50 protein-coding genes are annotated in these 55,961 nt (G+C 39.5%); 6 read left to right on the forward strand and 44 right to left on the reverse strand.

Annotated features, from left to right (window positions below; all coding sequences use genetic code 11):
- Positions 1-196: 196 nt before the first annotated feature.
- From H5201_RS14435 to H5201_RS14520, 18 genes are all read right to left on the reverse strand, one after another.
- A complete protein-coding gene (locus H5201_RS14435) occupies positions 197-1,003 on the reverse strand; it encodes a hypothetical protein (protein ID WP_182718764.1) in 807 nt (268 codons plus the stop codon).
- Between the two features lie 142 nt (positions 1,004-1,145).
- Entirely contained in the window at positions 1,146-2,642 is a 1,497-nt protein-coding gene (locus tag H5201_RS14440) for a helix-hairpin-helix domain-containing protein (RefSeq protein ID WP_182718763.1), read from the reverse strand.
- A 3-nt stretch (positions 2,643-2,645) separates the two neighbouring features.
- Positions 2,646-4,115, reverse strand: a complete 1,470-nt coding sequence (locus H5201_RS14445; RefSeq protein WP_182718762.1) for a PP2C family serine/threonine-protein phosphatase — start codon at positions 4,113-4,115, stop codon at positions 2,646-2,648.
- Entirely contained in the window at positions 4,115-5,164 is a 1,050-nt protein-coding gene (locus tag H5201_RS14450; RefSeq protein WP_182718761.1) for a TerY-C metal binding domain-containing protein, read from the reverse strand. Before H5201_RS14450 ends, H5201_RS14445 begins: the two co-directional genes overlap by 1 nt.
- Before the next feature lie 9 nt (positions 5,165-5,173).
- On the reverse strand, positions 5,174-5,818 hold the full coding sequence (locus H5201_RS14455; protein WP_182718760.1) for a VWA domain-containing protein: 645 nt from the start codon (positions 5,816-5,818) through the stop codon (positions 5,174-5,176).
- Between the two features lie 9 nt (positions 5,819-5,827).
- A complete protein-coding gene (locus H5201_RS14460; protein WP_182718759.1) occupies positions 5,828-6,478 on the reverse strand; it encodes a VWA domain-containing protein in 651 nt (216 codons plus the stop codon).
- Between the two features lie 146 nt (positions 6,479-6,624).
- Positions 6,625-7,080 (reverse strand): tellurite resistance TerB family protein, encoded by a 456-nt coding sequence (locus H5201_RS14465; protein WP_182718758.1) that lies wholly within the window; start codon positions 7,078-7,080, stop codon positions 6,625-6,627.
- An 11-nt stretch (positions 7,081-7,091) separates the two neighbouring features.
- Positions 7,092-7,703, reverse strand: a complete 612-nt coding sequence (locus H5201_RS14470) for an HAD family hydrolase (protein WP_182718757.1) — start codon at positions 7,701-7,703, stop codon at positions 7,092-7,094.
- 2 nt (positions 7,704-7,705) lie between these two features.
- Positions 7,706-8,794, reverse strand: a complete 1,089-nt coding sequence (locus tag H5201_RS14475; RefSeq protein WP_182718756.1) for a cysteine protease StiP family protein — start codon at positions 8,792-8,794, stop codon at positions 7,706-7,708.
- The gene (locus H5201_RS14480) at positions 8,791-9,570 is read right to left on the reverse strand and encodes an HAD family hydrolase (protein WP_182784957.1); all 780 of its coding nucleotides are present in this window, start codon (positions 9,568-9,570) and stop codon (positions 8,791-8,793) included. The genes H5201_RS14475 and H5201_RS14480 overlap by 4 nt, the downstream gene beginning before the upstream one ends.
- Positions 9,558-10,631: a phosphoribosyltransferase domain-containing protein gene (locus H5201_RS14485; RefSeq protein WP_182718754.1), complete on the reverse strand. Its 1,074-nt coding sequence runs from the start codon at positions 10,629-10,631 to the stop codon at positions 9,558-9,560. Before H5201_RS14485 ends, H5201_RS14480 begins: the two co-directional genes overlap by 13 nt.
- Before the next feature lie 357 nt (positions 10,632-10,988).
- Positions 10,989-12,074 (reverse strand): sodium:calcium antiporter, encoded by a 1,086-nt coding sequence (locus H5201_RS14490; RefSeq protein WP_182718753.1) that lies wholly within the window; start codon positions 12,072-12,074, stop codon positions 10,989-10,991.
- 12 nt (positions 12,075-12,086) lie between these two features.
- Positions 12,087-12,665: a TerD family protein gene (locus H5201_RS14495; protein WP_182784960.1), complete on the reverse strand. Its 579-nt coding sequence runs from the start codon at positions 12,663-12,665 to the stop codon at positions 12,087-12,089.
- A gap of 29 nt (positions 12,666-12,694) precedes the next feature.
- The gene (locus tag H5201_RS14500) at positions 12,695-13,297 is read right to left on the reverse strand and encodes a TerD family protein (protein ID WP_182718751.1); all 603 of its coding nucleotides are present in this window, start codon (positions 13,295-13,297) and stop codon (positions 12,695-12,697) included.
- An 83-nt stretch (positions 13,298-13,380) separates the two neighbouring features.
- Positions 13,381-13,956: a TerD family protein gene (locus H5201_RS14505; RefSeq protein ID WP_182718750.1), complete on the reverse strand. Its 576-nt coding sequence runs from the start codon at positions 13,954-13,956 to the stop codon at positions 13,381-13,383.
- Positions 13,957-14,244: 288 nt separating this feature from the next.
- The gene (locus tag H5201_RS14510; RefSeq protein WP_182718749.1) at positions 14,245-15,351 is read right to left on the reverse strand and encodes a TerD family protein; all 1,107 of its coding nucleotides are present in this window, start codon (positions 15,349-15,351) and stop codon (positions 14,245-14,247) included.
- A gap of 372 nt (positions 15,352-15,723) precedes the next feature.
- Complete coding sequence (locus tag H5201_RS14515; RefSeq protein WP_182784962.1) at positions 15,724-15,993, reverse strand: hypothetical protein; 270 nt, start codon at positions 15,991-15,993, stop codon at positions 15,724-15,726.
- 110 nt (positions 15,994-16,103) lie between these two features.
- On the reverse strand, positions 16,104-16,571 hold the full coding sequence (locus H5201_RS14520; RefSeq protein WP_182784963.1) for a DoxX family protein: 468 nt from the start codon (positions 16,569-16,571) through the stop codon (positions 16,104-16,106).
- A 155-nt stretch (positions 16,572-16,726) separates the two neighbouring features.
- Between H5201_RS14520 and H5201_RS14525 the strand changes: the two genes are divergently transcribed.
- Entirely contained in the window at positions 16,727-17,638 is a 912-nt protein-coding gene (locus H5201_RS14525; RefSeq protein ID WP_182784965.1) for a LysR family transcriptional regulator, read from the forward strand.
- A 58-nt stretch (positions 17,639-17,696) separates the two neighbouring features.
- Here the strand turns inward: H5201_RS14525 and H5201_RS14530 are convergent, their stop codons facing one another.
- Both H5201_RS14530 and H5201_RS14535 read right to left on the reverse strand, forming a co-directional pair.
- Positions 17,697-18,548, reverse strand: coding sequence for a universal stress protein (locus H5201_RS14530; RefSeq protein WP_182784967.1), 852 nt, complete (start codon positions 18,546-18,548; stop codon positions 17,697-17,699).
- Between the two features lie 10 nt (positions 18,549-18,558).
- Entirely contained in the window at positions 18,559-20,046 is a 1,488-nt protein-coding gene (locus H5201_RS14535) for a SulP family inorganic anion transporter (protein ID WP_182739759.1), read from the reverse strand.
- 542 nt (positions 20,047-20,588) lie between these two features.
- Here H5201_RS14535 and H5201_RS14540 point away from each other — a divergent pair.
- Positions 20,589-21,428 (forward strand): ABC transporter substrate-binding protein, encoded by an 840-nt coding sequence (locus tag H5201_RS14540; protein ID WP_259398518.1) that lies wholly within the window; start codon positions 20,589-20,591, stop codon positions 21,426-21,428.
- Between the two features lie 43 nt (positions 21,429-21,471).
- Here H5201_RS14540 and H5201_RS14545 read toward each other — a convergent pair whose 3' ends face one another.
- The 8 genes from H5201_RS14545 to H5201_RS14580 form a co-directional block, all read right to left on the reverse strand.
- Positions 21,472-23,352 carry a hypothetical protein gene (locus H5201_RS14545; RefSeq protein ID WP_182784969.1) on the reverse strand — a complete coding sequence of 627 codons (1,881 nt, stop codon included), beginning with the start codon at positions 23,350-23,352 and terminating at the stop codon, positions 21,472-21,474.
- A gap of 9 nt (positions 23,353-23,361) precedes the next feature.
- Complete coding sequence (locus H5201_RS14550; protein ID WP_182739757.1) at positions 23,362-24,453, reverse strand: hypothetical protein; 1,092 nt, start codon at positions 24,451-24,453, stop codon at positions 23,362-23,364.
- A 62-nt stretch (positions 24,454-24,515) separates the two neighbouring features.
- Positions 24,516-27,584: a hypothetical protein gene (locus H5201_RS14555; protein WP_182718742.1), complete on the reverse strand. Its 3,069-nt coding sequence runs from the start codon at positions 27,582-27,584 to the stop codon at positions 24,516-24,518.
- Positions 27,585-28,016: 432 nt separating this feature from the next.
- A complete protein-coding gene (gene prpF / locus H5201_RS14560) occupies positions 28,017-29,192 on the reverse strand; it encodes a 2-methylaconitate cis-trans isomerase PrpF (RefSeq protein WP_182718741.1) in 1,176 nt (391 codons plus the stop codon).
- Positions 29,193-29,203: 11 nt separating this feature from the next.
- A complete protein-coding gene (gene acnD / locus H5201_RS14565) occupies positions 29,204-31,810 on the reverse strand; it encodes a Fe/S-dependent 2-methylisocitrate dehydratase AcnD (protein ID WP_182784971.1) in 2,607 nt (868 codons plus the stop codon).
- Positions 31,811-31,956: 146 nt separating this feature from the next.
- Positions 31,957-33,081: a 2-methylcitrate synthase gene (gene prpC / locus H5201_RS14570; protein WP_145233600.1), complete on the reverse strand. Its 1,125-nt coding sequence runs from the start codon at positions 33,079-33,081 to the stop codon at positions 31,957-31,959.
- A 25-nt stretch (positions 33,082-33,106) separates the two neighbouring features.
- Entirely contained in the window at positions 33,107-33,985 is an 879-nt protein-coding gene (gene prpB, locus H5201_RS14575; RefSeq protein ID WP_145233598.1) for a methylisocitrate lyase, read from the reverse strand.
- Positions 33,986-34,056: 71 nt separating this feature from the next.
- A complete protein-coding gene (locus H5201_RS14580) occupies positions 34,057-34,761 on the reverse strand; it encodes a GntR family transcriptional regulator (RefSeq protein ID WP_145233596.1) in 705 nt (234 codons plus the stop codon).
- A gap of 265 nt (positions 34,762-35,026) precedes the next feature.
- Between H5201_RS14580 and rsmF the strand changes: the two genes are divergently transcribed.
- Both rsmF and H5201_RS14590 read left to right on the forward strand, forming a co-directional pair.
- Positions 35,027-36,463: a 16S rRNA (cytosine(1407)-C(5))-methyltransferase RsmF gene (gene rsmF / locus H5201_RS14585; RefSeq protein WP_182718766.1), complete on the forward strand. Its 1,437-nt coding sequence runs from the start codon at positions 35,027-35,029 to the stop codon at positions 36,461-36,463.
- A gap of 374 nt (positions 36,464-36,837) precedes the next feature.
- Positions 36,838-37,662: a polysaccharide deacetylase family protein gene (locus tag H5201_RS14590; protein WP_182784973.1), complete on the forward strand. Its 825-nt coding sequence runs from the start codon at positions 36,838-36,840 to the stop codon at positions 37,660-37,662.
- On the opposite strand, the gene H5201_RS14595 is transcribed toward H5201_RS14590, so the two are convergent.
- From H5201_RS14595 to yceD, 14 genes are all read right to left on the reverse strand, one after another.
- Positions 37,659-39,512: a metallophosphatase gene (locus H5201_RS14595; RefSeq protein ID WP_182760811.1), complete on the reverse strand. Its 1,854-nt coding sequence runs from the start codon at positions 39,510-39,512 to the stop codon at positions 37,659-37,661. The genes H5201_RS14590 and H5201_RS14595 overlap by 4 nt on opposite strands.
- A 7-nt stretch (positions 39,513-39,519) precedes the next feature.
- Positions 39,520-40,299 (reverse strand): TatD family hydrolase, encoded by a 780-nt coding sequence (locus H5201_RS14600; protein ID WP_182784975.1) that lies wholly within the window; start codon positions 40,297-40,299, stop codon positions 39,520-39,522.
- An 11-nt stretch (positions 40,300-40,310) separates the two neighbouring features.
- A complete protein-coding gene (locus H5201_RS14605) occupies positions 40,311-40,637 on the reverse strand; it encodes a PilZ domain-containing protein (protein WP_145233592.1) in 327 nt (108 codons plus the stop codon).
- 7 nt (positions 40,638-40,644) lie between these two features.
- Positions 40,645-41,541, reverse strand: coding sequence for a DNA polymerase III subunit delta' (gene holB / locus H5201_RS14610; protein ID WP_149982363.1), 897 nt, complete (start codon positions 41,539-41,541; stop codon positions 40,645-40,647).
- Between the two features lies 1 nt (position 41,542).
- A complete protein-coding gene (gene tmk, locus H5201_RS14615) occupies positions 41,543-42,172 on the reverse strand; it encodes a dTMP kinase (protein WP_149982364.1) in 630 nt (209 codons plus the stop codon).
- Between the two features lie 54 nt (positions 42,173-42,226).
- Positions 42,227-43,228: an endolytic transglycosylase MltG gene (gene mltG / locus H5201_RS14620; RefSeq protein ID WP_182784977.1), complete on the reverse strand. Its 1,002-nt coding sequence runs from the start codon at positions 43,226-43,228 to the stop codon at positions 42,227-42,229.
- The gene (gene pabC, locus H5201_RS14625) at positions 43,222-44,064 is read right to left on the reverse strand and encodes an aminodeoxychorismate lyase (RefSeq protein ID WP_259398777.1); all 843 of its coding nucleotides are present in this window, start codon (positions 44,062-44,064) and stop codon (positions 43,222-43,224) included. The genes mltG and pabC overlap by 7 nt, the downstream gene beginning before the upstream one ends.
- Positions 44,065-44,118: 54 nt before the next feature.
- Entirely contained in the window at positions 44,119-45,357 is a 1,239-nt protein-coding gene (gene fabF / locus H5201_RS14630) for a beta-ketoacyl-ACP synthase II (protein WP_149982366.1), read from the reverse strand.
- A 118-nt stretch (positions 45,358-45,475) separates the two neighbouring features.
- A complete protein-coding gene (gene acpP / locus H5201_RS14635; protein ID WP_016707440.1) occupies positions 45,476-45,712 on the reverse strand; it encodes an acyl carrier protein in 237 nt (78 codons plus the stop codon).
- Positions 45,713-45,952: 240 nt separating this feature from the next.
- Complete coding sequence (gene fabG, locus H5201_RS14640; protein WP_145233587.1) at positions 45,953-46,699, reverse strand: 3-oxoacyl-ACP reductase FabG; 747 nt, start codon at positions 46,697-46,699, stop codon at positions 45,953-45,955.
- A gap of 12 nt (positions 46,700-46,711) precedes the next feature.
- Complete coding sequence (fabD, locus tag H5201_RS14645) at positions 46,712-47,638, reverse strand: ACP S-malonyltransferase (protein ID WP_145233586.1); 927 nt, start codon at positions 47,636-47,638, stop codon at positions 46,712-46,714.
- Between the two features lie 59 nt (positions 47,639-47,697).
- Positions 47,698-48,741, reverse strand: coding sequence for a phosphate acyltransferase PlsX (plsX, locus tag H5201_RS14650; RefSeq protein ID WP_145233585.1), 1,044 nt, complete (start codon positions 48,739-48,741; stop codon positions 47,698-47,700).
- A 12-nt stretch (positions 48,742-48,753) separates the two neighbouring features.
- A complete protein-coding gene (gene rpmF, locus H5201_RS14655; RefSeq protein WP_002962381.1) occupies positions 48,754-48,924 on the reverse strand; it encodes a 50S ribosomal protein L32 in 171 nt (56 codons plus the stop codon).
- 9 nt (positions 48,925-48,933) lie between these two features.
- Entirely contained in the window at positions 48,934-49,458 is a 525-nt protein-coding gene (gene yceD / locus H5201_RS14660) for a 23S rRNA accumulation protein YceD (RefSeq protein ID WP_145233584.1), read from the reverse strand.
- A 142-nt stretch (positions 49,459-49,600) separates the two neighbouring features.
- Between yceD and H5201_RS14665 the strand changes: the two genes are divergently transcribed.
- Positions 49,601-50,194, forward strand: a complete 594-nt coding sequence (locus H5201_RS14665) for a nucleoside triphosphate pyrophosphatase (RefSeq protein WP_182718734.1) — start codon at positions 49,601-49,603, stop codon at positions 50,192-50,194.
- An 18-nt stretch (positions 50,195-50,212) separates the two neighbouring features.
- Here the strand turns inward: H5201_RS14665 and H5201_RS14670 are convergent, their stop codons facing one another.
- Positions 50,213-50,857, reverse strand: coding sequence for an HAD-IA family hydrolase (locus tag H5201_RS14670; RefSeq protein ID WP_182718733.1), 645 nt, complete (start codon positions 50,855-50,857; stop codon positions 50,213-50,215).
- The gene (gene rluC / locus H5201_RS14675) at positions 50,854-51,813 is read right to left on the reverse strand and encodes a 23S rRNA pseudouridine(955/2504/2580) synthase RluC (RefSeq protein ID WP_182784979.1); all 960 of its coding nucleotides are present in this window, start codon (positions 51,811-51,813) and stop codon (positions 50,854-50,856) included. The genes H5201_RS14670 and rluC overlap by 4 nt, the downstream gene beginning before the upstream one ends.
- Before the next feature lie 625 nt (positions 51,814-52,438).
- Here rluC and rne point away from each other — a divergent pair.
- Positions 52,439-55,741, forward strand: coding sequence for a ribonuclease E (rne, locus tag H5201_RS14680; protein ID WP_182784981.1), 3,303 nt, complete (start codon positions 52,439-52,441; stop codon positions 55,739-55,741).
- Positions 55,742-55,961: the final 220 nt, after the last annotated feature.

Raw genomic sequence — 55,961 nt, forward strand, 5'->3', positions numbered from 1 at the left:
AAGAAATAGTCGAACAGGTTTCGCAAGCGTGGAATAAATTCATTTCTGTTCCTGATACGGTTAAAAGCATATGCTCTAGAGACTGGATAAAATTGACTTAATCTTTATGCAGATTGGTATTAATCGTATCAAGCTTAAGCAAAAGAACCGCCAACCGTAATCCTATCGAATAAACCGGTTAGTTCTCACTCTAAACTTAGGCTATAGCTTTTAGGCTTATCTCACAGTTTTCAATAGTAAAACTATTTCCTTTAGTGATTTCGACTTTTTTATCATCTGTTTCAGAGTTAAAAAATATTTTTTCACCCTCAAGAGAAATACTACCAATCTGTTTTAATACTGCTATGCCTTGACTTGTTAAGTTAATATCCATGTCATCTGTAAACCCAACGGAGATAGGATCTGCTCCAAGTGTTAAATTAAAACTATGAGGCTTTACTAAAGAGATTCCAGTTTGAATTGGTTTTAATGTGACATTAATTGATGCTTTGCGAAATACCTCTTCTGATGTTGCGACCATAAGCCCTATTACAGCACCAGTTACAACAACACCCATCGTATAACTTAAACCAAGGTTCATTACAACTAGGCCAATTGCTCCACCAACTGCACCAGCAATTAATGCAACCTGAACTTTTAAGTTAGGAATTCTTAACGAAGCAACATACCCTGCTGCCGCACCACTGATACTCCAACCAACTAGTCGTCCTATACCATCAGAAAAAATGCTCATCGACAAAAATGCTAACAAACCACCTGCGGCCCCAATCCCAAGCCCTTTAGCTGCACCATTAAGTATTTTATTTGTATTATTCCATGAGTTACTTTGGTAATAATTTTGTACATAGACAAGAAAAGCACCTATGAGAGCTGCGTCTATAGCACCTGTGAAAACCCAACTGCTAAAAGGTGAATCAAGAAGACCTAAAATGTTTGCCAAAATGGCACTAGCACCACCACCAATACCGGCTCCTGCTGCGAATAAACCCTTTTTATTTATCATATTCCGTCCTATAGAAAAATTTATTAGTGTAACTAATTTAAGTTGAGCAAACGTCACCTAGTGATGCCTATTTTAATAAACCAAAAACTGCTATTTATTTGCTATGATTGTTTTGTTGTTAACATGTATGTCTTATACTTTTTTATTTACTATCGACCATTTGAATATTCAATAATCGGTCGCCCCTCCCATTTCCAATTAATAAATTAATTCCGTCTGTAACTTCAATTTGGCTGCCAATTGTATAAGCCTCCTTTGTTGTCGCATTAATTAAGTTAGGCATATTTTCATTCACTAAATACCAAGCATTATTATGAAAAACAAAATACCCTTGTCGTTTTTTATCACTTTCTTGTAATCTTTCATTCGGTGTAATAAAGCGATTTGTGTGCCAGCGGTACAATGACTGATTCGTATACACCATTAATCTATGATTGTCAGAAACAAAACGACCTTTTTCTCTTTCTGAATAGAAATTAATAACCGGAAGCAACCCTCGATATTTAGTGCTGCAAAAAGGACACGTTGGAGATAGTGTGTTGTCAAAAATATACCAGCCTTGTGAGCACGTATCATTAACGCATGGCTGAATCAAATCAATCGATTTAATTAGCGCGCTTTCCCACTCATCAGCTGTTGGTCTGCCCTGAGGCGAATGAAGCCCTTCAATAAACGCTCTTTCGAATAACTTACTTATGTAAGGACCTGTGATGGTATAAGGCAGTTTATTTGTGTCTTTCCAAGGTAGCTCTGTTGCTTTTACTCTTTCTACTTTTATTCTGTTATCAGCGTTTGTAGGGTGTTCCACAAATAGAGCTTTTTCGCCCATTGATAACATTTCATCTTTTTGTGGGTCTAAATCTCTTACTTTATCGCCTCGCAAGGGGTGGCGTAATAATAAGTAGTTATAGATTAGTACCGCTAATGCATGCCTATCAGTGGATATATTTGGTAAACACCTAGCAGGATCTGTTTTAGATAAGTGCGCAGTGGCTACAACCTCAGGTGCAATAAAGTCAGGTGTGCCTACTACGTCTGGCGGGTACTTTCCTGGCACAACAAGGCCATCAATATCAATGATAGTTGCAAGCCCTTCGACGGGCGACACAAGCACATTTTTATAACTTAAATCTGAGTGGGCAAGTCCTGCTGCATGTAATCTACGTACGGCTCTGGCAATAGTAAGGGATATTTTTAAGTATTTAGACCAATCTCCTTTTTCACGTTTATCAAGAAAACGATTTTGATTATTTGCAGATGCAAACCACTTACCTTGTTTTTCTTTGCCTTTGATATTTAAAAAATCATTATTGACTGAGCCGTAATCAAAAAAGAAATGAGGCTGATACGATGGCACAACGATGCCTGTGCGACCGTCGTGTTCAACAATTTTTTCAGGCCAACAAAAAAAGTTTTTCCAGTAATCACCTGTTTCATGTTGAAAAACACTTTCACGATACCGACCCGTGATCATCTCTAGTCGTTCTATACTTGCATGATCTAGCTCGTCTCTATAAAAAGCGACCACATAAGATTTACAAGGGCTAAAGTACACATCTTTCATTGCACCTGAACCAATAATCTCATCAACAAATTCTACTGTAGAGCCATCAAGTGCGTTTATTTTAACAACTGTCATAAATCACTCCTTAACTAGGCAAACAGAAATTGTACGATCGTCATGGTTACCCTTTGACCAAAAATCCATCCACTGGGTTAAACCTTTTAAGCCATCTTCGCGGTTCTTGTTTGTAATATGCGGCTCTAACTCATTCCATAATCGATCCCAATGAGGTAATGAATCTAGTTGTTTTTCTGTTTCAAACCATGCATCGGTGATCCCATCTGTAGCAAGAATAAGAGCACTCATTGATTCAACTTTTTCTACTCTAACGCGCCTGTAAACACTACCATCTTCAAATATTCTGTTATCTAAAAATCGAGTTTGTCCAGCAAATTCACCACTGTCTGGCTCGCCCATTAACACTACTGTTTTATTTTTATCATATATTGCAATACCACCGTCACCAATCCAAAAAGAAATAACAAGGTAACCACCTTGCACTTTTTTATGTGCGGCAAGTATTAATGTTGTAGAGAAGTCTTTTACGCTGTCGCCTTTACTTGCATCAACACAATTATTTATTGCTTTAGCGGCACTAAAAACAGCCTTTACAATAGTATGTTGGTAAACTTCGAGTAATGATTTTTGGTTTTCTTCGTTACTATCATTAGAAAAATCATTATATGTCTTTTCAAGTGCGCTGCCATAATGCCCATTTAAAGACTCTTTAAGTGAATCGGTTGCATTACTAACAGCTACAAATGCGCCTTGGCGAGAATATTTGCACGAACCTGCACCATCAGCAACACAGCTTATAATCCATTCGGATGACTTATCACAATAGAGTTTAAAATCGTCATCACGATGAATACCTTTGTGAGCATGCGAGCGCCCTCTTACACTGCACCCCATTAATAACATGCTACTATTTTCACAATATGCGTGGTGGGTATCTGGTTTATGAAAACGAGCCGTTTCATCTGAGGGTATATTTTTCCAAAGTGATTTCGGATCTGGCACAAAAGTTACTTTTATTCTTACAACAACACTCTGAACTTGCCCATTAGCAAGTGGGGTTGAACCGTATAAATCAAACTGATGATCGCCAACTTGAGTAGTTGTGCCAGATAGCATTAATTTATCTGGATCAAATTCTACTCCCTCAAATTCATCAACACTTTTAGTTTGAAAAAAGCTGATCTTTGTATTGGCTTCACTCTCAAAAGATATTGATTCTGAAAACAACGTATTTATTTTAAGATTAGGTAATCGGACATTAATGACCAAAGGCGGTATTTGTTTATTTACACTTAAATTGTTCTTTTTTTTATGCAATTTTCCACCCTCAAAGGTTGTTAGACGCACCACACTCTTGTCATTCTTTACTAATGGAGTAAGTTCATTAAGTAATGCATTGATATGATGCTGTACAACGGTTTGATCTAAATATTGGTTAGCTCGCTTTTGAACAAATGACTGTCTGGTATTTGTAAGTGAAGCTTGGAGTAGAATCTCAAATAATGCTTGTTCAAGCTTTACTTTGCTCATTAGCCCTGGCCTCGCGTAATAGAAAAATCACTGCTTCCTTGACTGAACTTAATACTTTTTTCGCACCATGGACACATAACAAGATCCTCGTCACCAATACACAATAGTTTACCACAACCGCACATTGCAAAAGCTGACTGATTTCCGCATTGCGGGCAAGGCGGAATACCATCAAGAGAAGAAGTATCGACGCTCTGTGCAACATAGTTATCAGAGGACCATTCAAAGTAACTTTCTTCTAATTTATAAGCGCCTTCGAGATGATAATACTTATGGTTTGGAATAAAGCGCTCCATACCTTCAACGAGTCTTGGTTTAATGTATTTAATTAGATAAGGACGCCGATTAGTTGAACAACGCCCGGTTAACGTTACACAACTTGTATCAGAAATATTCTGTTCAGAGGTATCCCTAATCACTTTTAAGCCAGCGTTATCAACTTTATCTAAAGATACTGGAGAATTTTTATTGTTTAACTCTATCATTTGACTTTGTGCTTTAACGGATGCACTTACCCACTCAATAAATTTAAAAAATTGATTTTTACCTGTATTTTCTAGCGCTAATACGGAATTTGCAACTTGATTTAATATATCAATATCTGCATTTAGACCCAGTGTAATGGCAATAAGGCTAGCATTTTTAGCGTACTTATCTTGCCAACGCGTAATTGCCTTACTAGGGTTATCTGTTGGTTTCCCATCAGTAATAAGAAAAACAATAGGTTCCCAATCACCACGGGTTTCATACGTGGTTTTTTTTACATTGGTATCTATTTCATCCATCAATACATTTAATGCGCTACCCAAAGAAGTTCCACCACCAACAGGAATTTTAGGTGGATAAAAAGAAATTAAATCAACTAAGGGGGCAATTACTTTAGATTTTCCTGCAAATGCAATGATACTAATGAACACAGTTTCTAATGAATTAGGATCTTGACGCAAAGAAGAAACAATACTCTCGATTCCTTTCTCCATCAACTCAATTGGCTCTCCTGTCATTGACTCTGAAATATCTATAACAAAAAAAATGGGTAATCTACGCATATTATTTCCTTATAATACGATTTGAAACTCAGGCGGTGGAGGTGGTAATGAGTTTTCTAATGGTCCATCAACACCCGAGCTCATAGAGCCTGCTGCAATAGAATCACTAACCCATTTAAAAAATTGCGCGAATGCAGAACTTTCCATATTGTCTAATACAACAACATTCTTTGTTAATTGTTTTAAAAACTCAGGTTTTGCTTTTGGACCCGCTGCACAGGCAATTATTTCAGCAAAGTTACTAGCCTTAACTTTAGGCAGGCTTTCTTTAAATACCATCAAGTCTGAAGGTGAACCATCTGTCATAATAAATAGCATGGGCCTAAAGTCTCCTTTAGTCTCATCAGAAGATTTAATGACATTTTTTGCTACTTTATCAACTACAAACTCTAGCGCTTCTCCCATATGAGTAGCACCAGATTTAGGTAATTCAATTTCTGAAAACTGCGCACTTTCAAGTGGAGTTAATGGTAAAATTTCTTTGATTTCACGATCAAAAGTTATTAAAGATAAATATACTGATTCAAGTGCATATGGGTCTTGTCTGAGTGCAGTGAGCATTGAACTAATACCGACATTAACTGCATGAATAGGCTCTCCTTGCATAGAGCCTGAGCTATCAATTAAGAGATATACTGGTAATCGTCGACTCATGACGAGCTCCTACTTTTTGGTTAAATCAACTAAGTTAATTTCAGGTGGTGGAGGTGGTAGGTCTGATAGTTGTGATGCTTCAGACTCACCGTTTTCGACTTTTTGAGAGTTTGTTGAAATACTTGCAGATACCCATTCAAAAAAAGCTGATATTGCATTCGAGTCTGTATTTTCAAGATGCACAACATTCTCAGTAATTTTCGTGAGTTCATCTATTTTTGCATGATGACCAGCAGCACACGCAACTATAATACCCATTTTAGTTGCTTTTAAATCATCAATGCCTTTTTGAAAGTCATCCGTTGCACCACCATCACTAAATACAAAAACTAATGGCCTCCAATCGCCTTTTTCTTCTAAGGTCGTTGTTTTGACTTCTTCATTAACTTTGTTCGCTAATAGAGTAAGTGCAGACCCTAGTGATGTAGTACCTGATGGAGTGAGTTCAGGTGCTTGAAACGACATCAAGTCTGTAAGTGGCACTGACTGAACCGCTTTACTGTTAAACTCAATTATCGATAAAAATGCAGTTTCCAATGCGTAAGGGTCTTGGCGTAAAGAAGAGAGTAAAGTTTCTAATCCATTTTTTACAGATTCAATCGGTTCTCCATACATAGATCCAGATGTATCTAATAATAGGTATACTGGTAAACGTCTCATTATGAGCTCCTAAATAGGTAATGATAAAAACTAATCTCAGAGGAAACAGCCAATATAAACTAACAACACAAGATAATAATTGTCATTATTAATTTATGAACATTTTTGCTTAGAGTCTCGTCTACACATTAGCTTTTATAACTGATTTATAAATCAAACTCAGATGGTAAAATACCAACAGCATTACAAGCATCCTTAATTGCTTGCTTTTCATCTGCGTCAAAATCTCCATCAGCTCCACCAATAATAATACCTAATTGAATACAAGCTCTCGCTTGGTCTTGCTTACCTTTTAAAGCACTTAACGCTTGAATGGCTTCTATTTTACCAAAATCATAATCCGCTTCTAATTTATTACAATAAAAATCGAATTTATCTTTTAGATCCGATGCAGAAAAAACTTTTAAAGACTCATTAGACATAATAAAACCAGTCGTTTTTTTCCGCTCATCCGCATCTATATCACCATCAGCGGCTGCAACTAATGCACATATAGCCATTGAAGCATCTGCAAATTTCTTGTTTTTAAATTGTCCAATGTTCTTTTGTAAACTATCGTTTGCATCGCTTATTTTTTCTTTAACGTTATTCCAAAAACTCATACTATTCTCCATTAATTGTTTATAAACGGACTTAATTGCCCTTTTTTAACATAAAACTTTTTTTCAGCGAGCTCTAACATGGGGATATCTACAGGTAAATTACCGTATGCCTCTTCAACTGAGCACGTTAATTTTTCACCCGCAATTAACGTATTAAATCGCGCTACTTTTTCTTCAATTTGGCACTCTGTACCAATTAATCCATTTAGTACATTAGCATCTTCTTTCAATAATGTACCAATTACTCTTTCAACGGGCCATTGTAGTTTATTAACTATACCTTCAATAAAGTATTGGGGCGAAGCGGTAATAATCCAAATTTCTACCCCTTGAGCGTGTAAATGCATCATTCTGTCTACAACAGGTTTAATAGGTGTTAATTTTTCAGCGGTATCTAAGCCTGCTTGAAATACTAGTTCGTTACTTTTTTTGTTTAAAGAAAGCATATAAAAATGCTGCTTAATTGAGTTTTTTATTGTTCTTCTGGATACTTTTTGTTTGGTAAATATGGGTAAAAGATAAGTAAAAAGAGGTCTTTTACCTAAAAAATACTTGAATAAAAAACTCAAAGAGTTTTCTTTCACTAGTGTTTCGTCAAAATCAAATACTGCAATTTTTTTCATAACTAATCTACATCTTTTATAAGTGCACAAGCACCAAATGGCATTTCAGGTAGTACACATACCTCAATACTTTTTTCGTTGGCAATAGTAATTAAATGTGCGATATTTGGGTTGTTAGCGTCATTTACAATTAAAAGATCTGGCACCCGTCGTAACATCACTCGTGTTGCTTCAGCAATTCCGGGTTTAATTCTGTTTATATCAGTCACACTAAATTTGCTCATTAATAAACGAATATAATTTTGAGTTAGCTGATGGCGTGCTTCTCTTTGCTGCTGATCTGGCACTGCTGCTAATTTATAATATACAGTTTTAAAGCAATTGGAAATTTCAAAAATAAACCAATTTGAATGATCATATTGAGCTAAATGCTCATACGAAATACACCCATGAAAATCATCTTTTTTAATCTGTTCATTAATAACTGAGCGACTAATTAAACCACTTACTGTTGAGTTCATTAACGCACTGGGTATTGCATAGTCTTGGTAAGTAACTGAGTAATCGGCAGTTCCACCTATATCAGATACAACATATAACGTATTGCTTATGTTAACTTTACGGCTGGCATTATAATCTTCAATCGCTTTTTTAAGCTCTTTAGTAATAACACCTTTGGCAGTCCAACCATCAATAAATACGATGCTTTGAGGAGGTATTTTCAAATCAAAAATAAGATAATCCAATGCATTAACATCAATACCTTTATCGCGAACAATACTAATTGAGTAATGCGTTGAATTATATTGTGAGTAGTTGTTTATACCTTTATTAACAAGCACGCCAATAGGTGTGCCCGCTCTAACTAAAGAAACAATACACACATCTTGCTTAATATTATTGGAAATGAGGCAAGATAGATTAAGAATTTCTTCAGCTAATTTATGCTTATATTTTGCTGTTAAATCATGAAATAACTTTTCATATTCAGGTGTTGGCTTACTTTCTTGGCTAACCATTTGAGAGTAATGCAATTGACCCGTTTGAATTAATCTTTCTTTATCTTCGATAGAATGAAATTCTGGTTTTATTTTTTTTAATAAGAATATGCAATCATGCTCTGGATAACTACCAATTAGTGGTGTTTTCATTGATTTAGTTCCCTATCTAAAATTTGCGAACCGTTGGGAACAATTAAAAAATCAGACTCTTTCATAAAAGGTAAATCACTATTACTGTCGCCAATACTAAACACCGTATCATGCTCTCCTATCTTCAATTTATTTTTAATATACCTAACGGCAACGTCCTTTCTTGCATAAGGTGGTAGTATTGCAAAATTACGACTATTACTGTGCAATAACATGTCATCTTCAAGTATGCTTTTTAAATACGAATCAACATCTTTCGCTTTATTTTCGCTGTAATCATTTCGTGAAACTTTAACACAAATATAAGCAGTAATACCTTGGTCAGTAATCAGCCTTACCTTTACAGTGTTACCTATTGCAGTAAAATGATTATGTAAATGGTTAAACGTTTTTACTAACTCACTTTCCCAAAATGCTAAATTAAACTCTGCGTTAATAAATGTATGCCATCCATCTAGCAATCTGTGATATTTATCTAATATAACAGCGCCATGCGAGACCACAGCATACGGTGTGTTTTTAATAACAGGTAAACTACAATTTAAAAACGAATCTGTTCTTCTGCCTGTAACTGGTATAAATACGCCACCTGCGGCTTCAAAAACACCAAGTAGTTTTTGTTGCTGCAACGAAGAATACCCCTGAGCTTCACCCTGGTTGTTCGTTGTTGCTACAAAAGATAAATCTCTTTTTGTATTTTTTAGGTTTTTAAACAATGAGTCGTCTAAATCAGTAAATACAAATAGCCTGGAGGTACGTTGTGCTAGCATTTCCATTCGTGGTATTTAACCTGTTCAGTAAAAAGTAACCCTTCATAATTTTTTTCACTAACGACAAATATTGATTTGTTTTCAGGAAAAAAATTATATAGATAATGTTCGGTATCATTTTCGACTGTTATAATTTTATATTTATTAACTATCGCATCGCATAGTAATATTGGCGAACGATTAATAGACTGAAAAACGACTTCCACGCCTTTATTTTCAAGCCTTTCTGCCAATAAAAATGGAATGTACTGATGTTCTCCATCGGCAATAACAACGGTGCTTTGAGATGTATCAATGCCCTTTATTTTTTCTTTGTAAGGCATTAATAATCCACACCGCCCTGTATCATTTGCACAAAGCGCACTAGAGATCTTTGAGTTTACTTTTTTAGGGAGTTGAGGATTAAAACCAGGATCTTTATCTAAACTAATATTAGCTTTAAGTAAGGAAACATAACGAATTGGAATATCTAAATTAAGTTCATATAAATAGTTTTGTTCACCCATCAGGTCGACAATTGCCGTGACCACTATTTCTTCTAAATCGGGTAAGTACGGAAGTATTTTTAAAAGCAATACCTTAATAGTGCGACCTGTTGTAATTTCATCATCAACAATAACAAGTCGTTTAGATTTTACTATAAAGCTTAGCAAGTTTTCACTTGGTTGATAAAACATATGATTAACTGCGTGACTATGTTCTTCATCTACAGTAAACCATAACTTTTCATCAAGCTTATGCCTCGTGGTGTGTTGAAAGTAAACATCATCATTTTGCGTGTGAGCTAAACTATCTGCCACACCTGCACCTAAACCTGTTGCAGCCTCTGCAAAACTTACGACATAGGTTTGTGATCCCTCTCCGATTTTTTCAGCTAATTGGTTATAGGTTTGCCTCATTAACTTTGGCGAAGTTGGGGTATAACGTCCTATTAATTTGTTTACTAAAATAAAATGACGCTTAGGATTCTCTCGACAAGCAAATGTCAAAATACGATCTAATGTTGCTCTTTTTTCATCCGTTTTTAACGAGAGTATACCAGCCTTAATGTCGTAGATATGTTTCATATTTTCCAGTTATATTTTAAGTATGCTTATAAAAAATCCAGTTGCTAACCCCCTGTTTAACTGAAAATTTTTAATGTATTGATAAGTTAATTGTATTTTTCAGCTAATATTTTTGTCTATTTTTATACCCCAGCATTTAACAAACAATACTAATTTTTTATCTGTTGAATAAATAATTCGGTTAATAATAGTAATAGAAAAACGCGATAAAATATGATTATTTAAACATTTTAGTTCTTAAAGAAAAAGCGAGTAAAAAGCAATGAATTTCATGCACCATAATTATAAATGGGCTTAATATTTAAGCCCATAATTTTATTAACATCAAGCTTATATCGTTTTATAAAAAATTAATACCTATTGAATAACGAAGTACATACTCGCTGCCCAAAAAGTAAACATAGCAAGTAAAAAATACGCTATGGTTTTTGTCACTTTCTTATAATTAAATAATAAACTCGCAGCCACTGCAACTGTAACCCCAACAATAGACCAACGTAATATTGTTAAGTTTTCATCTTGTACAAGTGGTAAAGAATCTACACCATTAATTATAAACCAAGCTAATAATGGTAATGCAAATGCAATGGTTGTATCAAAAGTGTTAGATGCTAATGGGTTAGCAACTGCATCTTCATATTCACCTTTTTGAGCATCTTTAACTGATAAAATTAAGTCTGGTACAGATGATGCCGCAGCACCAAAAACTAAACCAGCAAAAAACTGAGGAACACCTAATACTGTTGCGCTGCCTAAAACACCTTCAACTAATATATGAGAAGCCCCCGAAATAACAGCAATAGCGAATGATATAACAATTAAAGCACTTGTTGCCGTAAAGGTACGGTTTGAGAAGAATAAAGCATTAAAGTTAAATGTTAAAATATTAGCAATAACACCTTTATCTTCTATTTCTTCATACTCATATTCTTCATCATCATCGCCACTTATGTGATTTTTAGCATCAAAATATAAATGAACTGCATATAGAAAATAAATTACATTTAATATAACAGCCATCCAAACTGTAAAACTATTAAAACCAAGGCAAACAATTAGTGTAATTTCTGCGGTTAAAACCCAAAAAACATCACGTAATAAAACGCGTTTATTAAGTTCAATATGCTCTACAGATTTACCATTTCCATCTCTCGCCATAATTATAGACAAAGCAGGTATAACACAACCATTAAAGATAGCAGAACCAGCTGTAACACCTAAAGCAACCATAACTAGAGATGGGTCGTTAAACCAAAATAAACAAGCAATAACAACACACATTTCAGGCATGCTAGAACCAATAGCATTCACAGTCGCCCCTTTAACCCCAGGTGGGAAGTTACGACCTAAATACCCTGCTGCCTGCTCAAATGTATCGCACGCAAACTTCAGTAAGTAACACGACAAAATAATATATATAAATGGTAATATTGTATCTAACACGTATTTCTCCGACTAGGCAATATTAACGCCATAATTAACAGCCATAGCATGCAGACCACCTGCATACCCTTGACCAACCGCTCTAAACTTCCATTCATTATTATATCTGTACAGCTCACCAAAAATGATCGCTGTTTCAGTTGAGTAATCTTCTGATAAGTCATAACGAATTATTTCTTCATCTGACTTTTCATTAACAACGCGTATAAACGCATTAGACACTTGCCCAAAGTTTTGAGAACGGGCGTTTGCATCATGAATGGTTACACCAATAATAATTTTATGAACGTTATTAGGAACAGCCGCTAAATCAATTTTTATAGACTCATCATCTCCGTCACCTTCTCCAGTTAAATTATCTCCAGTATGCTCAATTGATAAGCAAGGAGAAGTTAATGCACCATAAAAAATGAAGTGTTGATCAGATATGATTTTTCCATTTTCATTCAACATAAACGCTGATGCGTCTAGATCAAAATCGGCACCATCTGATGAACGAGAATCCCAACCAAGTCCGACTAAACATTTACTGATACCAGGTGCAATTTTTTCAAGAGAAACATTTGCGCCCTTTTGTAAGGAAATAGCCATTAATGACTCCTTTAATATCTATAAATACTTTACAGGTAACTACTTTCAGCTGTTTTTATCGTTTGCTCAAGTTTTTTATCGCTTGTTGTTTCACCAATTGCAGAAAATTTCCAGTTGCCATTATGCTTATACAACTTACCTAAAATCATAGAAACAGAACCCGCAAATTTAGGGTCGTTCGCAATATCGTATACTGCGTGAATTGAATCTACGCGACCAGGTGTACCTTCGTATAAACGAATTGATGCAAAAGGAATTGTTTTAAAATCATCGCCACTGAACGAGTTAAGTACAAATACAATTTGTTCTGCAGCAGCTGGTAATTGGCTCAAGTTAACGTTAATAACTTCGTTATCTAGTCCATCATCACCATCAGTATCACCGGTTAAGTCGTCACCCGAATGCTGAATACCCGTTGAAGCTAGTTTTCCAAAGTATACAATGTCTAATAATTTTTTATTAGCATCAAAAACTGCACAACTTGCGTCTAAATCTACTGCAACCATTTTCTTACCAAAGAAGCCTTTTTTCTCTATAGCTCCCCAGTTAACGCCTACACAGATGTTTGTTAAAGTAGAACCATTAGATTTTTCAAGGCTGATTTTCTGACCTTTTTGTAATGAAATTGCCATTTTAAATCCTTTATATTAAAAAAAATCAGCTGAAACTATAATTAATTTCAACTGATTTATTAGTTAACTAATGTGGTGTGGTATTAAACCGATACGCCGTATTGGCGAGCTAAAGGTGCAAGACCACCTTCAAAACCTTGACCAATCGCTTTAAATTTCCACTCGCTATTATGGCGGTATAACTCACCAAAGATCAATGCTGTTTCAATTGAGTAATCTTCAGACAGGTCATAACGTGCAACTTCTTCATTTGATGAAGAGTTAACAATACGGATAAATGCGTTTGATACTTGACCAAAGTTTTGTTTTCTTGACTCAGCATCATGAATAGTTACAGCAACTACAATTTTGGTAATATCTGCAGGGATATCTTTAAGACTAACTTTGACTGATTCATCGTCACCCTCGCCTTCACCTGTTAAGTTATCACCAGTATGCTCTACTGATTTACACTCAGAAACTAGGTTATTGAAAAAGATAAAACCGTTATCTGCTTTTACCTTGCCTTCTGCATTAAGCATAAATACTGATGCATCTAAGTCAAAATCAGCGCCGTCTGTAGCACGAGAATCCCAACCTAGACCTAATAGACAATTTGTCATCCCTGGAGCAACTTTCTCTAGAGAAACATTACCACCTTTTTGTAAAGATACTGCCATTTTAAAACTCCTTTATAATTTATGTAAACGAATAAAAATAAAACACTTACGATACAGATTTAATGTATCTACTTAAAAAAATAATACCATAATGAACTATCTAAACAAGAGCAAGGTAATAAGACTTTTTAGTCTAATGTTTATTGCCTTTATAGCGCGAAATGCAAAGAGAAAATTCATAATAAAGAATTCAGAATCTGATATGTTTTTAAATCTTTCACTGTTAAGAGTGTAATACAGCAAGCTCTATCAACCTGTAGACCTTAGATCTTCTCAATTTATAGTTCGCTATTTACTTCCTGCACTCCATTTAAAGCCCCATCCATATGCTTTATCGCAATCAGCATGACCTTTGAAAAAACGATTAAGCCTTCCTACTGCAACTATATTATTTTCAACTGTTAGCTCTGCGATAGCACAAAAACCTGTATTACTTGACGTTTCATTTAGTTGGGTTTCAATCGGGGGCATGTCTGGCACATGTAACGTTACTACAGCATTTGCTTTGTCCCAATTTGGACTGCCTGAATAAATGAATGAAAAAATAATAATACGCTTTACGTTATTAATACTATTTCCATCTATATGTATCCACTCACCGTTTGAGCTTTCACCTGTTCTGTCATCAGCTAATAACTTAATGTAAGGACTAAATTCAAAACGATTTCCTAAAGCTTGAATTATGCTCTTGTCACCGTTTTTTAGCTCTATATATGCACCAAGATCGAGATCGATTCCTGAACTGAAAAAACCGCTTTTGCCCTTTTCCCAGTTTAAATTAACTTTTATAAGACCTAATGAGCCAGCCTTTTTGGCTAAATCAACTTTAGGAGAACTTTTAGTTAAATTAATTTTACTCAAATTAACTTTTGGTGCCGGTGTAGTTACAGGTGCTATCTTAGATGATAAAGATTCAACTACGGGTTCATCCTCTATATCAACGCCATAATGCTCGGCTAGAGGTTTTAAACCGCCGTTAAACCCTTGAGCTACTAGTCTTACCTTCCAGCTATTATTTCTATTGTAAATTTCTAATAGAATTAAGGCTGACTCAGTCCTGCTAGCTGTATTTATTTCACATGTAAAATCTTCACATCCGAGTGTGAAGTTGGGAATTTCAGAAAAGTTCTTTTTATCAAGTGTTGCTACAACTGATAATTTTTCTATGTTCGGAGGAACACGATCTAAATTTACAGTTATCACAGAAGGTTGTATATGAATTGTTCCACAGACGCTTTTAGGGTTACCATAAAAAATCATATCTTCGTCTGAAGTTACTTTCCCTTCACCGTTTAAGCAAAAAACAGAAACATCTGTGCTAGTAGGTAAAGAGTGCTTTATATTTATAATTGATTGGGAAAGATTAGTATTTCCACCCATAATCAATGATGCCATTATAATTCCTTTTAACTTCCGCTGACATGATAATAATAACTTTAATATAGCACAGGCTCAATAGTCAATTATTATATTAGACATGTTTATATAAATTGTTATTTATCAAATGAGAGTCCGCATTTACGTTATTGGGGTCAAAGCGAGGTCTATTGCAGCTTTGTTGCTTGGAGTTAATTAACTAATCTTTTATTTTTGGCTTTGCGACTTTATTTTGACATTGTTGAAAATTGCGGATGCTCAAATACTTATTGATAGTGAGCTAATTCAGCTGTGAAAAATACTTCCTATCTAATATTCATAGGTTGGATCTTAAGAAAACTTGAAGTTGAACTCTATTAATCATCAAATAGTTACGCGAATTAAAACCCCTTATCTCCGAAAAACACCCAGTTGCACTTGCAAAAATCTCTGAATTTCAAGTGCGCTACCGATTGCTAAGTGCTGTGCAGGTGCTGCATTGGCAGTAATAGTCGCTACTGACTCTTCCCAATGAGCGCTAATTAATAAAATGGCACTTGGTTTTTTTAGCGTGCTTGCAAGTGATTTTAAATAAGCAACCAATTGTGTATGGTTTGGTTCATTTAACAGTGGCATTGGGCCGCCACCATGAGAGATAAATGCAATGTCTACATTATTCATAGTTACTCCAAACAAGCTCACTTAACATGAGCAAGTAAACCTTGATAGTTAAACTAACGCAAAGCTAAGACGCGGATTTATCCGTAATCCACGTCATTTCATAATAGTGATTAAACATGCTTGGACTGTAACTGCCTAGACGTTAATTTATTCGCTATAAAGTTATCAATACTAAAACGACCACCACCTTTTAATGTTAGCGCAATCAGTACTACAAACAGTGTCAGTGCATATTCGTAGCCGTTATTTGCCATAAACAAGCCATTGTCTATATGTACTGAAAAAATAGCCACTAGCATGATAAATGCTGAAATAAGTGCAGCAGGACGCGTCAATAACCCAAGTAATAATGCTAACCCGCCAAAAAATTCAGCACTGCCTGCGAGTAATGCCATTAAATAACCTGGAGTAATACCGATACTCGCCATCCATTGACCTGTTCCTTCCAGACCATAACCACCAAACCAAGCAAACAATTTTTGTGATCCATGTGCAGCTAAAATCAAACCAATTGGCGCGCGAAGTAGTAAAGCGGCAAGTCCTGCATCTGATTTTAGTATCGTGTTTATTAGTTTCATTATTTGTTCCTCTTTAGCAAAGTATTTATTTACGTTTTAATTAGACCCTGTTGGGATAAGTACACTTTACTATCAATGTCATGGCGGAGTAAGATGACAAATAAAGAATGATTAACAACAAAATGTTGTTAATCAATTTAAATATGAGAAAAATTATGGATAGAATTGATGCAATGCGGGCCTTTGTATCTGTGGTGATCGAAGGTAGTTTTAGCAATGCAGCAACAACCTTACAACTTTCACCACAATTGGTTAGTAAGTACGTTTCTAAACTAGAAGAACGCCTTGCTGTACGGTTACTTAATCGCACTACCCGTAAAGTGAGCCTCACTGAAGCTGGCACTCATTATTTTCAGCATGCGCAACAGATATTGTTAAGCATTGATGAAATGGATTCACAATTAGGGGGCTTACAGCAGCACCCAACCGGAACTCTGAGAATAAGTGCTCCGGTGTCGTTCGCGTTAAAACACATGGGTAAATTAGTGACTGAGTTCCAATCACATTACCCTTTTGTTAATGTTGATTTGCAACTGAACGACCGCAAAGTTGACATTGTTGATGAAGGTTATGATGTAGCACTGCGTATTGGTCGACTCAAAAGTTCGTCTTTGATTGCCAAGCAGGTCGCGCCCATTAGATTAATTTTATGTGCCTCACCTGACTACCTTGAAAAACATGGTACTCCTGAAAAACCTGAAGATCTAAAAAACCACCGATACTTGCATTATAGCTATACAGAAATGGATACTAAAGACGAAATATATCAGTGGTTACGGGTAAAAAACACGCAACGTAGTAGCGAGTTTCAAAGTAATAATGGGGATGTATTAGTTGATTGTGCTATCGCCGGTGCAGGGATAGCATTACAGCCTACATTTATCGCCAGTGAAGCCATTAATAGTGGCAAGTTGATCGAAGTTTTACCTCAATTTGCAACGGGAACTGTTGGTTTATATGTTGTTTATGCCCACCGAAAATTACTACCACATAAAATCAGGTGTTTTATTGATTTTATTAACGGATACTATGGTACGCCGCCATATTGGGACAAAGCAATCGTTTAATCAGTAAAGCCAAACCGCAGTGTAAGCATAATTAAACTGCGTTTTGACTCACCTAAAATTAACGCAAAATCACCAGCGGCAGTTGGGTGTTTTCTATCATTTTTAGGGTATTACTGCCCAAAAAAGCATGTGCTATTTTTGAATGCGAAAAGGCCCCCATCACCAGCATTTCTATTTCATTTTTAGCTTTATATGCCATTAAAGAACTAAAAATATTACCTTCTAAAATGCTTGATTTGACTTCAAAACCACTTTCAACAAGCAGCGCTTCGGTGCGTTTAAATTTTTCCAACAAATCATGTTTGCCATTTTCTACAGTCACTAAATGACACGTTAAATGATGCAACAAGCCACCAGCAATAATCTGTTTAACCATTTTATCTGCTGTTTCTCGTCCATCATAAGCAAGCATAAAGTTGTTCGGCTCACTAAAGTGACGATTGGCAATTAAAATAGGTGTATGAACATGGCGAATAACCTGCTCAATATGCGACCCAATAGCTTTAAAATTCTGTTCGTGAGTTTTACCGCTTCGGCCAATAACAATCAGTCGCGCTGCATCTTCAAGGTCGCAAATTGCCTCAACAATACCGCTATGGCGCTGCTTACTTTCAATTGACTTACACCCTTGTTGGCTAGCAAATACACTCGCGTGCTCTAACATTTCTTTGCCTATTTGCAATGCTAATTTACTGCGTTGCTCATCCAGTGTCGCCATCTCTGATAATAATGATGTAGTTGCACCAAAACCAATTATGCCACTTAAGTCGTCAATCATCGCAGCGTTTTGTTTTTCTATGGCATGCAAAAATAGCATCGATTTATTAAGTTTCTTGGCCGCCCAAATCCCCGCCTTACACACATCATCTGTGTAAATTGAGCCATCTATACAAGTAATAATTTTATTCATTGTGCTCTCCTTAATGGCCTGCCATGAGTTTTTCAACTTCTTCAGGGTCATTGTGAACGCCAAATTTGTCAACAATCGTTGCTGTCGCGTCGCTCATACCAATAATCTCGACCTCTGCACCTTCGCGTCTAAATTTAATCACAACTTTATCAAGCGACGACACTGCCGTAATATCCCAAAAATGCGAATGGGTTAAGTCAATCACTACTTTAGCAACGACCTCTTTAAAGTCAAACGACTCAATAAACTGCTCTGAGGATGCAAAAAACACCTGTCCAACAACCTGATATACTCGTTCATTAGCCGATGATTGCGCTGGCTTTACAACCATAAAACGACCAATTTTATTGGCGAAGAATAGTGTCGCCAATAGCACACCGACCAATACTCCCATGGCCAAGTTATGCGTTGCGACAACAACAACGACCGTGGCAACCATTACGATGCTACTTGATAATGGGTTTTTCTTTAAATCTCGCAGTGAACTCCAAGAAAAGGTGCCAATCGACACCATTATCATCACGGCAACCAATGCCGCCATTGGGATTTGCTTTAGCCATTCATCTAAAAACACCACCATAAGCAGCAGAAAAGTACCCGCGGTAAAACTTGATAAGCGGCCACGGCCCCCTGATTTTACATTAATGATCGACTGGCCAATCATCGCACAGCCGGCCATTCCTCCCATTAAACCTGAACCTATGTTCGCGATCCCTTGACCTTTACATTCACGATTTTTATCACTAGCGGTATCGGTTAAGTCGTCAACAATTGTCGCTGTCATCATCGACTCCAATAAACCAACGACAGCAAGGCCAAATGAATAAGGAAGAATTATTAGCAGTGTGTCGAGGTTGAAAGGCACATCAGGCCATAAAAATATTGGTAAGGTATCTGGTAACTGGCCCATATCGCCAACAGTTCGAATCTCAAGTCCTACCAACATTGCAACCAAAGTTAAAACCACGATACACACTAGTGGTGATGGAATTGTTCTGCCTATCACCGGTAAGTAAGGGAATAAATAAATGATCCCAAGACCCGCAGCCGTCATCGCATAGACATGCCATGTTACATTCGTCAGCTCCGGCAGCTGTGCCATAAAGATAAGAATTGCCAACGCATTTACAAAGCCTGTAACCACGGAGCGAGACACAAAGCGCATTAAACTCCCCAGTTTTAAATAGCCTGCAATAATTTGTATCACACCGGTGAGTAATGTCGCCGCCAAAAGGTATTCTAAACCATGCTCTTTAACTAAGGTAACCATCAGTAAAGCCATAGCGCCAGTAGCAGCAGAAATCATCCCTGGTCGTCCACCCACTATCGAAATAACCACGGCAATACAAAATGAAGCATACAAACCGACTTTAGGATCCACGCCCGCTATAATAGAAAAAGCAATCGCTTCTGGTATTAGCGCAAGCGCCACCACAGTACCTGCTAATAAGTCCCCTCGGATGTTAAAAAGCCAATCTCGTTTTATTTTTTCTAACATAAAAAACCTTGTCATGTAGTTAACATTAACGCGCATACAGCAGTCAATAAAACACCGACAATGCTTTACTAAACGATGACAACCGCATTTTCATTAATGTTTTTTTATTTATTAAAACGGCACATAAATGCCTACCAATGTTTGGTATATAGGTATCACGCAGCGGTGATTTAGGGGAGGAATAACTTAGGGCGGCGTTAAACGCAAAACATTGTTCCTTATGTAGAATGAATAAATTATCGTCTTTATTCTTGCATCTAACGTATTTTTAAGCAAGCCAAGTAACTTTTGTGTAGGCGCTGATAGCTGCTGTTACTCCTTACCTTGCCAATAAAAACACATAAAAAACATGCCATCATTTACCCGTTCCTTTTCAAACGGCTGCAACGATAAACATTGCCAATGCATTTTAGTTATCGTCTTTTTAAGTTGTTAAATGCATATATGCGACTAAGCTTTAGTAATAATTACGAAAACTTATCAAATAAATGAAAAAGTACTTAGTCTTTTTATTGTTATTTTGCGGGTTCACACAGGCAACTATGACCCCTGTTAGTTACCAAGTGGGTAAGCAAACAATCATTGCGCCAGCAGTACGATATGAATATGGTTATGCCTATAACATTGGTGGCAAAAGGCTTTTAAAACTAGTCACGTTAAATTGGGCTCCTTATATCGATGAATCATTGTGCAACAATGGCTGGCTGTTTCAATTAACCGTTAAACTGTTGCTGCAAAAAGGCTATGGTGTGCATATTGAATTTTTTCCATGGGCGAGAGCGGTTAGAGCAGCCGAGTTAGGAAAAGCGGATATTTTATTTCCCGAGTATTTTATTGATGATGCCATTATGTCAGATAATAGGCCGAGTAAAACACGCAATGATTTACTGGCTTTATCCTCAGCAGTTCCTGGTGGTAATTTGTCACTGATCGCACTCAGAGGTAATAACTCAAACTATAACGGCAGTTTAGAGTCAATAAAAGATCAAATTATTGGTGTGGTCCGATCATATAAAAACACCCCTGAACTCGATGAGCTGATTGATTCAAAAAAAATTAATACCATTATTGCCAATAATGAGTATCAGCTAATTCATTTACTAATGAGCCTGAGAGTCAACCTGATTGTAGCCGATTATGATGTGTTAATTGCCAGTATTGAAAAATCTGTCGCTTCAGCAAAAGAAAAGCAACAAATGAAAAACGCTCTGGTTCCATTATCCCCTGCTCTCGCTTACAAACCATTGTATTACATGGTAAGTAAAGCAAATCCACAGTGGCAGGAAATTTTAGCCGATCTCAATAACGAGATAAGTAAAATGAAAGAGCAAAGAACACTTTTAGCCTATATCGAAAAAAATAAGCAACAGTGTAGCCGATAATAGTAAAGCGCTTAAATATTAGCAAATAAGCGCCTTTATACTACTAAAACAACGACTCAAATGTCCCATCAGGAAATAATATACCAGGCACCCCTCTTACCGCTGTTACATCTGCGATTTGTGTATCGCCAAAATATAATCCACCACTGTAGTTGCGACCTTTTTGCTTAACATCTAACCAGCGACCTTGAGCACCGTGGATCACAGCATTAATATTATTGCCTACTGTACGTAAGTTAATTTCAAGTGCTCTATTCTTTAGCCGTAAGGCAATCTCTGCATTGGTAATATCAGCTAAACGATTCAAACGACCAACATAAGCAAACTGAAAATCCGGTGCGCCATTTAATGGCGTTATCAATTGCACAGCAAATGCAAGATTCTGTGTAGCTTCATTTATAAATGGCGTTGCTTCGATTGCTTGTAAGTTAAACTGTGTCGTTTGATTTTCACTAACAAGCTGACCTTTAAAGTCAAAACCAGATACCACTGTCACAAGCTCTTCAAAAGGAGTAACGAAGCGATCGGCGTTTAGCTTTATGTCACCTGTTAACACACCGCTATTGGCGTTTTCTAATGATACCTTTGTCTCTATATTCAGCTGCCCGGTTGTTTCACTTTGATCATTTGAAAATGGATCGTCAGTACCATCAAACGACAGCACTAAATCACTCACATCGGCGTTTAGTTGAGTATCTTGGCCTATCACTTTAGCACTCATAATACCGGAGACTTTATTACCCAACAGTCCACTTACTTGCCATTGTGGAATATTCAAATCTAGTTGTACGTCATGATCATCATACTGGCCACTAATAGCCCAAGAATAAGGGGATTGTTGGTAGTTTATTGTCAGTCCCTGTAAATTATAAACTCCTGCGTCGGTATTATTTAATGGCGAAAAATTATAGAGCACGTCATAAAGCACATTCCCTAAAACGATAATAGCTTGTTGCGAGTCTTCGCCTAATATTGTTTCAAATTCAGTCAGCTTTTGTTTGAGCTCATCACTGTACGTTTGCTCTTGTAAGCGTGCCACACCTATTATATTACGCACATCTTCGAGTAACTCACGAGAGTGTAATTGCTCTTCATCTCGTTCTTGTGGCGAAATATTGCTAGCACTCCCAATCATAATGAGCTGTTGTTTGACCTCTCCAACGACGGATTGCAATAATTGATTACCATCTTCATTAAGTAAATTCTCTGACACATAGCGATCTGCAAAAGTACGATAAAGTGGCAAACTTGCTAACTGGGCCTGTTGTTCTACCACCGTATTATTGGCTGTATTTAAGCTCGCCTCGATATCCGCAGCTCTTTTTAAGATCACACCAAAAGTCAGTGCATTAGTAAGTACCTCAGCTTCAAGGTTGTCATTTAGTTGGCTGTGAGTAAGGTGATAAAAAGGTGTCGCACTCAAGCTCTGCGTGGTTATGCTTATGTCTAAGTTATTGTCGCTAATCACTGAGCTGATCGGTGATAAATAGACCTTATTTTCGCCCGGAGCTGCAAAAAAATCAGCACGATAACTTAATGTCATATCCATCACTTCTTGATAATCAATACGACGATTGGCATTCCCATCATTCGGATTATTTCTCACTGTGCGACCACAACCTGCAAAACTTGGACATGTTAACGTCGTTGCATTTGAGGTAAATTCAACATGATGAAAATTTAAAGTTGTGGCTGATAAAGTAACATCGTTAATATCTGCAACGTCAATATTTTCTATAGAGCCCGTGTTATCATTTATGATCGTTAATGTACCCGCAGTGGATTGCCAAGGAGCAATATAAAAGCTTACCGTAGAAGACGTTTCCAGCATGGCCGGTAAAGTGTCTGCTGTGCCATTATCTGATGAGCCACCACAACCAACTAATGACATAAGTAAACTAACTGATATAAGTTTTTTAAACATCACAAGTCCTTAAAACGCTAACTTCAGGTACCAATTTACATTGGCATAATACGCTTTATCAATATCGAGATTATCAGTCTGTATATTGAAACCAAAATAATCGTTCTCGATACCAAGCAAAAATGCTTCACTTTTTATTTCATAACCACCAATTACTGCCCAATGATCCCAAAAGTGCATGCGTGCTTTTAATTGAGAAAACGTATCTTGATCAAATTGTTTAACCATCAGCTCAGTAGAAAACAAATCGTTAATGCGATAATCTGCATAAACTTTGATACGCACCGGCATATCAAATTTATGCGTGACTTCGTTGCCATACTCAGACGTTGCTAAGCGTACTGTTGGCTCAGTGACAATATCCCCATCATCGTTTTCAGTAAACGGGACCTCTGTTGTATAACCATTTGCAAAACCGCTTTTTTCATACTCAGTTTCATACAGTAAGTCTTGTGCAAGTAGCCCAACGCTTAAATCATGGTTTATTTTCCAATTAACCGCTAAATCAACGCTGTACCCTAAGCCGGATGGGTTCTCATCTGGAGTAAATCGCTTAAATAAAATATCTTTCGAAAAATAAGAGTCGACTGTTAATGCGCCTTGGATCTCATCACTATAGACTGTGCCTTCGACTTTCAGATCTTGAAAATGCGTACTAGCAAAAACCGTTAATTTAGGCGTTATTGTTAATGCGTCAGAGTCTAAAAATTTGAAATCATATGAAACAAACAACCCATTGGTGGTTGATTGCTTACCGTCTAGGTAATAAACATAATTTCTATCTTCAAAAGGCAGGTCATTTTTTTCAGTATGCAAATAACGCGCGGTATCCGCATCAAAGCTTAAAACATAATCAAAGCGGCTTTGATAACCGACTTTAAAATTTCCATAGCCAACACCAAACTCAAAAACATTATAAGTAAAGGCGCTATCACCGGATGTTAATGGAGCATCAAAATCATCTATAAATGCTTTAACTGGTTGGGTCTCTGTGTACACTTCTGAATCGAATGTGGTAAAGACTTGAAACTGCTCTGCAGCGTAACTAATAGGGGTAATTAAAAAAGCGGAAAATCCTAACGTGAGAATTTTTTTTTTCATACTTATTTCACTTGTTATTATTTTAGCTAAGAGGGAGAGTACTCTCCCTCTTAAAGTTACTTTTACTTAGACGAATCTAAGAAAGTAATATCTGTGTAATCGATGACTTCGCCATCATAATATTTAACAGATATACCATTTGTTATTTCTGTAACCTGTCCGAATTCCGTAATCATATTATTGAAATTGGCATTAACAGACCCAGAGAAATCTTCACCATCTCGAGCGCCAATGAACAACTCGTAACCAAACCCATTATGTAATTGAATTTCTAATCCGTAAAGGTCTTCTTGATAGTTACCATCAATAGAAATAGTTGCGGTAAAGTTAAGGCCTGAAGTTAATCCTGAAGCCGTAATTGCAGCTATACTAGAAGAGTCGGTTCCTGCTAATGAAAGTGTACCCACAAAACCAGAATCACCATCAATTATTTCGACTCTGCTCCAACCATTTACAGCCAATACAGTTCCATCAATAGCCGTATCTGAGTTAACTTCTTCCTCAAAGTCAATTGCTAAACATGAGTCAGATTGCTCTGTTGAGATTACGCCATAGTAAGCATCAACACAATCTTCTAAAGCATCACTCATGTTAGCTAGTGTTTCGATTTTAATAACCGCACCATCTTCGCTTTTTATCATACCACCAAAAGCAAAAATAAGCGCTTTGTTGTTGATGGAGCCATTCACAGTAACCTTTTCGCCTGTTACTGTATTCATAAGATCCAGCTCTAAATCATCTTTATCAAAACTGTAAGTCCAAGCTGGATAGCGAGTTGAAACCACATCAACTCCTTCATCCCCATAATCCCATGCTTCAGTCAATACGTCGTAGATTACTTCTGAAATATCAAATAAAGCTTGGCCACCAGTTTTAGTTATAAGCGTAGCACTACGCGCTTGTTCTGTTCCTGCTTTTACCTTAACTAACAGCTCAAACTTAGCAATTGTGGATTTAGCATTTGTTTCAAGAGTTGTAGCTGTTGTAAGAGCAGTAGCGGCTTTATCTGCAAGTTCAGTTGCAAACGCAGTACTTAATTTTGCAGCTGCTGATAATTCAGCGGCCATTGTTTTATCAATTTCTTCGGAAGCAATCGCCGCTAACGATGCAGCAGCAGTTTCAGCTTGGCCAGCAGCACTGGCAAGTTCATTTGCTTTAGTACTAAGAGCCATAGCCTGGATAATTGCAGATTGTGCTGATGCAAGAGCAGCTACAGCATTTTCTTTTGTATCAAGCATTGCTGCATCAACAGCCATCATAGCCGTCGATAAATCGGCTTGAGCAACCATTGCAGCTGAATCAGCTGAACCTAGTGAGGCATTGGCAACACTAGCATTATTTTTGGCAACATCTAGTGCTAATTCAAATGCTGCTACAGCCTCATTAGAACGTGCTTCTTCTTCTGCAATACCTTTAATTAACGTAACAACGGCAGAAAGTTGTGCTGTTATGGCATTGACTAACACATCTGATTTATCTGTTAGTTGCTGATATTCATCCCCTAAACCTGCGGCAGTGCTGGCAATTGAAGTGGCTGAATTAAGCGCAGCAGAAAGCTCTACTTGCAACTGGCTATACGCTACTTTATTACCCGATAAAGTGAATACTGCTGAACTATAAGCGAGTACTTTATCCGTTGTATCTAAACCTGCATCCCCCAATTCTTTAACTGTATTGAGTTCAGTCACGCCCTTAGAAACGGAAGTTGTAGCAGTTGCTAATGCGCTAGTGATAGTTGTTATTTGTGATTCTAATTCTGCAGCTACTTTAGCTACAAAGTCATCACCAGCATCACAGTTATCTTCACAGCCAATCTTCTCTAATGCTTTTTTTACTTCTTTTGCGGTTTCATTTAAATCTTTATCTAAGCCTTTTTCTTTTGCTTTTGCTTGCACATCTTCAACAGCTTTAGTGGCTTTATCTTTGAGTTTTGCAATCTCATCAGGATCGGTAATACCTAAGTTTTCAGCAACTTTAGTAAATGCTTCATCAATGCCTTCACCTGTTACTACTGCGGCAAAAATAAGGCTAGTATTCTCAACGGCTTTTTGTAGTTCAGCTGCAATCTTTTGGACAATTTCATTGTCACTGTTGCTTACTTTGCCTTCTTTAACCGCGGCAGACAAACTTGCAATCAGGTCTTTTAATGAGCCATTGGCACCCGCCCCAGCAACAGACTGCAATGAAACGGCAGTTTGAACTAATGCCAAAGTACCTGCATCCAGTGAATCACCTTCGCCAATATCACTGAAGTCAACCGCACCACCAAGAGAAATATCACCAAGTAAAGAAGCTGCTTTAATTGCGGTATCAGGGCCTAATATTTGAATTAATGTTTTTAAACTTGCCGCTGCAACTGCTTCATCGGAGACTGTTGAACCATCTTTAGCGCCATCTAACAATATTTTTGCTGCAATACTTGTATAAAGAGTCACATTAGCAAAGTACTGCTGTGCACCACTCCCATCACCTTCCGCAAAATTAATACCACGAGCACTTGCAGGCGCTACTGGCGCTTTAATAAACTTAACAACCTGTAGTTCAAGATCGTCTTTGTACCATTCGCCAAAATCAATCGCAGTATCACCATTATTTATCATCCCAGCGTCTTCAGATGCTGCTGGGGCTTCATCATAGCTGCCACAACCAGTAAATGAATCACATTTAACCATACTGTCATCATCTTCTTTCGACGTACTCACCGTAATATAAAGTGCTCCCGTAAAGCCGTCTTCAAGGTAAATATTATAGGCACCCGTGATTGATGTCATTGTCTCAGTTGGATTAGCTGCCGCAACCATTGCCTGTGCTTTGGCATCAGCATCAGCTTGAGAAGTCGTCGATTCTGCAGTATAGCTTGCATCAGACGCAGCCTCTAAACGATACGCAACGGGAACAGGTTCACCCGAGTCATCGACTGTAGATACTGTCACTACAGCATTTTTTAACGAACCTTTTACCGCTTTCCCAGATACTTGGGTATTAAAATTAGTGCTGACTTCGCCTTTATATACTGTAACTGGGTCAGGCTTGTTATAGTTATTATCATTATCTGAACCACAACCAGTTAGGCCGAGAGTCAATGCAACCGAGGCTGCAATTGGGGTAAATTTAATTATTCTTTTCGCCATGAAAATCTCCTAGAGTGCTTGTTAGCAAATAGCATTACTGAAATCGTAGCCTATATTAATATCAACAGTCATTTAAGTTAAAATTATGTATCAAACCGTATCAAGTTAACGCAATAAGCTACTTTGTTATTACATGTTATCAACTTACCACCAATATATGACAATTTATGGAAAAATGTAATTTTAATTACACCTGTAAATAATCAACTGACAGGCTCAAAGAATTTATATATCCAGTAAGAAAATAAAAAATAAAAACATTTAAAAACAAGTTCTTAATTATTTTTCATTTGTTTTTTAATTGATTGGGGAACAGATAAGAGATGAAATGTTAACCGAAAGATATAAAATAATGCAAATCCATTTACATTCATTCACATAAATAAGAGAGGAAAAGTAACTTAGCAGTCACTTTTCGTTTTCTTACATTAATTAATTCGCCTCAGGTACTCGGACAACGCCTTCCATTAGCACACGAGCACTGCGACTCATACTGGCCTTGGTTACCTGCCACTTACCGTTTTGAAGTATCGCTTGCGCGCCTACAGTTAATGTACCTGACGGATGGCCAAAATTAACTTCGCTCAACTGACCGCCACCAGCTGCAAGATTAACGAGCGATCCTGCTATCGCAGCTGCGGTGCCGATTGCAACAGCGGCAGTCCCCATCATGGCATGATGAAGTTTCCCCATCGACATGGCACGTACCAGTAGGTTGATATTATCACTGTGAATTTCTTTACCGCTTGAAGCTAGATATTTCATTGGTTTATTAATAAATGCCACTTTTGGTGTATGTTGACGCGCTGCCGCCTCACTAATATGAGCGATCAAGCCCATTTTTACTGCTCCATGCGCTCTAATAGACTCAAGCTTAGCTAATGCTTGTTCGTCATTATTTATATCATCTTGAAGTTCAGTGCCGGTATAGCCGATATCTGCTGCATTAACAAAAATAGTAGGGATACCCGCGTTGATCATAGTGGCTCTAAGTACACCAAACTCAGGGACTGCTAGTTCATCAACCACATTGCCTGTTGGAAATAGCGCACCATCGCCATCCGCTGGATCAATGAACTCTAATTTCACCTCAGCGGCGGGAAATGTCACTCCGTCGAGTTCAAAGTCACCCGTTTCTTGTACTTCACCATTGGTCATTGGCACATGCACTAAAATGCTTTTTTTAATATTAGCTTGCCAAACTCGCACTATAGCCACACCGTTTTCTGGAATACGGCTAGCATCAACAAGACCATTACTAATTGCAAATGCGCCAACTGCAGAAGTTAAATTGCCGCAGTTTCCGCTCCAATCAACAAACGCTTTATCAATAGCAACTTGGCCAAATAAGTAATCAACATCGTGATCAGCTTGCTCACTTTTACTTAAAATAACGGTTTTACTGGTACTAGAAGTAGCCCCCCCCATACCATCGGTTTGTTTGCCATATGGATCTGGGCTACCAATCACTCGCAGCAATAAATTATCTCGCACAGAACCTGCCACTTGTGCAGCCTCTGGTAAATCGCTGAGATTAAAGAATACCCCTTTACTAGTGCCACCGCGCATGTAGGTGGCAGGTACTTTAATTTGTGGTTTAAATGTCATAGCTGTTTTCCTTATACACTTTGCGTGGCTTCTAAAAAGTCTTGAGCAAAGCGTTGTAATACGCCACCTGCAGCATAAATGGATAGTTCTTCTTGAGTATCAATACGGCACTTTGTTGGCACATTTAATACTTCACCATCAGTGCGGGTAATCGTTAAATTAACGCTCGCACCTGGTGTTAATTCACCAGTTACATCGTAACTTTCACTACCATCTAGCTTAAGCGTTTTACGGGTGGTGCCCGCTTTAAATTCCAGCGGTAATACACCCATACCAATTAAGTTAGTACGGTGTATACGCTCAAAACCTTCTGCAGCAATAACTTCAACGCCTGCTAAACGCACGCCTTTGGCTGCCCAATCACGAGAAGAACCTTGTCCATAGTCAGCTCCTGCAACAATAATTAATGGTTGTTTGCGCTGCATATAGGTTTCGATTGCTTCCCACATCCGAGTAACTGTGCCCTCAGGCTCAATACGGGCATATGAGCCTTGTTTCACTTCGCCATTTTCAATCACCATTTCATTAAGTAATTTAGGATTAGCAAAAGTTGCACGTTGTGCAGTTAAATGGTCGCCGCGGTGCGTTGCATAAGAATTAAAGTCTTCTTCTGGCACACCCATATGCGTTAAGTACTCACCTGCTGCACTACTGGCCATAATTGCATTTGACGGTGATAAATGATCAGTTGTGATGTTATCGCCAAGTACCGCTAATGCGCGCATGCCTTGCATGGTACGCTCACCAGCGAGTGCGCCTTCCCAATATGGCGGGCGGCGAATATAAGTACTTTGTGGGCGCCAATCGTAAAGTGGGTCGTTATCTTCACCGTAATCAACGGTTAAATTAAACATCGGCTCGTAAACCTTCTTATACTGCTCAGGTTTTACGCTTTGTTTAATCACTGCGTCAATCTCTTCATCTGATGGCCAAATATCTTTTAAGGTTACGTCATTGCCCTGCTGATCTTGTCCGAGTACGTCTTTTTCAATATCAAAACGAATAGTTCCTGCAATGGCATAGGCAACTACTAATGGCGGAGACGCTAAAAATGCTTGCTTAGCGTATGGGTGAATACGGCCATCAAAATTACGATTACCAGAGAGCACAGCCGTGGCGTATAGGTCGCGATCAATCACTTCTTGTTGAATAACGGGATCAAGCGCGCCACTCATACCGTTGCACGTAGTGCACGCAAAGCCAACAATACCAAAACCAAGTTGCTCTAATTCTGACAGTAATTTGGCATCTTCAAGATACGATTGCACTGTTTTTGAACCCGGTGCTAATGAGGTTTTAACCCATGGCTTGCGAGTTAAGCCCTTCGCATTTGCATTACGCGCAATAAGACCAGCTGCAATGACGTTACGTGGATTACTGGTATTCGTACAACTAGTGATAGCAGCAATAATACAGGCACCGTCCGGCATTAAACCATCTTCATTTTCAACAACCCCAGAGATCCCCTGCACTGCCAAATCACTGGTTGAAACACGGCGATGCGGATTTGACGGTCCAGCAATATTGCGGCCAACGCTTGATAGATCAAATTTTAATACCCGATCGTACTGCGCTGTTTTTAGGCTGTCGCTCCACAGACCGGTAGTTTTTGCGTAATTTTCAACTAAGGCAATTTGCTCTTCTTCACGTCCTGTTAGGCGTAAGTAATCAATGGTCATCTGGTCGATATAAAACATCGCTGCGGTGGCACCAAATTCTGGTGTCATATTTGAGATAGTAGCGCGATCGCCTAATGTCAATGCATCTGCGCCTTCACCATAAAACTCTAAATAGCTTGATACGACACGCTGGCCACGTAAAAACTCAGTGATCGCAAGCACGATATCCGTTGCTGTAATACCCGGTTGACGTTTGCCACTGAGTTCAACACCAATAATATCGGGCAAACGCATATAAGAGGCGCGGCCAAGCATCACGCTTTCGGCTTCAAGGCCGCCAACACCTACTGCAATGACACCTAACGCATCAACATGCGGTGTGTGGCTATCAGTACCGACTAAGGTATCAGGAAAAGCAATCCCATCGCGGCTTTGGATCACCGGCGACATTTTCTCAAGGTTGATTTGATGCATAATGCCGTTACCCGGAGGGATCACATCAATATTTTTAAACGCAGTTTTAGTCCAATTAATAAAGTGGAAACGGTCATCGTTACGTCTATCTTCAATAGCGCGGTTTTTTTCAAAAGCATCAGGATCAAACCCTGCGTATTCAACGGCTAATGAGTGATCAACAATCAGCTGTGTTGGTACTACTGGGTTAACTTTAGCTGGATCGCCGCCTTTGGCTGCAATGGCATCACGCAAGCCAGCTAAATCAACCAGCGCTGTTTGTCCCAAAATATCGTGACAGACTACGCGCGCGGGATACCAAGGGAAATCTAAATCTTGTTTGCGTTCGATAAGCTGCGACAGTGCTGCGGTTAGCATTTGCGGCTCACAGCGGCGTACTAAATTCTCTGCTAAAACACGTGATGTATAGGGTAAGGCTGCGTACGCACCAGCCTTAATTTCATCAATTGCAGCTTGGGTGTCAAAATAATCGACATTAGAGTTAGGTAAGGGTTTTCTGTATTTAGTATTGTTTATGATAGTCATTACAAGACTCGCTAATTTGGTGACGGTGGTCGCACACGTATAGCGTGTTTAAGGGATGTATGAAAAAAGAGGCCTTAAAAACTATGCGCTAGTGGCAATGTGCAAAAAATAAAAGGTGAGCGTATTTTCGCCCACCTTTAATAGTCTTAACGTGATTCGATTGGCGTATAACTACGCGCTTCTGGCCCAGTGTAATCTGCACTTGGACGAATAATACGGTTATTAGCGCGTTGCTCTTTTACGTGTGCGGTCCAGCCTGTTACACGGCTCATAACAAAAATAGGGGTGAATAACTTAGTTGGAATGCCCATAAAGTGATACGCCGATGCATGGAAAAAGTCTGCGTTACAAAATAACTTCTTCTCACGCCACATAATTTCTTCGCAGCGCACTGATACTGGATAAAGTACCTCGTCACCTAGCTCTGCAGCGAGTTTTTCAGACCACTTTTTAATGATCACATTACGTGGATCTGATTCGCGATAGATTGCGTGACCAAAGCCCATAATTTTATCTTTACGCTCCAGCATGCCCATGATTTCTTGCTCTGCATGGTCTGCATCTTTAAAGCCTTCAATCATATCCATTGCCGCTTCATTCGCGCCGCCATGTAATGGGCCACGTAACGTACCAATGGCACCTGTTACACAAGAGTGAATGTCAGATAATGTCGATGCACAAACGCGACCAGTAAAGGTTGAGGCATTAAATTCATGCTCTGCATATAAAATCAGCGATACATTCATCACTTGAGCAAATAACTCTGATGGCGCTTTATCATGTAGTAGCGTTAAAAAATGCGCGCCAACTGAGTCATCATCAGTTTGTGTTTCAATACGCACACCGTCGTGAGTAAAACGATACCAGTAACAAATAATGCTTGGGAATACCGCAACCATACGGTCAATGGCATCATTAGCCTGACTAAAATCATGCTCCATTTCAAGGTTACCTAGCATAGAGCAACCTGTACGCATAACATCCATTGGGTGCGCGTCTTTTGGAATGTTTTCAAGTACAGTTTTCAGTGCCGGTGGTAAACCACGTAAACTTTTTAGTTTAGCTTTGTATTCGCTAAGCTCTGCAGAGGTCGGTAATTCACCGCGCGAAAGCAGGAAAGATACTTCTTCAAACTGCGCTTTTTCAGCAAGCTCTGCAATGTCGTAACCACAATACGTTAAGCCTGAACCGGTTTGCCCTACTGTACAAAGTGCTGTTTGGCCTGCTACTTGTCCGCGAAGTCCTGCGCCGCCTAATGCTTTATCTACCATGATGTGTCTCCTGTTGAATTTATTATTATTTATCAGATTTTGCTGAAAAAAGGTTATCGAGTGTATTTTCATACGAGTGATAATCTAAAAAGTCATAAAGCTCAGCACGTGTTTGCATATTTTCAATTTGGCTCTGTTGAGACCCTTCATTTAAAATTGCTGAATAGACGTTAAGTGCCGCTTTATTCATTGCTCTGAACGCGCTGAGTGGGTAAAGCACCATTTCTACGCCTACATCACTTAGTTGCTCTTTAGTATAAATTGGCGTTTGGCCAAACTCAGTAATGTTGGCCAAAATAGGCACATTAATCGCTTTGGTAAAGGCTTGATAGTCGGCAAGATCGTGTACGGCTTCTGCAAAAATCGCATCGGCGCCGGCTTCAACACAGGCTGCTGCACGTTCAATCGCGGCATTTAAGCCTTCTTTTTGAAACGCATCAGTACGCGCCATAATGTAAAAGTCACTGTCAGTTTTAGCATCAACAGCTGCTTTAATACGGTCAACCATCTCGCTTTGCGAGACAATTTCTTTGTTCGGGCGATGGCCGCACCGCTTTTGCGCTACTTGGTCTTCAATATGAAACCCCGCCGCGCCAGCTTTGGTCATCTCTTTGACTGTGCGAGCAATATTAAATGCTCCACCCCAACCAGTATCGGCATCAACAAGTAATGGTAAATCGCTGGCACCTGTGATGCGGCGAATATCTTCCAAAACATTATCAAGACTGGTCATCCCCAAATCAGGCATACCAAATGAAGCATTCGCGACACCTGCACCTGAAAGGTAAATTGCTTGATGACCCATTTTTTCAGCCATCATCGCCGTGTAAGCGTTGATTGTGCCGACGACTTGTAATGGATGATTATTGGCAATCGCCTGTTTAAATTTTAATCCTGCTGACATTACATTCTCCTAACTTTGAACGGGGTTGCTTTATGACAACTTATATTTTTTAATGGTTTAATATGACGTTTTTACTGCTCCGCGCGCTCATTTTGCGCGGCATGTAAATTAAACTTCGTTTGTATATTGGCTTGCGATGCACTGATATGGCGCTTCATCAATAACTCAGCTAATTCCCCATCATGGTTTTCAATCGCATTAATAATGGCTAAGTGCTCATCAAACGCTTTTGATACGCGAGGCCCAACCATACCCATTTGCACACGATACATACGAATTAACTGATAAAGTCCGTTACTCAATAAGTGAATAAGGTGGTCGTTTTTACTGCCTTTAATAATGCGATAATGAAAATCCAGATCGCCGGCTTCTTGATAGTAAGACTCACCCTCTTTTACACGTTGTGTTTTCAGATGCTGATTAAGTAATTGCTTTAAACTTTGTACTTCATCCGGTGCCATATTGTCGGCAGCTAAACGACACGCTAAACCTTCAAGCGCACTGCGAACTTGATATACTTCTATTAAACGTTCAGCTGTAAGTGCCACAACACGACAACCCACATTCGCTTTACGCTCAACTAAATAACAACTTTCAAGGCGGTTAAGCGCTTCACGAAGCGTTGCACGGCTTACACCATAACGCTTTGCCAGTTCTGGCTCGGATATCTTGCTACCTTGAACAATACTGCCTTCGACAATTTCTCGACGCATATCCACAAATACCTGATCTGAGGCGGTAGTAATAGGTGTTTCACTAAAAGCATCTTGCGTCATTGTTCACCTTTCTAAGATTGTCGACAATTTACGGATACACTATGGTCTTTAGCTGTAAATGTGTCAACCCTAAATCAGTAAAAACTGCGTTTTAAAACGGCTATTGTCGACATAAGCATAATAAATAATGTTTAAAAATACTTAAAACACACATTTATGCACTAAGTGTCGACAGGTTTGCATACTTTAAAAGATTATTTAAGGCACTGCTCTGAGCCACTAATAATGCTAGAATACAACTTTAAAATTCTCTGTGAGCACGACCTTGGACGCCAATACCTATATTCCCCAGCATTTTATAGATGACGTAAAGACCTATTTACCTGCACACCTAACATTGGATGACTTTCTCAATGCCTGTCGCAGACCGCTTCGTAAATCTGTACGTGTCAATACGCTTAAAATGTCGGTTGAGGATTTTCAGCAGTATGCCCTTGATAGAGGCTGGACATTAAGCCCAATCCCATGGTGTAGCGAAGGTTTTTGGTTAGAGCGCAGTGAACATGAAGAGCAAGCTCTGGCACTGGGTAACACGGATCTACATTTAAGTGGCGCTATGTATGTACAAGAAGCCAGTTCGATGCTGCCACCAATAGCACTCAAAGACGCATTAACTGATGCAACTCATGTGCTCGACATGGCATCCGCTCCTGGCTCTAAAACTTCACAATTAGCAGCATTAATGAATAATCACGGGGTATTGGTTGCCAATGAATTGTCGTCATCTCGTTTAAAAGTACTCAGCGCAACATTAAAGCGTATGGGAGTTGGCAATTGTGCATTGTCGCATTTTGATGGGGCTATTTTTGGCGATTATATGTATGAATGCTTTGACAGTATTTTACTCGATGCCCCATGCTCTGGCGAAGGTACGGTTCGAAAAGATGCTGATGCCTTAAAGAATTGGTCGATTGAGTCAAACATTGATATTGCCAAAGTGCAAAAAAACTTAATAAAAAGCGCTTTCTATGCATTAAAACCAGGCGGTACATTAGTCTATTCAACCTGTACTTTAACCCCGCTCGAAAATCAGCAAGTGTGCGAATATCTTCTCACTGAGTTTACAGAACATCTTGAAATACAACCATTAGATCATTTGTTTGCAGGTGCAGAGCGAGCCACAACCAGCGAAGGCTATTTGCATGTCTGGCCGCAAACATTCGACAGCGAAGGCTTTTTTATTGCTAAGTTTAAAAAGCTTGCTAGCTGCGATAATCCAAATCAAAAAGTAAAAAAAGGTGCATTCCCTTTTCAGCCGTTTGACAAAAAATCCAGCCAAGCATTTTACACTGAGCTAAAAAAACAATTTGACCTGACATCACTCAGCGGCTCACTAATGCAGCGCGATAAAGAACTGTGGCTATTCCCTGAGCAGTTTGCCGCCATTGAAAACAAAATAAAATACGCGCGACTTGGTATCCACCTGGGCATGATCCACAAAAATGGGGTGCGTCTTAACCACGAATTTGCCACCGTATTTGGTGGCCAATGTAAGGCTAATGTAATTGCGCTAAGTAACGAGCAGGCCAATGACTACTTTCAAGGTAAAGATATTCGTTTAAGCGAACCTAGCAACGCACTTGGCGAAGTGGTTTTAACCCTTTGTGGCTGTCCGATAGGGCTTGGAAAATGGCAAAAAAATAAAATTAAAAACTCCTTACCTCGAGATTTAGTACAAAACACTCAACTGATCAGCTGGTGATAATAATAAGGTGTGGATAAGTTGGCAACAATCAATGTATAAAATTTAAGCTTTGCGCTTCGTTTTAAGACAAACAGTTGTTTTATAAGCAGTATAAAAAATCATCATTTATTGGGTTTTTTTACATATGTTAACTACACTTAATATTACTTTCTACTTCTCCCTTAATGAACTTAGAAGGTGTTTTTAAAGTTAGCGCAGGCTCATTAGAGCCATCCCCTAAGCCCAGAACAATGCGGATTCGTTCTGGGCGTTTTTTTTCTATGAATAAGCTATCGTCTTGAAATTTATTCAGTCTCAGTCACATAGGTAATCATTGCTTTATTACACATAACTTGTTTCTATATATAGACTAAGAAAGTGTAAGGACTACCATGTTAAAAATATCTTCATTGATCATGACTATTTCAGTACTGTCATTCTCTGTTATTGCCAATCCTGAGTCGCAAAAATACCTTGGTTTTAATTACCCGCATAAAGCGCAAAATGCTGTGAGTATCACGTTTGATGATGCTCGTCACAGCCAAGTCGATGTTGGCGCTGCGATTTTGAACAGGCACCAAGTCAAAGCAACTTTTTATGTTTCCCCTTTTAACGTTAAGCAGCGCCTAATTCAGTGGCAAGACGCGGTAAAATCGGGCCATGAAATTGCAAATCATACCAGCAGCCACGTATGTACAGGGAATTTTGAATGGTTAAGAGCACAAGACTTATCACTTGAACACACTACACTCAAGTGGCTTGAAAATGATATTTTATCAGCGCAGCAATACCTAAAAGATCATTTAGGAGTGACCCCTCGCGCCTTTGCTTATCCGTGCGGCAATACATTTGTTGGCCGGGGCATTGATACTAAGAGCTACGTGCCTTTAATCGCTAAACATTTTGACAGCGGCCGAACTTGGTTAGATGAGTCAGCTAATAATCCTAATTTTACTGATTTTGCACAGCTAACAGGACTTAGGATCGACGGAATGAGTTTTGATGAAATCATTACTATGCTGGATCAATTACGGGAAAATAATGCTTGGTTGATTTTAGCGGGCCATGAAATTGGTAACAGAGATCAATATACCACTGACGCAAAAGTACTCGAGCAATTGCTTGTTTATCTGAAAGATCCTGCTAACGGTTATTGGTTAGATACAGTAAGTAACGTTAGCGACTATGTAAAACAACAGCGCAAACCATTAAATTAATCATTGCTTAAATCAAACTCTGTGGTGCGATTATCGGGATGGAGTAACTGATAACGCGCCAGCTTTCCTTGTTGTAATTCAATCAAACTAATCGCTGAATCACTCACCAAGTATTTTTGCCCCTCCCCGATGGTTTGATGTTTATCGACTTCCATCTGCCAACGCTTTGTAAAAAAGTTTAACGGGCTTTTCGGCGCGTATAAAATCGAGTCTAACTTATCCAGCACGTTAATTAATTTACGCGGAAACTCATTTTTAATACCACTGGCAGTAAGTTGCCAAATTCTATTGGGGTGCTTACCAAAGCGTTTCTGTACGGAAAAACAGAATGAGTAATGTACATCACCCGATAAAATAAGCGTTTCTTTAGGGGTATCGTCACGGCGAAAGGTATCCAGTAACTTTTTAGCTGAGCCTTCGTGGGCCATCCAGTTTTCAACATCAACTAATAATGGCTGTCCGCAAATATTAAACAATGACTGAATAGCTTCAATTGATTTAACGCCAAACACCGGTGCGGGTGAGACAATGATCACTTGTTCATGAGTCACTAAACTGTCTTCGAGCTCAGTGAGACGCTCCCAATCAAGTAGACCAGAGGGCTCATTAAAGTTTTGCTCATTACGCCAACGATGAGTGCGGGTATCCAGCACGACCACTTTAGGCACAGTATTCAGCTCATAATGCCAATGATTAAACTCGAGAATAGTTTTATCAAACGCTTTAAATTGCCATTGTTTTTGCTCAGAAAAACTCGTCTTAAACGCATCAAGTAAAGCGGCTGTTTTATGACCTGCATCATTGCCAAAGCCTTGCATCAGCCAATAACTGATCAAGCCATTATTAACAATACGGCGACTAACTGGATGTTGGTAAATAACCTGCTCCCAACCAGCCGTCAAGTTCCAATCATCGGTAACATCATGATCGTCAAACATCATTAACGTTGAAATATTTGCTAGTAGCACCTGAACGTGTACTAAGCCATTTTTAAAATCCGTTAAAGCTGCTTTTTCATTATCAAAAACTTGCTGGCATTTGGGTGTGCTTGCTTGATAGCTAATACTATCAAAGTCAATTAAATCCCACAGTAACGGGCTAAAATTGAGTAAATAAAGGGCTATAAACTCTTCAAAAAAGATCAAGTGATTTGCAGCTTTTAAGCTTGAAAAATGTGGCTCATCTTTTTTTAGCCAATAGCCAACCCCTATTTTATTGCGTTTTTGCCAAGGGACCGTCGGTAAATATAAGTGGCGCTGATACAGTTGTTCACTTAACTGTGCAGGTAAATCAATTGCCAGTGGTTGCTCTTGGTATATTCCTAATACGCTGATCAGTCGTTCAATTGCTAATAACATCGCACCAGCAACATCATCGGCATACACTTGATCACCAGAGAGCAGTAAAACATCCGCCCCGGTTTTATTTACACTGCGATTTTGCTGTTGAAAATCATTCGCAGCCACTAAGCTATCTTTTGCAGGATGATGTGGATTACGGCATGAGCCATGTAAAATCTGCTCAAGTTTTTGCGGGATCACAAATTCAGGGGTGGCTTTTCCTTGATAACAAAAATCACTTAAATCAACGTCTGAGTTGCTGTTTAATAGGCGGTAGCTGATCAGCTGATTAACAGGCAATGTTGCGGCAATCGGTTTTACGATCACAAAGTGCAAGTAAAGATGAGTACCTAAAGCAATGCTCTGTTGCTCACTAAAAACGTCTATATCATCAAATTCAATACTAAATTGTGATGCTACAGACGTTGCAAACTGTATGCAAACCTCTGCAGCATCAGCTCGGCGCACCATCGGCCCCATTATTAATAGAGGAAGTGATGCTGTGCTCATATGCTAATTAACCTTTGTTCACTAAGTTGAACAATGAGTAGAAGTTTTCCGTAGTCGCGTTGGCAAGCTCTTTGTAGCTAATACCTTTTAAATCAGCAATGTAATAAGCAACATCTTGCACATAAGCGGGCTGATTAGTTTTCCCACGATACGGTACTGGCGCTAGATAAGGCGAGTCTGTTTCGATTAATAATCTATCAAGTGGAATTTGTTTAACAACATTTTTAAGCTCTACGGCATTTTTAAAGGTCACAATGCCAGAGATAGAAATATAAAAGCCTAAGTCGATGGCTTTTTTAGCCATATCCCAATCTTCAGTAAAGCAATGCAATACACCACCACACTTTTGTGCGTTATGTTCACGCATTAAGTTTATGGTGTCGTCGCGCGCATCGCGAGTATGAATTATAAGTGGTTTTTGTAACTCGTTCGCCACTTCAATATGACCCACAAAACTTGCTTGTTGCACGGCATGGGTGTCTTTCGAATAATAGTAATCAAGCCCTGTTTCGCCAATTGCTACTACTTTATCGTGGCTTGCTAAATCAATTAAGCGTTGTTTATCAAGTGCGTCTTTTTGATCAAGCGGATGAACACCACACGAGGCAGAGACATCACTATAGCCTTGAATTTTTTCTAGCATACTAGGGAATTGATCAAGTGTGACACTCACACATAAAAAGTGTTCAACTTGTTTAGCCCGTGCACTATCAAGTACTTGGTCTAAGTTTAAATCGAGTTTATCAAAATCGAGTCGGTCTAAATGGCAATGAGAATCTACAATCATGTTACTGCTTACTACATGGTATAAGTTGGATTACCAGAGTTTAACATAGTCCCTAGTAGTTTTTCGATCTTCACATTTAGGTTAGTTTTATCATCGATAAAACTAATACCAATGCCCGGTGGATTAGAACTTTGCGCGCCTTGTGGCGTGATCCATGTAACTTTTCCGGTTATTACATCATCTTCAAGCGCATCCGGTAATGTCACTTTTAATGCCAATGAATGACCCATCTCATAACGCATATTAGTGCGCACAAATAGTCCACCATTTTTTAAATACGGCATATAGCAGCGGTATAATTCATCTAGATCATCTAAATCGACTAATAATTCTTGCACAATAATCCTACTTATAGCTTTTACGTAAACGATACGCTAAACGAGACACTGCCAACGGCAAGTTCAATCCTAATATCTGTGTACTGTTTTGCACAAATTCGGCCAATGCATTTTGCGCACTCTGATATGAATCAAAATCCATTCCAGCAATGAGTTGTTGTTTTAATTGTTCGCTTAAAAATAAACAAAAGACGCGAACACGCTCTGTATCTTTACTGATAATATCAACTAACGCACTGAAATTATGGCCTTGTTTTAGCTCAGTTGCAAACTTATACAATTCATCGATTACCTCCAGCTGCTCATCTTGTTGCCAACGGGCAATCAATAATGGCTGCTGGGTAAACATTTTTAACCATGGATATGCAGGAACGTGCAGTTGGGAAATCCAATTCATAGCAACATTGGCGTCATTCACTTTTACTTGTGTAAGCGCGCAGCGACTTAAAATAGTGGCCGGTAATTGCGTTGTCGCACTCGTTGTTAGTAACAAAAATCGCTGCGGGCTGGGCTCTTCTAACGTTTTAAGTAAGGCATTGGCCGCCGCTGTGGTCATTTTATGGCAATCATTGATCACCACCACTTTATTGGCATTTTGCGCCGCTGATTGATGCATGAAATCGCTGACACTGCGAATATCATCCACACCAATGCTTTGTCCATCAGCTTGCACTACATATTTGTCAGGATGAGTAACCGCTTGATTTAAATGGCAGCTCTTACAATGCCCACAAGGGACTAAGTTAGTTGCAGACAAGCACAATAATGCATTAGCCAGCTGCTCCACTAAGGCGCGCTTACCAACACCTTGTTGACCATTAAATAATTGTCCATGGTGAAAACGCCCAGCATTAAAACTGGCTGCTAATTGCTGCTCAACATTGCTAAGCCAAGGATAAATCATGTTAATTGTTACTTTTCATAAATTGTTCAAGCACGGTAATAATATCTTGATGTACTAATTGCATACTTTGACCTGCATTAACTGTTTTAATAGTGTCATCACTATTTGCGAGTTCTAAATAGCGTGCGCGGGTACGTTCAAAAAAACTCAATGCTTGTTGTTCTATACGATCCAGTTCACCGCGTCCTTTCGCACGGGCAAGGCCCACCGCAGGTTCAATGTCCAAATAAATGGTCAGATCTGGTTTTAAACCTTTTAATACAATATTGGCGAGAGAATCTAACGTAGTAGCGGCAATTTCACGTCCGCCGCCTTGGTAAGCTTGCGATGATAGATCGTGACGATCGCCTAATACCCATTGTCCTTTAGCAAGTGCTGGACGAATAACATTATGTAGCAGTTGCGAACGGGCTGCATACATCAGCAGTAATTCTGTTTCGCTGGCAATCTGTTCGACATGGTTATCTTTTACAATAGTGCGCAGTGCTTCAGCGATGGGTGTGCCGCCGGGCTCGCGTACATTAATAAAATCCACTTTGTGCTGCTCTAAAAACTGTTGGCAAATTGCTATAGCTGTCGATTTACCGGCCCCTTCTAAGCCTTCAATCACAATAAATTTTGCTGCTGTCATGATCTCTCTTTTTAGTTTGAAAAAGCATTAATCGGCTTTCTCGTTTTATATTTTTTACTCTGATTTGCTTAACTGTTTTTGATAACGTAAGTAATCTTGTACTGCTTTGTTATGTTCTTTTAAGGTTTTAGAAAATTGATGGCTACCATCGCCTTTGGCAACAAAATAAAGGTACTCAGACTCAGGTGGATTGACTGCTGCAAGTATTGCCGCTTTTGACGGCATAGCAATCGGCGTAGGCGGTAAGCCATTAATTTTATATGTATTATACGGAGTATGATTAGTTAAATCTTTACGTTTTATATCACCATCAAAGTCAGCACCAATGCCATAAATCACGGTTGGATCAGTTTGCAAGCGCATTTTTGTATTTAGTCGATTAGTAAATACAGAGGCTATTAATGGCCGTTCGCTGGCAAGGCCTGTTTCTTTTTCAATAATTGAGGCCATAATCAATGCTTCGTAGGCCGTTTTAAACGGTAAATCAGCAGCCCTGTTTTGCCAAGCCTCATCAAGTACATTTTGCATTATTTTATGCGCTCGTTTGAGCACTGAGCTTGTCGTATCATTAGCATGATAATAATAGGTATCAGGAAATAACCACCCTTCTAAATGCTGATCAGAGCCGACTATTTGCTGAGATAACTCACTAAGACTTAAATCTTGACGAAGGTACTGGGCTTTACTTATTGCCGCTAACACGTCACGAAGTGACTGACCTTCAATAATTGTAAAACTAAAGCTTACTTGTTTACCTTGATTGATTTGCCGAATGTTATCAAGCACCGTGGCGTTATTAAGTTGATATAAACCAGCTTTTAAATCCGTCAGTGTCGGATCGAGTTTCGCGAGTATCTGATAACGTAAGCACCCATCTAACCATTTTTTAGCTTGCCACTGTTGGCAGAGTTGATTAAACCCCGTGCCTTTTTTAACTTCAAACAACGTATTCGCTGGCGCTTTTAAACTACTGTTAATAGTAGCTTGCAACTGTTGATAACCAACTTCAGTTACCAATAATGCTAGCAACACAATCGATATAATCACTCTTAACACGCAGACTCCTTGGTAAATAAACCATGCAATAATACTAAACTGTTTGCTAACTCAAACTGCATACCATCAATCGCTGTAACAGGCACAATTCCCATTAAGCTATTACAACTAAATACTGCCTCCATTTGCAGCAATTGTTCTAGCTTAATATCAGTAAATTCAATGGTTAACTTATCACACAGTGATTGCAGATAAACCCCTTGAATGCCACAGTTTTGCAAACTTGGACTAAAAACTCGACCATTTTTAATAGCAAAAATATTTGCCGCAGAGGTTTCAATCACATTATTGTGATAATCACACACCAGTACATCATCACAATCTTGCCCTTGCATGGCGCGTTTGATCATTACTTGCTCTAAACGATTTAACGTTTTCAAACCAGCAAGCAATGGTTGCGATGCAAGTTGCACAGGGCTAATAGCGAGTTTAATACCTTGTTGTGCTAATTGAGCGTAGTGTGAAGGAAACGGTAATAGCGACAGTACAATCAATAAATTGCTTTGTTCAGGAAGGCCATAACCACGCCCTCCTTCACCACGTGTAACCACTATTTTTAACACGCCCAGCGAAACCGTCTTAATATACTCAGCGATTGCTTGCTGCAGTGCCGATAAATCCAGCTCACCAAAACTAAGTCGCTGCGCGCATTCAACTAATCGTGCCCTGTGAAGTGGCCAATGCTCTACTTGAGCATCAACTATTTTTGCAGTTGTAAAAAAGCCATCGCCATAATTAAAGCCGCGATCATTGCTACTTATGCTAACGCCTTGCTGTGGCGTGACTAATTTTATTGTTTGCGCTATGTGAGTTTTTTGTTTAGGCATATTTTGCATATAAAAAAGCCCAGTAACAACTGGGCTCTTATTTTGTCTCGTTGTTAAAAAAGATTATACCTTTTTAAATACCAACGAGCCATTAGTACCACCAAAACCAAATGAGTTACATAATGCGTAATCAAGTTTCGCATCACGAGCCGTGTGTGGAACGTAGTCCAGATCACAGCCTTCATCAGGGTTATCAAGATTAATTGTTGGTGTTACTTTTTGATCTTGTAACGACAAAATAGTGATAATTGATTCAACAGAGCCTGCTGCACCGAGTAAATGACCCATCATAGATTTTGATGAACTCACCATCACATCTTTGGCAGCATTACCAAAAATTGACTTAACCGCAGAGGTTTCTGCTTTATCGCCAGCGTTAGTCGATGTACCGTGAGCATTAATATAACCCACTTGATCTGCATTGATTTGCGCATCGTTTAAAGCATTTTCCATTGCCAAGGCTGCACCGGCACCATCTTCCGGTGGCGACGTCATGTGATAAGCGTCGCCGCTCATACCAAAACCAACCAACTCAGAGTAGATTTTTGCACCTCGGGCTTTCGCATGCTCGTATTCTTCAAGTACGATAACACCTGCACCATCAGCAAGTACAAAGCCATCACGGTCTTTGTCCCATGGACGAGATGCAGCTTGCGGATCGTCGTTTCGGGTTGATAACGCACGTGCAGCGTTAAACCCCCCCATACCAATTGGCGTTGAGGCTTTCTCTGCACCACCGGCAACCATCGCATCAGCATCGCCATAAGCAATCATGCGCGCAGCGTGACCAATGTTGTGTAAACCTGTTGTACAGGCTGTCACGATAGAGATATTTGGACCACGTAGACCGTGCATAATCGATAAATGACCAGAGATCATATTGATAATGGTCGACGGCACGTAAAAAGGAGAAAGCTTACGTGGGCCACTGTTTAATAACTTTATGTGGTTTTCTTCAATAAGTGTTAAACCACCAATGCCCGAACCCACAGCAACACCAACGCGGGCTGCGTTTTGCTCTGTGATCTCAAGGCCAGAATCTTGTAGTGCTTGTACACCTGCTGCAATGCCATACTGGATGAACAAATCCATTTTTTTAGCATCTTTTGCCGGCATATAGGCTGACGCATCAAAATCATTCAGCAAACCAGCGAACTTGGTGCCAAAACTAGATGTATCAAAATGAGTGATAGTTTGGATACCACTTTTGCCATTTAACAAGCCTTGCCAGGTTGATTCAACATCATTACCTAGCGGCGTCAACATTCCTAAGCCAGTTACGACGACTCGACGTTTAGCCACGGTTTGCCTCCAATAAGGGAATTATTATTTTTCTGGTGGGTATTAATACCCAAATGCGTGGAAATACAGGGTATAGATAGATTAAGGGCAGCGAACGCTGCCCTTAATATGCGATTGATTACTCAGCGTGAGCCGTTACGTAATCGATTGCAGCTTGTACTGTAGTGATCTTTTCAGCTTCTTCATCTGGGATCTCAGTATCGAACTCTTCTTCAAGAGCCATTACTAATTCAACAGTATCAAGTGAATCTGCGCCTAAGTCATCAACGAAAGAAGCTTCATGCTTTACTTCTTCTTCTTTAACACCTAGTTGCTCAATGATGATTTTCTTTACGCGTTCTTGGATGTCGCTCATTCTTCTTTCCTTTATTAAAAACGCCAATGCGTTATTTTCAGATTGCGGCGTAGTTTACGGCGCATAATTCTGTGATTCAAGGATTTGCTGATAATTTTTTATCTGGTCAAACCTCTTGACGGTTATTTGTGTCTTTTATCGCTTATTTTCAGCACGAATTCAAGTATGTTTAAAGCAAGTTAACAAAAAATTCAACATTTTTCGACAAGCCGCCTCAAAACAAAATAGGAACAAAGTTCCTTACACCATGTACATCGCACCATTTACGTGCAAAGTTTCGCCTGAAACATACGCTGCTGCATCAGATGCTAAGTAACATACTGCGGCGGCAATTTCATCCGGTTGGCCTAAACGCCCAGCAGGAACATTAGCAAGCGTAGCTGCTTTTTGCTCGTCAGTTAAGCTGTCGGTCATATCTGTTTGAATAAAACCAGGAGCAACTACGTTGACTGTAATACCACGAGAAGCAACTTCACGCGCTAACGACTTAGAAAAACCAATTACACCCGCTTTAGCTGCTGCGTAGTTAGCTTGCCCTGCATTACCCATTGTACCAACAACTGAACCTATATTGATAATTCGACCGTTTTTCTTTTTCATCATCGGGCGTAACACTGCTTTAGATAAACGAAAAACTGAGCTCAAGTTAGTATCAATGATATCGTCCCACTCTGCATCTTTCATACGCATAAGTAAGTTATCGCGGGTAATACCAGCATTATTTACTAATACGTCGATATCGCCTAAATCTGCTTTTATCGCAGCAAGTGTTGCCTCGATCGATGCAGGATCAGTTACGTTTAACGCATAACCTTTACCATTCTCGCCTAAGTATTCGCTGATATTTGCAGCACCAGACTCGCTGGTTGCAGTACCGGCAACTTTAGCACCTTGTGCTACCAATGTAGTGGCGATTGCTTTACCAATACCGCGACTAGCGCCTGTAATTAGGACAACTTTGCCCTCTAACGAAAATAAATTTGCCATTTTTTCCTACTCTTATTTTGCTTCGTCAATGGCAGTTTGGCTATTCACCGAACCACATACCATTGCTTTATCAATGCGTTTAGCAAGACCCGTTAACACCTTCCCAGGGCCAAACTCGTAGCTTTGGGTAATGCCCTGCGCTACCAATGCTTGTACTGTTTCTGTCCATCGTACTGGACTGTATAGTTGACGCACTAATGCATCTTTAATAGCGTCCGCTGAACTTGCAGCTGTTACATCAACATTATTAATTACATCACACTTAGGTGTATTAAATGTTAAAGCAGCTAAATCTTTTGCTAATTTTTCTGCCGCTGGTTTCATTAATTCACAATGTGAAGGTACGCTTACCGATAAAGGCAATGCACGTTTTGCACCGGCTTCTTTACACGCTTCTGATGCTCTGTCTACTGCGGCTTTATGACCTGCAATCACAACTTGACCCGGTGAGTTATAGTTTACTGGTGCAACCACTTCACCTTGTGCTGATGCCAAGCACGCGGCTTTAATTTCGTCATCACCTAAACCAATGATCGCAGCCATTGAACCCACGCCTGCTGGCACAGCTTCTTGCATATATAAACCACGGTTTTCAACCAATTTTACAGCTTCGCCTAAGCTCAACACATCAGCACATACCAGCGCTGAGTATTCACCTAAACTGTGACCTGCCATCGTTACGTCTGCATCTGGATTTGCAGCAAGCCATTGGCGGTAAATTGCCACTGATGCTGTTAATAATGCCGGTTGCGTACGATGGGTTTGATTTAATTCTTGTTCAGGACCATTAAGTACTAATGCAGCCAAATCATAACCAAGTGCCGCTGATGCTTGCGCAAACGTCGCTTTAACAATATCAGATTGCTCTAATAGTTCACTTAACATACCCACAGATTGTGAGCCTTGACCCGGAAAAACAAGTGCAATTTTTTGTGCCATACTTTGCTCTTTTAATTAAACAAATAAATAAATGTTTAAGTACACACCTGACATAGTAATTAATCGTCAGTTGCGACTTTTTTAGTTGAATGTGTTTGCTCGAAGATAGCTGCAATTTTTTCAGGAAGTTGACGTTCTACCTCTCTAGCAGCTTCGTCGATAGCAGCATGAAATGCTTTAGCTGAGGCATTTCCATGGCTTTTTACGACAATACCGCGCAATCCTACCAGAGAAGCGCCGTTATACTGGTCGGGGTTCACCCGTTTATAGAGTTTTTTTATTACTGGCTGTAACATAAATGCTAAACATTTATAGAAAAAGTGCTTTTGCAGTGCTTTAGTAAGCTTAAACATAATCAGCTTGGCAATCCCTTCACAGGTTTTCAAAGCCACATTGCCCACAAAACCTTCACAGACGATCACATCTGACTTACCAGTAAAAATATCACTACCTTCGCTGTAACCAGTATAATTAAGGTAGCTACATTGTTGCATCAGTTGTGCAGCTTGTTTGATATCTTCATGGCCCTTAATGTCTTCGGAGCCAATATTTAACAAACTCACTTTTGGACTATCACAGCCCAGTGCTTGCCCTGCGACAACCGAACCCATAATGCCAAATTGATATAAGGTTTGTGCATCACAATGCACGTTCGCACCTAAATCAAGTAAGTAAACCGGATTTTTTCGCTCAGTTGGCACAGCAGAGATCAATGCAGGACGTTTTACGCCTGGCAACATTTTCAGCACATAGTGAGCCATAAATAATAATGCACCGGTATTTCCGGCACTAACGCACGCTTGTGCCTCACCTGATTTAACTAAATCAAGAGCAACGCGCATTGAGGAATCTTTTTTAGATCGCACAGCAGAAGACGGTTCACAGCTATTGGTGACTACTTGACTACAATGACGAATTATTAAACGAGGATGAGATAGAGAATCGAGAGACTCGAGTTCTTTAGATATTACTTGTTCGTTGCCACATAAGATCAATCTTAGGTTGGCATTTGCATTTACCGCGTTAACGGCTGCGGGGATAGATGAACGGGGGCCATAATCGCCCCCCATCATATCTAACGCAATTGTTAGATTGGTCAGCATAAAAGCAATCTCTTATTTAGAAATTACTTGAACGCCTTTGTAGTAACCATCTGCAGTCACATGGTGACGACGATGAGTCTCACCAGATGTTTGGTCTACAGTTAAAGTTGGACCACTGATCGCATCGTGTGAACGGCGCATGCCGCGTCTTGCACGAGACTTTTTGCTTTTTTGTACAGCCATAGTCTTCTCCTAAGAATCTTTCTTAAGTTGTTTCAAAATATCAAATGGATTTGGTTTATCATCTTCCGCTTTTAAAACACCAAAGCTGGCAGGCTTTGCTGAATAACTGCATGAAGCTTCGTTGTGGGTAGCAACTAATGGCACGGCTAAAATTAGTTCGTCTTCGATTAAATCAAAAACGTTAACTTCACCATTTTCATCAAGCGCTACTTCATCGTAGTCTTCTGGAAAAATCTCTAACTCTGTATCCTCACCGACTGGTGAATAAACAAAGTCTTGAACCAAATCCAACCCTAAATCACCATTACAACGTTGACAAGTGACAGTAACATGTGTGGACAAATTGCCTCTAATCACAGCGAAACCTTGATCATCGTTTTTGCAATGAATTTTTACCGCTATTTCACCTACTTCTTCCTGCACAACTTCCCGTAAACGGGTAAGTTTTTCAAGCGGTACAATGCCGTCATACTTTAAACGGTGTTGCGCTGCCTTGCCTGGATGAAGAGTGATGGGAATTTTCACCTTTTGCATAGGGGCTGCATCATATAGATAGTTACTTGGTTAGTCAAAGTAAAAAACCAATTTTAGCTGGTTTTTCGCGATTCATTTCTTTGTTTTGCCAACGGATCTGATTTATCCTAACTCAATCTAATTTTCATTAGGAAAACAATCCATGCAGCACCCGCTTATTTTAGCCTCAAGTTCACCCTTTCGTCAGTCTTTATTGCAAAAATTTAATCTGCCGTTCGACAGTTTTTCACCTGGTATTGACGAATCAGCACTACCCGATGAAGCCCCAGTTGAACTTGTAAAACGCTTAAGTGAACTCAAAGCACGCGCAGCCACTACACTTTTTAAACAAGGCTTAGTAATTGGCTCTGATCAAGTTGCCGTATTTGAGCAACAAATCTTAGGTAAACCACACAACAAAGAAAATGCCATTAAACAACTGAGTTTATTTAGCGGTAATACAGTCACATTTCTAACGGGCTTATGTGTTTATGATATTCAAAGCAATAAAACAAAAACCCTAGTTGAACCCTTTAATGTTACATTTAGAACACTGACACAAGCACAAATATCTGCTTACTGCGACGCAGAGCAACCCTACAATTGTGCAGGCAGCTTTAAAAGCGAAGGCTTAGGTATTTGTTTATTTGAAAAGCTTAGCGGTGATGACCCTAATAGCTTGATTGGTTTACCACTTATCAAACTCAGCCAATTATTGACTGAGTTTGATCTGGATGTGTTAAGTAATCAAGACTAACTATTTATTCACTACGACTTAAACTAAACGCGCAGCTAGTTGCTGATACGAATCAACTGTCGCAATCGGTGTAAACTCGTTTAGCTGCTGGGCGTTATGCACCCCCATAGTTACACCTAAACGGTCAATATTGGCCGCTTTTGCCATCGCCATATCTATTTTGGTGTCGCCAATCATCAGCGCATCATCATGGCTAATATTGAGTTCATCCAGCAGTTGCAACAACATATCAGGAGCTGGTTTTGACAATGCATCATCACTGGTGCGGGTCGCTACAAAGTAATCCCGTAACTGTGTTTCATCCAGCAAGCGTTCAAGGCCGACTCGGCTTTTGCCAGTAGCAACAGCTAACAATACGCCACGGTTTTTTAATGCCGCTAAAGTCTGTTCTACATCAGCAAATAAAGGCGTAGGCGTATTATCAAGATGTTTATACTGATGCTTATAACCGGCGATTAAATCAGCGTGTAAATGGCTCTGCTGAGGAAATAACACCGTCACGGCCTGCTCAAGTGATAAACCAATGATATTTTTAACCGCCTCGTCACTGGGGCAAACTACACCACAGACTCTCGCAGATTGATGCATACAGTTAACTATTTTAGCCACTGAATCCATCACCGTGCCATCCCAATCAAATATAACTAATTTATAGGGTTTCACGGTTTTGCGGCACGTAACGTTTTAATACAATTAGCCAGCGCTTTATCAAGCGGCGCTTCTACTCGCATAGTAGTTTCATTTTTTGGATGATAAAAACTCAAATCGTGCGCATGTAAAAATAATCGCCCTAATCCCACTTTACGCATCGCCGCATCAAATGCTTGGTTGCCATACTTATCATCACAAGCAATTGCATGACCTTTACATTGTGTATGCACACGAATTTGGTGAGTACGACCTGTTACTGGTGATGCCTGCACTAACGAACATTCAGCAAAGCGCTCCAGTACTTTAAAACGAGTATGTGAAGGTTTACCTTCAACGTTATCCACACGTACTACTCGTTCACCTGATTGTAAGGTGTTTTTACGCAGCCCTTCGGTGACATTTTTAGTTTTAGAATCCCATTGCCCATCAACCAATGCCCAGTAATTCTTTTCCATGGATTTTTCACGTAACTGTTCATGCAAGCTGGTCAACACTGAACGACGTTTCGAGATTAACAAACAGCCTGATGTATCACGGTCTAAACGATGTACAAGCTCTAAACTGCGCTCATCTGGGCGCAATACGCGCAATGCTTCAATTAAACCATAACTGAGCCCACTGCCGCCATGCACAGCCATGCCTGATGGTTTGTTAATGACGATAAGGTATTTATCTTCAAATAAAATAGCCTCTTCAAGTTTGGTTACTACATCAAGGTTTTTAGGCACAAACTCTTCACGTTCAGCTATTTGTATTGGTGGAATACGAACGATGTCATCGAGTTGTAATTTATACACAGGTTTGATGCGTTTTTTATTAACCCGCACTTCCCCTTTGCGAAGAATTCGATACACAGCGCTTTTAGGCACCCCTTTTAAATGAGTAATAAGAAAGTTATCAATCCGTTGACCTAAATGGTCTTCGGTAATCGTGACGAAAGATACTTGTAAGCCGGTTTTTTCTGACATTGCCTAATCACTGATTTAAGTAAAATAATTTTAGTTGCTAACACAGTTATAATAATGGGATAATCACCGTCGCAAATATATATTTGCAAATAACAACGGTGCTTTTTAACACATTAAAACATTCGTGATGCACATTCTGGGTAATTGATCATACAGATCCGAGATAAGTTTTCCAAAGCTTTTATACATACCCAGTTTACACGTGCCTTCAATTAACTCCGATGCGTGTAATATATCGCCAGTTAAGTTTGAGCATGAAGTGTTATTTAATGTTGATGAAAAAAGCAATTTGAACAGATAATTTGTCTGATCGTGACGGCGTACAATACGCCGTTCAGCAGATGTGTTGTAACCGTACAAGTTAATTTAATTAATGGTCGACTCTGGACAGAACTCGAATACGTCACTGTAAAAAAACAGCCGATAGTTTTGGCACCATAATAGAATTTAATAACGTGACAACACGTTATTGTCAGCCAGCACCATAAAGATACTTAGAGTACGGATACAGTACCAAGCTCCCCCACAGACCCAGTCGTGAGATTGTACAAAAAGAAGCGATGGGAGCAACTGAACAGGCGAAAAGTTTCGTCATGTCAGAGACATAACACAGTAGAGTAACAATATGAAACGTATGCTAATCAATGCGACGCAGCAAGAAGAAATGCGCGTAGCACTGGTTGATGGCCAGCGCCTGTATGATTTAGATATCGAAAGCCCGGGTCACGAACAAAAAAAAGCCAATATTTATAAAGGCAAAATCACTCGTATAGAACCGTCATTAGAAGCCGCCTTTGTTGATTACGGCGCTGATCGTCACGGATTCCTTCCTTTAAAAGAAATAGCCCGTACTTACTTCCCACAAGGTTATACTTTCCATGGTCGTCCGAATATTCGTGACGTGATCAAAGAAGGTCAAGAAGTTATTGTCCAAGTAGACAAAGAAGAACGCGGCCAAAAAGGCGCAGCCCTCACCACTTTTATTAGTGTTGCAGGTAGCTACTTAGTCTTAATGCCTAATAATCCTCGTGCTGGCGGTATTTCTCGTCGCATCGAAGGTGATGAACGCACTGAACTTAAAGAAGCTTTAAGTCGTTTAGAACTGCCTAAAGGCATGGGTTTAATCGTGCGTACTGCCGGTGTTGGTAAATCGTTTGAAGAACTAAACTACGATTTAAAAGCGCTGCTTGTTCATTGGGATGCGATTCAGCAAGCCTCTGATGGCGGTAAAGCACCGTTCTTAATTCATCAAGAAAGCAACGTGATTTTCCGTGCGATTCGCGATTATTTACGCCGTGACATCGGTGAGATCCTAATTGATAAAGCCCGTGTATTTGAAGAAGCTAAAGCGCACATTGAGCGTTTTCGCCCTGACTTCATGAGCCGTGTAAAACTTTATCAAGGTGAAGTGCCTCTTTTTACTCATTATCAAATCGAAAGCCAAATTGAGTCTGCGTTTCAACGTGAAGTACGCTTACCTTCTGGTGGTTCAATTGTTATTGACCCAACTGAAGCACTTACTTCTATCGATATCAACTCATCTAAAGCCACTAAAGGCGGCGATATCGAAGAAACTGCGCTTAATACCAACTTAGAAGCTGCAGACGAAATTGCTCGCCAATTACGTTTACGCGACTTAGGTGGCTTAATCGTTATCGACTTCATTGATATGACACCACCGCGCCATCAACGTGAAGTAGAAAATCGCTTAAAAGATGCTGTTCGTCCAGATCGTGCCCGTGTACAAATTGGTAAAATTTCGCGTTTTGGCTTACTTGAAATGTCGCGTCAGCGCCTACGCCCTTCATTAGGTGAAGCGAGCCAAGGCCCATGCCCACGTTGTAGTGGTCAAGGTACTATTCGTTCAAACGAGTCGATTGCATTGTCAATCCTACGTTTAATCGAAGAAGAAGCGATTAAAGACAATACCTCACAAGTTAATGCCCAAGTACCTGTAGCGGTTGCCTCATATCTGTTAAATGAGCAACGCCGTAGCGTGCATCGCATCGAAAAACGTCATAACTGTGATGTGGTGATCATTCCAAATCAACATATGGATACACCACATTATGAAGTAATGCGTTTGCGTAAAGATGAAACAATTGAAGCAGCAAGCTACGAGCAAATCACATTACCAGAACAAGAAGTGTATGAAACATCAAAAACACCAACGGTCGCGGTACGTGAAGAGCCGGTGTTAAAAGGCGTAGTTATGCCATCAACACCAGCACCACAAGCTCAGGCTCAAACAGCCCCAGCAGCGGCACCACAAAGTGTTGCAGCCCAGCCGCAGGTAAGTTTATTTACTACCATCAGCAATTGGTTTAAGGCTTTATTTGCAACGCCTGCTGAGCAAATAGAAAGTAAAGAGCAACAGCAGCAAAAAACAGCGAGTGAATCTCGTAATAATCCACGTCGTAACAATGACGGTGATACACGTCGTCGTAATAACCAACGTCGTCGTAACAATAATTCACGCACTAAACCGCAAAGCGAGCGTACAGAGAGCGTAGCTGAAGAAACGCCAGCAGTTGGAAACACGCAAAACAACGAGCAACAGGAAAGAAACGATAACCGTAACAAACGTCGTCGCAATCCTAACTCACGTAAGCGTAACGATAACCGTAACGATGACAGCAAAGTAGTAGCAGAAAAAACCGAAGCAAAAGCTGACGTAAAAGACGTTGCACCAAGCCAAGATGTCGTTGTTGAAGCAACGGAGCAAAAACCTAAGGTTCGTCGTCAGCGCCGTAACTTACGTAAAAAAGTTCGCCTGCAAGATGAAAATGCACAACCGGCTACAACCAACAATGACGCAGAGCAACAAGCTACGCCTGTTGTTGATGACAAGCCGGCTAAGCCAGTTGTAACTCAAACTGAAGAAGTTAAAGCACCGGTTGAGGCTACTGCTGTTGAAACAACGGCTGTTGAAGCGCCTGAGCAAAAAGCTGAACAGACGGCACCAAACGAGCAAGAGACAGTAACATCGACTGATGAAGAGCAAGGCCAAACGCGTACGCGTTCACGCCGTTCTCCACGTCATTTACGTGCTGCTGGGCAACGCCGTCGTCGCCCTGAGGGTGAAGAAGCTACGCCAACGCAAGGTACACAACCACCAGCATTTATTCCAGTTGCAGATCAAGCCGCTGCTGAATATGAAGCTGAGTTAAAAGCCAAGCAAAATAAGCAAGCTGCAGAAGTAGTTGAAGAAAAACCTGCCGTTGCTGCAGAACCTACTCCAGAAGTGGTTGAACAAGCGCCTGTTGCTGCTGAAGCAACTGAAGAAGTGGTTGAACAAGCGCCAGTTGCTGCAGAACCTACTGAAGAAGTGGTTGAACAAGCACCAGTTGCTGCTGAACCTACTGAAGAAGTGGCTGAACAAGCGCCTGTTGCTGCAGAACCTACTGAAGAAGTGGTTGAACAAGCACCAGTTGCTGCAGAACCTACTGAAGAAGTGGTTGAACAAGCGCCTGTTGCTGCTGAAGCAACTGAAGAAGTGGTTGAACAAGCGCCTGTTGCTGCTGAAGCAACTGAAGAAGTGGTTGAACAAGCGCCTGTTGCTGCAGAACCTACTGAAGAAGTGGTTGAACAAGCGCCTGTTGCTGCTGAAGCAACTGAAGAAGTGGTTGAACAAGCGCCAGTTGCTGCTGAACCTGCTTCAGAAGTAGTTGTTGAGGAAGCACCAATGGCAGAGCCTAAGCCTACTGCAAAACCTGTAGCGCACACTAAAACAGTGATCACTTCAGGTAAAGCAAGTGCGCCAATGGCACAACCTACTGCCGTTGCAGATAGCGAAGTCGCCCATACGCCAAAAGCGATGACACACGACAAACGTGACGCTATTCCAGATAGCGGCTTACGTGCCGGTTCTATCAAACCAGCTGGTCGCGCGAATGCTGCAATGACTAAAACCATGAGTGTTGACTAACACTTTTGGTTTAGCTTAAAAGCACACTAAAAAGCCGCGTTAATGAAAATTAACGCGGCTTTTTTAATAGCAGTTATAAGGTTAAAGAGAACGATTTATACCAATCTGCCAAATTATGTGATCTAATTAGCACACTGATACTTATCTACTTTTACTAAATTGAACTTAGAAAAATCCAAGCAACTTTTAGCTTTATCACGTAAAGAGCCTAATGCGAGAA

It is taken from the genome of Pseudoalteromonas sp. SG43-6 (genome assembly GCF_014164365.1).
Lineage (GTDB): Bacteria > Pseudomonadota > Gammaproteobacteria > Enterobacterales > Alteromonadaceae > Pseudoalteromonas > Pseudoalteromonas rhizosphaerae.

Bases quoted from the DNA above. Each gene is read 5' to 3' on its own strand.
- H5201_RS14600 (WP_182784975.1), bottom strand. From the start codon at position 40,299: ATGATTGTAGATTCTCATTGCCATTTAGACCGACTCGATTTTGATAAA.
- rne (WP_182784981.1), top strand. From the start codon at position 52,439: ATGAAACGTATGCTAATCAATGCGACGCAGCAAGAAGAAATGCGCGTA.
- H5201_RS14445 (WP_182718762.1), bottom strand. From the start codon at position 4,115: ATGAGCAAAGTAAAGCTTGAACAAGCATTATTTGAGATTCTACTCCAA.
- H5201_RS14475 (WP_182718756.1), bottom strand. From the start codon at position 8,794: ATGAAAACACCACTAATTGGTAGTTATCCAGAGCATGATTGCATATTC.
- acpP (WP_016707440.1), bottom strand. From the start codon at position 45,712: ATGAGCGACATCCAAGAACGCGTAAAGAAAATCATCATTGAGCAACTA.
- prpF (WP_182718741.1), bottom strand. From the start codon at position 29,192: ATGACATTTAAACCACAAATTAAAGTACCTGCCACCTACATGCGCGGT.
- holB (WP_149982363.1), bottom strand. From the start codon at position 41,541: ATGATTTATCCTTGGCTTAGCAATGTTGAGCAGCAATTAGCAGCCAGT.
- H5201_RS14495 (WP_182784960.1), bottom strand. From the start codon at position 12,665: ATGGCTATTTCCTTACAAAAGGGCGCAAATGTTTCTCTTGAAAAAATT.
- H5201_RS14665 (WP_182718734.1), top strand. From the start codon at position 49,601: ATGCAGCACCCGCTTATTTTAGCCTCAAGTTCACCCTTTCGTCAGTCT.
- H5201_RS14510 (WP_182718749.1), bottom strand. From the start codon at position 15,351: ATGGCATCATTGATTATGGGTGGAAATACTAATCTTTCCCAATCAATT.
- rluC (WP_182784979.1), bottom strand. From the start codon at position 51,813: ATGTCAGAAAAAACCGGCTTACAAGTATCTTTCGTCACGATTACCGAA.
- fabG (WP_145233587.1), bottom strand. From the start codon at position 46,699: ATGGCAAATTTATTTTCGTTAGAGGGCAAAGTTGTCCTAATTACAGGC.
- H5201_RS14515 (WP_182784962.1), bottom strand. From the start codon at position 15,993: ATGAATAATGTAGACATTGCATTTATCTCTCATGGTGGCGGCCCAATG.
- H5201_RS14550 (WP_182739757.1), bottom strand. From the start codon at position 24,453: ATGAAAAAAAAAATTCTCACGTTAGGATTTTCCGCTTTTTTAATTACC.
- H5201_RS14450 (WP_182718761.1), bottom strand. From the start codon at position 5,164: ATGCGTAGATTACCCATTTTTTTTGTTATAGATATTTCAGAGTCAATG.
- H5201_RS14470 (WP_182718757.1), bottom strand. From the start codon at position 7,703: ATGAAAAAAATTGCAGTATTTGATTTTGACGAAACACTAGTGAAAGAA.
- H5201_RS14595 (WP_182760811.1), bottom strand. From the start codon at position 39,512: ATGAGCACAGCATCACTTCCTCTATTAATAATGGGGCCGATGGTGCGC.
- H5201_RS14440 (WP_182718763.1), bottom strand. From the start codon at position 2,642: ATGACAGTTGTTAAAATAAACGCACTTGATGGCTCTACAGTAGAATTT.
- H5201_RS14590 (WP_182784973.1), top strand. From the start codon at position 36,838: ATGTTAAAAATATCTTCATTGATCATGACTATTTCAGTACTGTCATTC.
- H5201_RS14520 (WP_182784963.1), bottom strand. From the start codon at position 16,571: ATGAAACTAATAAACACGATACTAAAATCAGATGCAGGACTTGCCGCT.
- H5201_RS14500 (WP_182718751.1), bottom strand. From the start codon at position 13,297: ATGGCAATTTCATTACAAAAAGGTCAGAAAATCAGCCTTGAAAAATCT.
- H5201_RS14545 (WP_182784969.1), bottom strand. From the start codon at position 23,352: ATGTTTAAAAAACTTATATCAGTTAGTTTACTTATGTCATTAGTTGGT.
- H5201_RS14485 (WP_182718754.1), bottom strand. From the start codon at position 10,631: ATGAAACATATCTACGACATTAAGGCTGGTATACTCTCGTTAAAAACG.
- H5201_RS14435 (WP_182718764.1), bottom strand. From the start codon at position 1,003: ATGATAAATAAAAAGGGTTTATTCGCAGCAGGAGCCGGTATTGGTGGT.
- pabC (WP_259398777.1), bottom strand. From the start codon at position 44,064: ATGCAAAATATGCCTAAACAAAAAACTCACATAGCGCAAACAATAAAA.
- H5201_RS14465 (WP_182718758.1), bottom strand. From the start codon at position 7,080: ATGAGTTTTTGGAATAACGTTAAAGAAAAAATAAGCGATGCAAACGAT.
- H5201_RS14555 (WP_182718742.1), bottom strand. From the start codon at position 27,584: ATGGCGAAAAGAATAATTAAATTTACCCCAATTGCAGCCTCGGTTGCA.
- tmk (WP_149982364.1), bottom strand. From the start codon at position 42,172: ATGACAGCAGCAAAATTTATTGTGATTGAAGGCTTAGAAGGGGCCGGT.
- rpmF (WP_002962381.1), bottom strand. From the start codon at position 48,924: ATGGCTGTACAAAAAAGCAAAAAGTCTCGTGCAAGACGCGGCATGCGC.
- H5201_RS14540 (WP_259398518.1), top strand. From the start codon at position 20,589: ATGACCCCTGTTAGTTACCAAGTGGGTAAGCAAACAATCATTGCGCCA.
- H5201_RS14480 (WP_182784957.1), bottom strand. From the start codon at position 9,570: ATGGAAATGCTAGCACAACGTACCTCCAGGCTATTTGTATTTACTGAT.
- H5201_RS14460 (WP_182718759.1), bottom strand. From the start codon at position 6,478: ATGAGACGTTTACCAGTATACCTATTATTAGATACATCTGGATCTATG.
- H5201_RS14455 (WP_182718760.1), bottom strand. From the start codon at position 5,818: ATGAGTCGACGATTACCAGTATATCTCTTAATTGATAGCTCAGGCTCT.
- H5201_RS14580 (WP_145233596.1), bottom strand. From the start codon at position 34,761: ATGACGCAAGATGCTTTTAGTGAAACACCTATTACTACCGCCTCAGAT.
- H5201_RS14505 (WP_182718750.1), bottom strand. From the start codon at position 13,956: ATGGCAGTATCTTTACAAAAAGGTGGTAATGTTTCTCTAGAGAAAGTT.
- fabD (WP_145233586.1), bottom strand. From the start codon at position 47,638: ATGGCACAAAAAATTGCACTTGTTTTTCCGGGTCAAGGCTCACAATCT.
- H5201_RS14525 (WP_182784965.1), top strand. From the start codon at position 16,727: ATGGATAGAATTGATGCAATGCGGGCCTTTGTATCTGTGGTGATCGAA.
- H5201_RS14535 (WP_182739759.1), bottom strand. From the start codon at position 20,046: ATGTTAGAAAAAATAAAACGAGATTGGCTTTTTAACATCCGAGGGGAC.
- plsX (WP_145233585.1), bottom strand. From the start codon at position 48,741: ATGCTGACCAATCTAACAATTGCGTTAGATATGATGGGGGGCGATTAT.
- yceD (WP_145233584.1), bottom strand. From the start codon at position 49,458: ATGCAAAAGGTGAAAATTCCCATCACTCTTCATCCAGGCAAGGCAGCG.
- prpC (WP_145233600.1), bottom strand. From the start codon at position 33,081: ATGGTAGATAAAGCATTAGGCGGCGCAGGACTTCGCGGACAAGTAGCA.
- acnD (WP_182784971.1), bottom strand. From the start codon at position 31,810: ATGACTATCATAAACAATACTAAATACAGAAAACCCTTACCTAACTCT.
- H5201_RS14530 (WP_182784967.1), bottom strand. From the start codon at position 18,548: ATGAATAAAATTATTACTTGTATAGATGGCTCAATTTACACAGATGAT.
- prpB (WP_145233598.1), bottom strand. From the start codon at position 33,985: ATGTCAGCAGGATTAAAATTTAAACAGGCGATTGCCAATAATCATCCA.